General features: G+C 73.3%; 49 protein-coding genes and 1 pseudogene (1 of these 50 only partly in view). 25 read left to right on the top strand and 25 right to left on the bottom strand.

Features of this window, described 5'->3' with window-relative positions:
• The 3 genes from ACFY2K_RS09470 to ACFY2K_RS09460 all read left to right on the top strand — a co-directional run.
• Positions 1-87, top strand: partial view of a hypothetical protein gene (locus tag ACFY2K_RS09470; RefSeq protein ID WP_387710494.1) — the end only. Its footprint begins 219 nt before the window's first position; only the last 87 of its 306 coding nucleotides appear in the window; its start codon lies off the left edge, out of view; the stop codon is at positions 85-87.
• A complete protein-coding gene (locus ACFY2K_RS09465; protein ID WP_387710492.1) occupies positions 84-755 on the top strand; it encodes a response regulator in 672 nt (223 codons plus the stop codon). Before ACFY2K_RS09470 ends, ACFY2K_RS09465 begins: the two co-directional genes overlap by 4 nt.
• A 439-nt stretch (positions 756-1,194) precedes the next feature.
• Positions 1,195-3,114, top strand: a complete 1,920-nt coding sequence (locus ACFY2K_RS09460; RefSeq protein ID WP_387710490.1) for an NAD-dependent epimerase/dehydratase family protein — start codon at positions 1,195-1,197, stop codon at positions 3,112-3,114.
• A 104-nt stretch (positions 3,115-3,218) separates the two neighbouring features.
• Here ACFY2K_RS09460 and ACFY2K_RS09455 read toward each other — a convergent pair whose 3' ends face one another.
• Complete coding sequence (locus ACFY2K_RS09455; protein WP_387710488.1) at positions 3,219-5,189, bottom strand: family 20 glycosylhydrolase; 1,971 nt, start codon at positions 5,187-5,189, stop codon at positions 3,219-3,221.
• Positions 5,190-5,497: 308 nt separating this feature from the next.
• Positions 5,498-6,724, bottom strand: coding sequence for a hypothetical protein (locus ACFY2K_RS09450; RefSeq protein WP_387710487.1), 1,227 nt, complete (start codon positions 6,722-6,724; stop codon positions 5,498-5,500).
• A gap of 251 nt (positions 6,725-6,975) precedes the next feature.
• On the opposite strand from ACFY2K_RS09450, the gene ACFY2K_RS09445 reads away from it, so the two are divergent.
• Positions 6,976-8,085 (top strand): peptidoglycan recognition protein, encoded by a 1,110-nt coding sequence (locus ACFY2K_RS09445; RefSeq protein ID WP_387710485.1) that lies wholly within the window; start codon positions 6,976-6,978, stop codon positions 8,083-8,085.
• Between the two features lie 101 nt (positions 8,086-8,186).
• Here the strand turns inward: ACFY2K_RS09445 and ACFY2K_RS09440 are convergent, their stop codons facing one another.
• Positions 8,187-9,185 (bottom strand): SpoIIE family protein phosphatase, encoded by a 999-nt coding sequence (locus ACFY2K_RS09440; protein WP_387710483.1) that lies wholly within the window; start codon positions 9,183-9,185, stop codon positions 8,187-8,189.
• A 264-nt stretch (positions 9,186-9,449) separates the two neighbouring features.
• Between ACFY2K_RS09440 and ACFY2K_RS09435 the strand changes: the two genes are divergently transcribed.
• The gene (locus ACFY2K_RS09435; RefSeq protein WP_375894859.1) at positions 9,450-10,262 is read left to right on the top strand and encodes a hypothetical protein; all 813 of its coding nucleotides are present in this window, start codon (positions 9,450-9,452) and stop codon (positions 10,260-10,262) included.
• Between the two features lie 68 nt (positions 10,263-10,330).
• Here the strand turns inward: ACFY2K_RS09435 and ACFY2K_RS09430 are convergent, their stop codons facing one another.
• Together ACFY2K_RS09430 and ACFY2K_RS09425 are read right to left on the bottom strand one after the other, a co-directional pair.
• Positions 10,331-11,077, bottom strand: coding sequence for a polysaccharide deacetylase family protein (locus tag ACFY2K_RS09430; protein ID WP_387710481.1), 747 nt, complete (start codon positions 11,075-11,077; stop codon positions 10,331-10,333).
• Between the two features lie 251 nt (positions 11,078-11,328).
• Positions 11,329-12,141 (bottom strand): class I SAM-dependent methyltransferase, encoded by an 813-nt coding sequence (locus ACFY2K_RS09425; protein WP_387710480.1) that lies wholly within the window; start codon positions 12,139-12,141, stop codon positions 11,329-11,331.
• Between the two features lie 234 nt (positions 12,142-12,375).
• Between ACFY2K_RS09425 and ACFY2K_RS09420 the strand changes: the two genes are divergently transcribed.
• The gene (locus tag ACFY2K_RS09420) at positions 12,376-12,885 is read left to right on the top strand and encodes a DinB family protein (RefSeq protein ID WP_380525413.1); all 510 of its coding nucleotides are present in this window, start codon (positions 12,376-12,378) and stop codon (positions 12,883-12,885) included.
• A 38-nt stretch (positions 12,886-12,923) separates the two neighbouring features.
• On the opposite strand, the gene ACFY2K_RS09415 is transcribed toward ACFY2K_RS09420, so the two are convergent.
• Both ACFY2K_RS09415 and ACFY2K_RS09410 read right to left on the bottom strand, forming a co-directional pair.
• On the bottom strand, positions 12,924-13,445 hold the full coding sequence (locus tag ACFY2K_RS09415) for a hypothetical protein (protein WP_387710478.1): 522 nt from the start codon (positions 13,443-13,445) through the stop codon (positions 12,924-12,926).
• 209 nt (positions 13,446-13,654) lie between these two features.
• Positions 13,655-15,298, bottom strand: coding sequence for a CehA/McbA family metallohydrolase (locus tag ACFY2K_RS09410; protein WP_380640550.1), 1,644 nt, complete (start codon positions 15,296-15,298; stop codon positions 13,655-13,657).
• A gap of 486 nt (positions 15,299-15,784) precedes the next feature.
• Between ACFY2K_RS09410 and ACFY2K_RS09405 the strand changes: the two genes are divergently transcribed.
• Positions 15,785-16,450, top strand: coding sequence for a polysaccharide deacetylase family protein (locus tag ACFY2K_RS09405; protein WP_375894848.1), 666 nt, complete (start codon positions 15,785-15,787; stop codon positions 16,448-16,450).
• Positions 16,451-16,459: 9 nt separating this feature from the next.
• Here ACFY2K_RS09405 and ACFY2K_RS09400 read toward each other — a convergent pair whose 3' ends face one another.
• From ACFY2K_RS09400 to ACFY2K_RS09390, 3 genes are all read right to left on the bottom strand, one after another.
• A complete protein-coding gene (locus tag ACFY2K_RS09400; RefSeq protein ID WP_380589011.1) occupies positions 16,460-16,843 on the bottom strand; it encodes a barstar family protein in 384 nt (127 codons plus the stop codon).
• A 46-nt stretch (positions 16,844-16,889) separates the two neighbouring features.
• A complete protein-coding gene (locus tag ACFY2K_RS09395; protein WP_375894844.1) occupies positions 16,890-17,543 on the bottom strand; it encodes a 4'-phosphopantetheinyl transferase in 654 nt (217 codons plus the stop codon).
• Between the two features lie 366 nt (positions 17,544-17,909).
• Entirely contained in the window at positions 17,910-18,122 is a 213-nt protein-coding gene (locus tag ACFY2K_RS09390; RefSeq protein ID WP_380589014.1) for a hypothetical protein, read from the bottom strand.
• A gap of 286 nt (positions 18,123-18,408) precedes the next feature.
• Here ACFY2K_RS09390 and ACFY2K_RS09385 point away from each other — a divergent pair, with 286 nt between their 5' ends.
• A complete protein-coding gene (locus ACFY2K_RS09385) occupies positions 18,409-18,894 on the top strand; it encodes a cysteine/serine endopeptidase inhibitor (protein WP_375894841.1) in 486 nt (161 codons plus the stop codon).
• Between the two features lie 89 nt (positions 18,895-18,983).
• Here ACFY2K_RS09385 and ACFY2K_RS09380 read toward each other — a convergent pair whose 3' ends face one another.
• Positions 18,984-19,892 (bottom strand): LysR family transcriptional regulator, encoded by a 909-nt coding sequence (locus ACFY2K_RS09380; protein ID WP_387710474.1) that lies wholly within the window; start codon positions 19,890-19,892, stop codon positions 18,984-18,986.
• A 235-nt stretch (positions 19,893-20,127) separates the two neighbouring features.
• Here ACFY2K_RS09380 and ACFY2K_RS09375 point away from each other — a divergent pair, with 235 nt between their 5' ends.
• On the top strand, positions 20,128-21,153 hold the full coding sequence (locus ACFY2K_RS09375) for an FAD-dependent oxidoreductase (protein WP_380640544.1): 1,026 nt from the start codon (positions 20,128-20,130) through the stop codon (positions 21,151-21,153).
• An 89-nt stretch (positions 21,154-21,242) separates the two neighbouring features.
• Positions 21,243-22,757, top strand: a complete 1,515-nt coding sequence (locus ACFY2K_RS09370) for a hypothetical protein (protein WP_387710472.1) — start codon at positions 21,243-21,245, stop codon at positions 22,755-22,757.
• Between the two features lie 108 nt (positions 22,758-22,865).
• On the opposite strand, the gene ACFY2K_RS09365 is transcribed toward ACFY2K_RS09370, so the two are convergent.
• Together ACFY2K_RS09365 and ACFY2K_RS09360 are read right to left on the bottom strand one after the other, a co-directional pair.
• Positions 22,866-23,594, bottom strand: a complete 729-nt coding sequence (locus ACFY2K_RS09365; RefSeq protein WP_387710470.1) for a ribosome-inactivating family protein — start codon at positions 23,592-23,594, stop codon at positions 22,866-22,868.
• Complete coding sequence (locus ACFY2K_RS09360; protein ID WP_387710468.1) at positions 23,591-23,794, bottom strand: hypothetical protein; 204 nt, start codon at positions 23,792-23,794, stop codon at positions 23,591-23,593. The genes ACFY2K_RS09365 and ACFY2K_RS09360 overlap by 4 nt, the downstream gene beginning before the upstream one ends.
• Positions 23,795-24,089: 295 nt before the next feature.
• Between ACFY2K_RS09360 and ACFY2K_RS09355 the strand changes: the two genes are divergently transcribed.
• From ACFY2K_RS09355 to ACFY2K_RS09345, 3 genes are all read left to right on the top strand, one after another.
• On the top strand, positions 24,090-24,449 hold the full coding sequence (locus tag ACFY2K_RS09355) for a hypothetical protein (RefSeq protein ID WP_380525403.1): 360 nt from the start codon (positions 24,090-24,092) through the stop codon (positions 24,447-24,449).
• 111 nt (positions 24,450-24,560) lie between these two features.
• Positions 24,561-25,805: a sensor histidine kinase gene (locus ACFY2K_RS09350; protein ID WP_380525402.1), complete on the top strand. Its 1,245-nt coding sequence runs from the start codon at positions 24,561-24,563 to the stop codon at positions 25,803-25,805.
• Positions 25,793-26,440 (top strand): response regulator, encoded by a 648-nt coding sequence (locus tag ACFY2K_RS09345; RefSeq protein WP_380525401.1) that lies wholly within the window; start codon positions 25,793-25,795, stop codon positions 26,438-26,440. The genes ACFY2K_RS09350 and ACFY2K_RS09345 overlap by 13 nt, the downstream gene beginning before the upstream one ends.
• An 86-nt stretch (positions 26,441-26,526) precedes the next feature.
• Here the strand turns inward: ACFY2K_RS09345 and ACFY2K_RS09340 are convergent, their stop codons facing one another.
• From ACFY2K_RS09340 to ACFY2K_RS09320, 5 genes and pseudogenes are all read right to left on the bottom strand, one after another.
• Positions 26,527-27,138, bottom strand: coding sequence for a class I SAM-dependent methyltransferase (locus ACFY2K_RS09340; RefSeq protein ID WP_375894825.1), 612 nt, complete (start codon positions 27,136-27,138; stop codon positions 26,527-26,529).
• Between the two features lie 148 nt (positions 27,139-27,286).
• Positions 27,287-27,781: a hypothetical protein gene (locus ACFY2K_RS09335; protein ID WP_387710466.1), complete on the bottom strand. Its 495-nt coding sequence runs from the start codon at positions 27,779-27,781 to the stop codon at positions 27,287-27,289.
• Positions 27,782-28,029: 248 nt separating this feature from the next.
• Positions 28,030-28,386, bottom strand: a complete 357-nt coding sequence (locus ACFY2K_RS09330) for a hypothetical protein (protein ID WP_375894442.1) — start codon at positions 28,384-28,386, stop codon at positions 28,030-28,032.
• Positions 28,387-28,416: 30 nt separating this feature from the next.
• A pseudogene (locus tag ACFY2K_RS09325) lies at positions 28,417-28,914 on the bottom strand (NUDIX domain-containing protein); the annotation flags it as partial.
• Positions 28,911-30,170: a helix-turn-helix transcriptional regulator gene (locus ACFY2K_RS09320; protein WP_387710464.1), complete on the bottom strand. Its 1,260-nt coding sequence runs from the start codon at positions 30,168-30,170 to the stop codon at positions 28,911-28,913. The pseudogene ACFY2K_RS09325 and the gene ACFY2K_RS09320, both read right to left, overlap by 4 nt.
• A 215-nt stretch (positions 30,171-30,385) precedes the next feature.
• Here ACFY2K_RS09320 and ACFY2K_RS09315 point away from each other — a divergent pair, with 215 nt between their 5' ends.
• From ACFY2K_RS09315 to ACFY2K_RS09285, 7 genes are all read left to right on the top strand, one after another.
• Entirely contained in the window at positions 30,386-30,808 is a 423-nt protein-coding gene (locus ACFY2K_RS09315) for an ATP-binding protein (protein ID WP_387710688.1), read from the top strand.
• Between the two features lie 26 nt (positions 30,809-30,834).
• Positions 30,835-31,317 carry a flavoprotein gene (locus ACFY2K_RS09310; protein ID WP_387710462.1) on the top strand — a complete coding sequence of 161 codons (483 nt, stop codon included), beginning with the start codon at positions 30,835-30,837 and terminating at the stop codon, positions 31,315-31,317.
• Positions 31,318-31,422: 105 nt separating this feature from the next.
• A complete protein-coding gene (locus ACFY2K_RS09305; RefSeq protein WP_387710460.1) occupies positions 31,423-32,814 on the top strand; it encodes an NAD(P)/FAD-dependent oxidoreductase in 1,392 nt (463 codons plus the stop codon).
• A gap of 69 nt (positions 32,815-32,883) precedes the next feature.
• Positions 32,884-33,936 carry a DUF6528 family protein gene (locus ACFY2K_RS09300; protein ID WP_387710458.1) on the top strand — a complete coding sequence of 351 codons (1,053 nt, stop codon included), beginning with the start codon at positions 32,884-32,886 and terminating at the stop codon, positions 33,934-33,936.
• 265 nt (positions 33,937-34,201) lie between these two features.
• The gene (locus ACFY2K_RS09295) at positions 34,202-34,513 is read left to right on the top strand and encodes a hypothetical protein (protein WP_375894358.1); all 312 of its coding nucleotides are present in this window, start codon (positions 34,202-34,204) and stop codon (positions 34,511-34,513) included.
• Positions 34,510-35,157, top strand: coding sequence for an acyl-CoA thioesterase (locus ACFY2K_RS09290; RefSeq protein WP_380589047.1), 648 nt, complete (start codon positions 34,510-34,512; stop codon positions 35,155-35,157). The genes ACFY2K_RS09295 and ACFY2K_RS09290 overlap by 4 nt, the downstream gene beginning before the upstream one ends.
• A gap of 345 nt (positions 35,158-35,502) precedes the next feature.
• The gene (locus ACFY2K_RS09285) at positions 35,503-35,898 is read left to right on the top strand and encodes a DUF2267 domain-containing protein (RefSeq protein ID WP_380525393.1); all 396 of its coding nucleotides are present in this window, start codon (positions 35,503-35,505) and stop codon (positions 35,896-35,898) included.
• Positions 35,899-35,934: 36 nt separating this feature from the next.
• Here the strand turns inward: ACFY2K_RS09285 and manA are convergent, their stop codons facing one another.
• The 7 genes from manA to ACFY2K_RS09250 all read right to left on the bottom strand — a co-directional run bounded on the left by manA (position 35,935) and on the right by ACFY2K_RS09250 (position 45,912).
• Positions 35,935-37,125 carry a mannose-6-phosphate isomerase, class I gene (manA, locus tag ACFY2K_RS09280; protein ID WP_380525392.1) on the bottom strand — a complete coding sequence of 397 codons (1,191 nt, stop codon included), beginning with the start codon at positions 37,123-37,125 and terminating at the stop codon, positions 35,935-35,937.
• 21 nt (positions 37,126-37,146) lie between these two features.
• Positions 37,147-38,073 carry an ROK family protein gene (locus ACFY2K_RS09275; protein WP_380640524.1) on the bottom strand — a complete coding sequence of 309 codons (927 nt, stop codon included), beginning with the start codon at positions 38,071-38,073 and terminating at the stop codon, positions 37,147-37,149.
• Positions 38,074-38,140: 67 nt separating this feature from the next.
• Positions 38,141-41,194 (bottom strand): alpha-mannosidase, encoded by a 3,054-nt coding sequence (locus ACFY2K_RS09270; protein WP_387710454.1) that lies wholly within the window; start codon positions 41,192-41,194, stop codon positions 38,141-38,143.
• A 97-nt stretch (positions 41,195-41,291) separates the two neighbouring features.
• A complete protein-coding gene (locus ACFY2K_RS09265) occupies positions 41,292-42,593 on the bottom strand; it encodes a glycosyl hydrolase (RefSeq protein ID WP_387710452.1) in 1,302 nt (433 codons plus the stop codon).
• A gap of 57 nt (positions 42,594-42,650) precedes the next feature.
• Complete coding sequence (locus ACFY2K_RS09260) at positions 42,651-43,574, bottom strand: carbohydrate ABC transporter permease (RefSeq protein ID WP_387710450.1); 924 nt, start codon at positions 43,572-43,574, stop codon at positions 42,651-42,653.
• 4 nt (positions 43,575-43,578) lie between these two features.
• Positions 43,579-44,451, bottom strand: a complete 873-nt coding sequence (locus ACFY2K_RS09255; protein ID WP_387710448.1) for a carbohydrate ABC transporter permease — start codon at positions 44,449-44,451, stop codon at positions 43,579-43,581.
• A gap of 171 nt (positions 44,452-44,622) precedes the next feature.
• On the bottom strand, positions 44,623-45,912 hold the full coding sequence (locus ACFY2K_RS09250; protein WP_387710446.1) for an ABC transporter substrate-binding protein: 1,290 nt from the start codon (positions 45,910-45,912) through the stop codon (positions 44,623-44,625).
• A gap of 133 nt (positions 45,913-46,045) precedes the next feature.
• Here ACFY2K_RS09250 and ACFY2K_RS09245 point away from each other — a divergent pair, with 133 nt between their 5' ends.
• The 5 genes from ACFY2K_RS09245 (at position 46,046) to ACFY2K_RS09225 (ending at position 55,479) form a co-directional block, all read left to right on the top strand.
• Complete coding sequence (locus tag ACFY2K_RS09245) at positions 46,046-47,071, top strand: LacI family DNA-binding transcriptional regulator (protein ID WP_387710444.1); 1,026 nt, start codon at positions 46,046-46,048, stop codon at positions 47,069-47,071.
• Positions 47,072-47,341: 270 nt separating this feature from the next.
• Positions 47,342-49,816 carry a discoidin domain-containing protein gene (locus ACFY2K_RS09240; protein WP_380589065.1) on the top strand — a complete coding sequence of 825 codons (2,475 nt, stop codon included), beginning with the start codon at positions 47,342-47,344 and terminating at the stop codon, positions 49,814-49,816.
• A 75-nt stretch (positions 49,817-49,891) separates the two neighbouring features.
• The gene (locus ACFY2K_RS09235; RefSeq protein WP_387710442.1) at positions 49,892-54,199 is read left to right on the top strand and encodes an NEW3 domain-containing protein; all 4,308 of its coding nucleotides are present in this window, start codon (positions 49,892-49,894) and stop codon (positions 54,197-54,199) included.
• Positions 54,196-54,891: a hypothetical protein gene (locus ACFY2K_RS09230; protein WP_380525384.1), complete on the top strand. Its 696-nt coding sequence runs from the start codon at positions 54,196-54,198 to the stop codon at positions 54,889-54,891. The genes ACFY2K_RS09235 and ACFY2K_RS09230 overlap by 4 nt, the downstream gene beginning before the upstream one ends.
• Before the next feature lie 219 nt (positions 54,892-55,110).
• Positions 55,111-55,479, top strand: a complete 369-nt coding sequence (locus tag ACFY2K_RS09225) for a hypothetical protein (protein WP_380525383.1) — start codon at positions 55,111-55,113, stop codon at positions 55,477-55,479.
• Positions 55,480-55,689 lie beyond the last annotated feature (210 nt).

Below are 55,689 nucleotides of genomic sequence, written 5' to 3'. Positions count from 1 at the left end.
CACCGGTACTGCTTCCTCGGTGACCGGCTGGTCGAGGACACCGTGATCCCCACCGACATCCCCGTCCCGAGAGGCCCCGGATCGTGATACGCGTGCTGCTCGCCGACGACCAGGACCTGGTCCGGGCCGGCATCAGGCTCGTGCTCGGGTGCGCGGACGACCTGGACGTGGTGGCGCAGGCCCGCGACGGCGACGAGGCGGTCCGGCTGGCCACCCGGATCCCGGTCGACGTGGCGCTGCTCGACATCAGGATGCCGGGCGCGGACGGCCTGACGGCGGCCGAACGGATCGCCGAGCTGGCCCCCGCGGTGAAGGTCGTCATGCTGACGACCTTCGGCGAGGAGGAGGACATCGCCCGGGCGCTCCGGGCGGGCGCGGCGGGCTTCCTGCTCAAGGACAGCCCCCCGGAGGAGCTCATCCAGGCGGTCCGGACGGTGGTGCGCGGTGAGCCGGTGGTGTCCCCGCGGGTCACCCGGCACCTCATCGACCGGTACCTCGCGGCGAGCGCGTCCGGCGACGAACCGGCTCCCGCGCGCCAGGGGGTCGACCGGCTCTCCGGCCTCACCGCCCGGGAACGCGAGGTCCTCGCGCTGCTCGGGACCGGCGCCTCCAATGCCGACATCGGGGCGCGGCTGCACCTGGAGGCGGGCACGGTGAAGACCCACGTGAGCAGCCTGCTGGCCAAGCTGGAGTGCGCCAACCGGGTGCAGGCCGCCGTCGTCGCCCGCGACGCGGGTCTGCTGCGCGGCGCCTGAACCGTCGTCGGGACGACTCCCGGGCCCGTCCCCGGCCGGCCGTCCGGCCGCTCCGGCCTCTGCCGAACGGCACGGTCGTTCCGGCCGGTCGGCCCGCGAAATCCCGTCCCCGCCGAACCTAGGATCGGGTTGGTCCGGATCAAGGCCGCCGTCCGGGTCGCGGGCCGGTGCACATGGTGCAACGAGGGCCGGACTTTTTGAATTGGTGTAGACCTCTGTTCGAATCTCGTGCACCGTGTTCCCCGGAACAGCCGACGCTCCCCGGGGCCGGTCGGTCGCGGCGGGGTGCACACCCCCGTGGTGAGGTGGGCGCGCGCGGCTGACGGTCGGTCGTGCGCCGGGGCGGGACGGGGCCACTTCCACCACAGCCGGACTCCCGGCGCCACCTCTTGAGAACAGGAGTTCCCTGACCGTGCACATTCGGTTGAGCGGCGTTGTCATGGCCAGGCCGGAACGGGCGGCCTCCGCCCGGGAGCTGGCCGAACGGGCTTCGCCCGAACCGTACGCCGTGGTGACGGCGCGGGGGATCAACGGATCGAATGCCGCGATCCGCGCCTGGTCCACCCCTCCACCGGGATCCACCCACCACGTGCTGATCGAGGAGGGAGCCGTCCTCGGGAAGGACTTCCACGCGCGGGTCAGCGCAGCCGTGCGGGCCGCGCCGGAGGCCGCGCTCGTCCTGCACGCCCACCCCGACACGCCCGCCGCGGCCGCGGTGCGGATGGCCGCCCTGACGGGGCACCGCTGGGCGCCCGGTGTCGTGGGTGCCGTACCGACCACGGCGCTGGTCCTGCCGACCGGCCGGGCCGAAGGCTTCGTCCGCTACGCCACCCGCCGCACCCACCGGACCGGGCACGGTCCCGTCCTGGCCCGCTACCTGAGGACCTTCGGGGTGCCCACCTACCTGGCCACGGCGGAGCACGTCCGGTTCCCCCTGCCGTTCCACCCGGTCGACGACCCCGCGCCGTCGTCCCGGCCGCAGGACGCGGAGGTCGACACCGGCTGGAGCCGGGCACCAGGGCTCGCCGCACTGGACGCCGTCCCCTTCTTCGTCCGGGGCGGGGTCCACGTCGCGACCCGGATCAGGAGTGGCTGGGCGACCTCCCCGGCGCACCACTACCTCGCCCGGCTCGGCCTCGACCCGGCCCGCTACGACCGGCGGCTGCGACTGCTGTTCGGCCTCAACTCCGACGCCTCCACCGAACTGGTCGAGCGCATCGGCCCGGAACTGTCCACCAGGCACTGGCTGACCGCGTTCCTGATGGGCGTGGTCACCAGCGCCCGTCTCCCCCCGGACGGGTCGTCGCAGCGGAGCACCGACGGCGCCGCCACCGACCGGGGCCTGGCCACGGTGGGAGTCGGAGGCCTGTCCGCCGCCGTCGACTGGCTGACGCTCGCGGAGCTGCGGCCCAGCCTCCTGGAGGTCGCCCGCGAGGCCTACCGGGCCGGTCTCGCCCGCGGGGCCCGGCTGCCCCCGGACACCGGGGGCGGGGGACCGCGGCGCCGACGGCGGGCCCGACGACTGGTCCTCACCGGTGCCGACGAGCCGATCGGCACGGCGCTCGCCAGACGCCTCGCCGACGCCGGTTGGGAGGTCACCGCGGTCGCGCCCCGGCTGCTGGTCCACGACTACCCGGGCGTGCGCGAGTTGGCCGCAGACCCCGTGCGGCGGGAGGCCCTCGACCCGGTGCTCCCGGGCGCGAGCGCGGTCGTCCACCTGCTCTCCCCCGAGACCGCCGACTCCTGCGCCGCGGACATCGGCAGGCTCTGGGCCCGGGTGGAGAACGTCGTGGCGGGCGCGGCGAAGGCCGGGGTGCCGCAGGTGGTCTGCGTCGGCGATCCGACGAGCGTGGACCTGGCCCTGCGCTGGGGACCCGCCGCGGACCGCCCGCTGTGGCCGGCCGCCATGGCCCCGGACGGGGTGCGGACACCCGCCCCCACGGTCCACTGGCTCCGGCTGGGACTGGTCTTCGGCCCGGAGGTGCTCGACGGCTCCGTCGTGGAGCAGGCCCTGCGGCGCACCCTGCCGCCACGGGCCGACCGTACGGGGGACGAGACGACGGAGACCTGGCGGCCGGTCTACATCGACGACGTGGTCGACGCGGTCGACCGCACCCTCCAGGCGCCGCCCGTCCACCGGATCATGAACATCACCGGCGACGAGCGCCTCACCACCGAGGACATCGCCCTCGCCGCGGCGCGGCTCGACAGCGGCCGCCCGGTCATGGCCGCCACCACCGCGGCATCCCGCAACGGCGGACCGCGCCGCGGCGGTACGGCGCTCGGCTGGGCCCCGCGTACGGGCTTCGACCAGGGGCTCGCGGCCCTCGCCGAGTGGATGGAACTCCAGGTCGACTGATCGGCACACGCCGCCGGGTACGGGGTCGTCCGGCGGCCCGGAGGCCCGGACGGGTCGTCCACCGGCCGGTGCGGCGGCGGACGACCCGTCCGGGTGCGGGGCGGTCAGTTGCCGAGACGGAGGCTGTAGAGGGAGTAGCCGTAGGCGGTGCCGCGGTGGATGCCCTGCATCCTGACGTAGCGGGTGTCGGTGGGGGTGAAGGTGAGGGTGTCGGTGCCGGCGGTGGTGCGGCCGCGTTGCTGGGAGACGGTGGTCCAGGTGGTGCCGTCGGTGGAGACCTGGAGGTCGTAGTCCCGGGCGTAGGCGCTCTCCCAGGTGAGGGTGGCGGAGGAGACCCGGCGTACGGAGCCGAGGTCGACCTGGAGCCACTCCCCGTCGGTGCGCTTGCTCGACCAGCGGGTGTCGGCGAGCCCGTCGGTGGCGTTGGACGCCTGCCACTTGGGCCCTTCACTGGAGGAGGCGGTGGTGGTGCGGCCGAGGGCGAGGTCGGCGGTGACGTCGTCGGACCCGAGGGTGTCGGGCAGGTAGCCGGTGCCGGGGCCCTGGCCGACGGCGCGGACGGTGTCCAGGAACGCCTGGTAGTCGGTACCGGCCCTGGTGCCGGACCACATCTTCTGGGCGAGGGCGGGCAGGCTCTTCTCGATCAGGCCGTGCACCTGGAGTTCCGTGTAGTCCTCGTGCACCAGGTCGTTCCAGACGGCTGGCATCGCGCCGAGCAGGTGGGGGTCCTGCTCGGCCAGGCTCTGGCCGTCGGAGAAGACGTTGGGCTGCCAGCTGTCGAAGATCGCCTTCCCGTCCAGACCCTGGCCGTGGTAGTAGTTCGCGAACGGCACGACGTACAGCCAGTTGTCGTTGGAGTTGATGACCTTGGGGTAGCCGTCGGCGATGGCCTGCTGGGGGCCGTACCAGCCGTTGCTCCAGCTGTCGACGGTGATGTCCTTGTCGTAGCCGGCGCCGCCGCCGGAGACCCTCTTCTGACTGCCCCACATGGTGACCTGCTTGCCCAGGCTCCGGACGTAGGGGGCGATGGTGTTGACGTACCCCTTGAAGTCGGCGGCCGGGCCCTTGTACTCGTCGGCGCCGATGCCGACGGTCGGGCCCCGGAACCACGGGGTGAACTCGGCGTAGACGGACTTCATGAAGTCGGTGGCGGCGGGCTTCGAGAGGTCCAACTCGTCGGAGTCGCCCTTGTTCAGGCCGATCCCCGGTTTGAACCTGGTGAACGCCCGGGCGTGGGCCGGTGCGTCGATCTCCGGGATGATGGTGACGCCGACCGCGGCCGCGGTGTCCTCGAAGGAGTCCCAGTCCGCCTTGGTGTAGGAGCCGTCGGCGGCGGCCAGTCCGGCGAAGGCGGGGTTGTCGCTCCTGAGGCGGAACGCCGCCTGCGCGGTCGACCAGTTCGCCGGGGATATCTCGTTGTCGTTCAGGTGGAGTTGGAGCGTGTTGAGCTTCTGGTAGCCCATCCACTGGATGTACGAGCGGATGAACTCGGGGGTGAAGTAGCGCCGTCCGACGTCGAGCATCAGCCCGCGCAGGGCGTAGTTCGGGTAGTCCACGACGGATCCGACCGGGAGGCTGCGGTGGTCCGCGGAGCCGGCGAGCAGCTGGAGCAGGGTCCGGGTGCCCTCGACGGCGCCCTGCTGCGCTGCCCCGGTGACGGTGACCAGTCCGCGGTCTGTGTCGATCCGGTAGGCCTCGGCCCTGAGTCGGGGCAGGGCCGCCCCGAAGTCCGCGTCCGGGTCGACCTGGATGACGATGTCACCGTCACCGCCGGCATCCACCACGGGATCGATCTGATGGTTCGTCATCTCAGCCGCTTCACCGGTGAATTGCCCTACCAGGTGGCGAAGTTCGGGGGAGGAGTCGACGGGGGTGGCGACCCGGGGGTGGTCGGCCAGCACCACCCGCCCCTTGCCGCCCGTCCATTGCTGAACGGCGGGGACGACGGCGGGCGCCGTGTTCACCGGGACGGGATCAGCGGCGGCAGTGGACACCGTGGGGAGCAGCAGGGCGAGCGCGGAGACCAGTGGCAGGCAGACCGGTCTTCCAGCGAGGAGAAGGGCTTTGAGCCGCATGGGGGTGACCTCGGGTGGGGTGGGGGGGGCGTGCACGGCGCGCGGGTGTGAGCCTCCGGCCGCCGGGTGGCACGATGTGCCGCCATGATGAGGCGCCCCGGCCGGGCCGCCAAGAGAGGTCTGGACCATTCGCTGAGATTTCGCGGTGCAGAACCGCCGGAACCGCCCGGATCGGGTGAGAGCGGACGACGGGACGGCTCCGGACTCCGGACCGAACACGAAGAGGCCTCCGCCAGGTCAACTGCCTGGCGGAGGCCTGTTCATGGACGAAGTGCCGGGTGGTCGATCCTCCCCGCGTACGGGTCCGATCAGGAACGGCGTCGGCTGAGCCGCAGGGCCCCCACGCCGGCGGCGAGGAACGCGGCGGAGAGGCCGAGGAGGACCGGGGTCTTCGGGGCGCCGGTCTGGGCCAGCTCGCCGTGGTGGTGGTTGTAGTGGTGCTGCTCGCCGCCGCCGTGGTGGGCCGGCGTGTGCGGGTGCGACGGCACCTCCTTGGCGACGAGCTTGATCTTGTTCAGGTTGTACGCGGACTGCTGGTTGGCCTGGCTCTGGTGGTTGGAGAGGTTGTTGGCCTGCGAGGCCGACTGGTTGTTGAGCGCGGAGTTCTGGGCACTGTTGTGCGCGGAGTTGTTCGAATTGCTGGTGGCGCTGTTGTTGGCGCTGTTGTTCAGATTGTTGGCCACGGTGTTCTGCACGACGACGGTCACGGCGACGTGCTGGTCCTGGCCCTGGTTCTGCTGGGCGTTCTGGTCCTGCCCCTGGCCCTGGTTCTGGCCTTGGTTCTGGTCCTGGCCCTGACCCTGGTTCTGCTGGCCGTTCTGGCCCTGGTTCTGCTCCGAGCTGCCGTGTTCCCCGTGCCCGTGTTCCCCGTGCCCGTGTTCCCCGTGCTCGCCGTGTTCCCCGTGCTCGCCGTGCTCGCCGTGCTCGCCGTGCTCGCCGTGTTCCCCGTGCTCGCCGTGCTCGCCGTGTTCCCCGTGCTCGCCGTGCGGGGGAGCGCCGGGAGTCTCGGGCACGCAGATGCAGTCGGAGCCGCCGGGGCCGGGAACGTGGCCGTGGGTCTCGTGGCCGGGGGCCTGGTCGCAGGGCTTGCCGCCGTTGTCCCAGGCGCCTTCGGACAGGGCCGAATCCGGGGCCTTTTCCATCGGCTGGCCCTGCGCGCCGGGCCTGGTCGAGTCGTCCGGTTGCGCCGAACCCGGCGCCTGGCCGTCGAGCACGAGTCCCTCGGGCGTGATCCCCTCGGGGGCGATGCCCTCGGGCTCGGTGCCTTCGCCGGCGTCGGCGCGGTGGGCCGGGCGGACGACCTGCATCGACTGGAGGTCGCCGTTACTCCCGCTGCTCCAGGTGCCGTCCGATGGGACACCGCTCTCCTGGGCGAGCCGCAGCATGCTGTCGACCCATTCGCCCTGGGCCTGCGACGAGTCGACGGTCACGCTGTGGTCGATGGCGGGGGAGGCGTGGGCCACACCGCCGGCGCCCCAGAGGAGGGCGGACGACGTCAGGCCCGACAGGACCAGGGTGGTGATTCGAGTTCGCATGACGCTCCTGGATGATCCGCAAAACGGATCTTCTGAATACGCGCTTCTACCATCGGGAGGCGAAATGCGCCGCCGCGAGTTAACCGGCCTGGCCCAATGAATTGCTGAGAACGGGGGACTGCCGCCCGCGCTCCGCGCACCACCGCCCGCGCCGGCGCCCCGTCGCCGTCCCGGCCACGGATGCCCACCGTGACCGCACGGGCCCCGACGGTGACATGCGGGGATCGTGATTTGCCCTGAACATCCCTTACATGAGGATCTCAATCCCGGCAGCAGTCCTCGCCGGCTGCACCGCCACCCTGCTCTTCCAGCCCCCGGCCGCCGCTACGGACAGCTCGGTCGACCCGGCGCCGCGTACCTCCGCCGGAGGCGGCTCGGTCACCTCGGTGGCCCTCACCTCCGGCGGAGCCGTCGCGCCCCGGGCCACCCGCGCGTTCGACCTCCTCGGCGTGGTCTGGGACGGCCCCCCGACCGCCCTGGCCGGCGGCTCCGTACGAGTCCGCACCCGCGATGCCGCCACCGGCCGCTGGGGTGACTGGCACACCTTGGAGACCGGTGCCGACGGGCCCGACTCCGCCCAGCGCGGTTCCACCGCCCCGCTGTGGGTCGGACACAGCAACGGCGTCGCGGTCGACGTGCACCCCGGTCCGGCCGGTCTCCCGCGCGGACTGCGGGTCGACCTGGTCGACCCCGGCCAGGGAGCCGCGGCCGCCGATGACCAGCCCCTCACCGAACACGCGGCCGGGCCCGAGGCCCCCACGGCTCCGCGCCCCGGCATCGTCACCCGGAAGGGCTGGGGTGCGGACGAGTCCATCCGCGAAGCGGGCTTCGTGTACACCGGCTCGGCCCGGGTGGCCTTCGTCCACCACACCGACACCGCCACCGACTACGCCTGCTCCGACGCGCCCAAGGTGATCAGGGGCATCTACCTGTTCCACGTGCAGACCAACAAGTGGCGGGACATCGGCTACAACTTCCTGGTCGACCGCTGCGGCACCATCTACGAGGGCCGGGCCGGCGGCGTCAACCAGCCCGTGCTCGGTGCCCACACCCTCGGCTTCAACACCAACTCCTCCGGCATTGCTGCCATCGGGACGTTCAGCAAGGACGATCCGCCGCAGGAACTGCAGGACGGCATTGCCAAGATCGCCGCCTGGAAGCTCGACCTCGGCGGGTGGAAGGCCGACGGATCGGCCCAGCTCACCTCCGGCTCGGACGGCAGCCTCTACCCCAAGGGCACCGTCGTCGACTTCGCCTCCATCTCCGGCCACCGCGACGGCTTCGCCACCGAATGCCCCGGTGACGCCCTGTACCAGCGACTCCCCGACATCCGCGACACGGCGGCCCGCCTCCAGGGCTGACGAGCCGGCGGCCCGTCGACGCGGCTACCCGTCGGCGGACCGTACCCGTTCCACCAGGAGGACCACGGCGGCACCGTCCGACTCCCTCCCGGTGAAGGCCGTCAGATCCGCACACAGCAGGTCCGCGCGCTCCTCCGTCCCGCCCGCCCGCCACCCGCCTGTTCCGGTGAGTCGCGCCAGGCGTTCCGCGAGCGGGGGCCCGCGCCCCCGCATCCCCGGGCCTCGGCGACACCGTCGGAGCACACCACCAGGGTCTGCCCCGGGACGAAGGGCTCCTGACGCAAGAGCGGCTCGCCCAGGGCCAGTTCGGCCAGGCCCACGGGCGGGCCCGGCTCGCACGCCACGGTCCGCACGCCGTCGTCGTGGGCGACCAGCGGCAACGGCGCATGCCCGTACGACAGGAGCAGCACCTCCGCCGCGCCGGAGAACTCCGCGAACACGGCCGTCACGAGCACACCGGCCGCCACCGCCCCGGACACGCACGACTCCGCCCTGGCCGCCACCCCGGCCAGGGACGGCTCGTACTGTGCGGCCTCCCGGATCTCCCCGGCCACCCTGGCGATCACCCGCACCGCCGCCGGCCGGCCGCCACCCCGGACATCGCCCATCACCATCCGGACCCCGAACGGCGTCTCCAGCACCTCGCACAGCACGCCCCGGTCCTGGCCGGGCTCGGCCGTCGACACCCGCCGAACCGTCACGGCCAGGTCCCCCACCCGGCCGGGCGGTCGGAGCACCCCGCGCCGCACCGGACCCACCATCGGCCCCGGCGCCCGGCGGCGTGCCCTGCGCAGCCGGGCGACGCCCCCGAGGACCACGACGGCCGCCAGGCAGCTGACCGCCGTGCCCGTGAGCAGCCGTCCGCAACCGGCGGCGAGGTCCCGCCGCGGCTCCAGCACCGTTCGCACGGCGATCGATGCCAGATGGAGGACGAAGGCCGCCCACGGGACGGCCTGGAGCACCGATGACTCCAGGGCGGGCGCGAAAATCGCCAGGGCGGCGGAATGCGCCGACCTGCTGAGCAAATCCGTTCCCGCGAGTACCCCGAGCGCCGACACCGTCAGCACCAGGCCGCGTGTGGAGAAAGTCGGAGTCGACATGCCGCGACCTTAGAGGAACGGCGGATCCGATCGCTCCCCGCGCGCATTCGACACCCGGAGTACGGCCGACCTCACGATCGCCTCGGACGCCTCGGACGCCTTGGACAAAGGGTTCTGACGGTGAGGAAGACATTCTCGGGGATATCTTCGATATGACTAGTATCATTTGCTGGGAATGCCCTCGGGCAGGCTCGGTGAGTCCGTCCGGAAAGGCCGCGTCGCGCTACCCTGTGTCAATATTTCCGACCCGACGGGAAAGCGCAGATGACCGCAGAGACATCATGGTTCGACGGCACCGCGGGGATGCGCTGCGGAACGGCGGCGGAGCGGTGCCAGTACAAGAACCTCCCCCTGTGCGACCTCCCCCCGCTCGGTGTCGTCCGCCGCGCCCGGCTCGCCTTCGAGGACCTGCGCGAGAGCCGGAGCGGTCTTCCCGCACCCGGCCGGCCCTCCCGCTTCTCCGTGGGGGACTGGGTCCGGGTGAAGGACGAGGCGGCGGTGCGTGCCACCCTCGACGCCGAGGACCGGCATCGAGGGCTCTGGTTCACCCGTAGCCAATGGTCGTTCTGCGGTGGGGTCCACCGCGTCGAGCGCGTCGTGCGGCGCATGGTGGACGACCACTACCGCATGCGGCGCCTGGCGGACACCGTCACCCTGGCCGGCGCCACCTGTCACGGCGCCGACGGCACCCAGGGCTGCGGACTGGACTGCGCCCTGCTGTTCCGCGACGCATGGCTGGAGCCGGCCTCCGCGCCGCTCCCGCCCGCCCGGCCGGCCACGCGGTGGGCCACCGTGCGGAGTCTCGCGGAGATCAGCGCGACCCTCGGGGCCGACGGCCGTCTGGACGGCGTGCCCTTCCAGCCCGGCATGGAACGCCACGTCGGCACCCGCCACGGAGCCTTCGAGCTGCGCCACCGGTCGCTCGCGTGGTGGCAACGGCCCGCCGGAGGACGGTGGTTCATCCTCCGGGGCCTCCGCTGCGGCGGCGAGCCGGTGGCCAACGGCTGCGACCGCCAGTGCGCACTGCTCTGGCACGAGTCCTGGCTGCGGCTGGAGCCCGGCACCGCCGATTCCTGATCGCGTCGCGAGCTCCGGCTCCGCGGACACCCGTGGGCCGTCAACTGTGCGTTTTCAGAAGTGAGTTGTCAGCGCTGCCAGCGGTCGCGCGCCAGCTTGGCGATCATGCGCAGCGGCCCGTCCCGGTCGCCGATGTAGGCACGGGGAATCGCGTACCGCCCGCCGTGGGCTCCGGGGCTGACCGCGCACCCGTAGCTGTAGCCGGCTCCCGCCACCGCCGCCACGGCAGCGGCGTCGAGCGAGCCGTAGGGGTAGCAGAACCCCGCGACCTCCTGCCCCGTGAGGTCTTCCAGCGCACGGCGGCTGCCGGCGACCTGGGCCGCCAGATCCCGGGCACCGAGGCCCGCCAGGCGCTGGTGCGTCAATCCGTGCGAGCCGATCTCCAGTCCGGCGGCGACGACCTCACGGACCTGGAGTGCCGTCATCAGCGGTTTGCGCGGGCCCAGTTGGTCCCAGTCGTTGTACCCGCCCAGTCGGCCGGCCACCACGTAGACCGTCGCGGTGAAGCCGTACTCCACCAGTGCGGGCATGACCTCCTCGGTGAAGTCGCGGTACCCGTCGTCGAAACTGAGCCCGACCAACCCCCGAGCGGTGCCCTCCCGATGGCAGCGCAGCAGGGTTTCCACCGCCACCCCGCGCAGGCCCCACGAGGACAACCAGCGCAGCTGGCGACGAAAGCGCGCGGGGGAAACGGTGATCATATAGGGGTCGTCGCGTGCGATCGCCACGGAGTGGTACATCAGCGTCCACGGAAAATGCCCCGCCATTGTGCCGGTCGCCTGACCTGGAATGCTGCGTGGTCGGATGAATCGCACGTTCTGCTCCAGCTCCTGGGCGGCACCGCGTGTATCGGATGGAGTTCAAGGAAAATGAGATTCTGACAGCGATGGACCGGCTGTCCATCCGCGCCCGGCCAACCCGGAGCTTTTCACCCGAATGGCAGACCGGCCGGGGCGCTGTCGACCGCTGGGAGGCAGGGGCCCCCGGAGCTGTGAGGGGTGTCCTGCCCCGGGCCTGTCCGCGGGGGTGCGGGCAGGCCCGGGGGTTGGTGGGCGGTGGGGGCGGGTCAGGTGCGGGTGGCGGTGAGGAGGTGGTAGTCGAGGAGGCCGTGGCGCCAGGCGGGGAGGAAGTTGCGGGTCCAGTGGTCGGAGGGGACGGTGTCGGCGAGGTAGCGGTCGAGGCCGGGCCAGACGTCGGGGCCGATGGACTCGGTGCCGATGTCGGTGAAGCCGGCGTCGGTGAGGTCGCCGGTGAAGCCGTCGAGGGTGTGGGCGACGTCGAGTCCGTCGGCGAAGCTGGCGAGGAGGATCTTGAGGCGTTCGGCGATCTCGGGGCCGGGGGCGGCGAAGAAGGTGGTGACGACCAGGCGGCCGCCGGGGCGCAGGACCCGGGCGGCTTCGCGGGCGAAACCGCCGAGTTCGCGGAAGTGCTGGGCGGCCTCGACGGAGTAGACGCCGTCCAGGGTGGCGTCGGCGAAGGGGAGTTGGGCGGCGGAGCCGAGGGTGTAGGCGAGCCGGTCGGGGTAGGTGGCCAGGGCGCGGGCGTTGACGGCGCGGGCGCGTTCGATCTGGTCGGGGTGGATGTCGACACCGGTGACGGAGGCGAAGCGGAACTCCCGTAGCGCGAGCGCCGTACCGAGGCCGCGGCCGCAGCCGACCTCCGCCAGGCGCAGCTGTCCGCGTGGCTCCGGGAAGGCGTTCAGCACCCGGCGGTAGAGCTGCTCCTGGCTGTGCACCCGGTCCTCGGCGGACGGGGCGGTCAGGTCGATGCCGTGCCAGTCACCGAAGTTGATGAATCCGCCCGCGAAGGACGGCGCGGTGCTGAGGTCGTCGGCACCGTAGGTGCGGCGCACTGTCGGGGGGATGTGGTTGTGGTCCATGGGCCGTCGGGTCTCCTGCTCGTGGGCGCCCGGCGGTCGGGCGCGCCGAGGTACGTACCCAAACCTGTGGTGGTCCGAACACGGTACGTGACGGGGCGGGTTCGGGGTTGACGGGGAGTGGAAACCCGGTGTCCGACGGGGGTGCGGGTTCGCTACAGTCCGCCGGTGGCCGACCGGACCGGCCCGATCCACCGGACACGCCCCAGGGCCAGAGCACGAGGAGCACGACCCCGCATGAGCACCGACGACCGACCCGTACCCTCGTTGACCGGTGGCGAGCGCCAGATGCTGCGCGAGTTCCTGGACTTCCACCGGGCGACCCTCGCCATGAAGTGCGAGGGCCTGACCGACGAACAGCTGCGGCAGCGCTCCAGTCCGCCGTCCGAGCTGAGCCTGCTCGGGCTGGTGCGGCACATGGCCGAGGTGGAGCGTACCTGGTTCCGCCGGGTGATCGACGGCGAGGACGTCCCGCTGGTCTGGTCCCCCGACGGGGACTACCAGGTGGCCTACGACCCGACCGGGGCCACCCGTGCCGAGGCCTTCGCCGCCTGGCGGGCCGAGGTCGAGCACTCGCGCCGGATCGAGCTGGCGGCGCCCTCGCTGGACGTCACCGGCTACCAGGCGCGGTGGGGGGCCGAGGTGTCGCTGCGGCTGGTGATGCTGCACCTGATCCACGAGTACGCCCGGCACAACGGGCACGCGGACTTCCTGCGGGAGGCCATCGACGGCACGGTCGGGGCGTAGGGCCTGGGGGCGTAGGGGCCTGGGGCCGGGGTGGCGGGCTACCAGCCGAGCAGGTGGGTGCGGGCGGTGAGGGCCGCCAGCACCGACTTGGCGGTGGTCTCCGGCGTGAGGTCGGTGGTGTCCAGCTCGTGCGGGGTGGCGGGGGCCGCGCCGGTGAGGACGACGTAGTGCAGGGCCGCGCCGGTGGTGCGGCTCTCGCGGCGGAAGGTGTCCAGGGCCGCCGGGGCGTCGGCGCACTCGACGACGACCTGGTAGCCGCCGGTGGCGTAGGCGAAGGCGGCCTGGGCGGTGGCCGCGAGCGCGGTGGCCTGCTGCCGGTCGGCCCCGGGCAGCTGCGGCGGGACCTGGCCGTTGCGGATGACCCGGAGGAAGTCGTCCGTCCGCAGGTGGACGCTCGGGCGCAGCTCCTGGACGAGCAGCCCCGCGACCGGGCTGCCGCCCCCTGCTCCACCGGCGGCCCCGGTGGGATCGGCGGCCCCGGCGGGGTCGACGAGGACGAGGACGCCTCCGGCGCCCCGGCCGCCCCCGAGCTCCGGCCCACCTACGGTCGTACGGTTCACAGCTGCTGATCCCTTCGCGGGCCGGGGACGGGACGGGTACGGACGGGCAGCCGGGGCGAGACGGTGGGCGTGCGGAGGAGCCGGTCGCCCCGGATACGGACAGCCGACCGCCTCGTCCCTACGACTGATGCGTTTCGGGGATCAACCTAGTCCAAACGGGTGCCCCGAGTCGTCCCCCTCCCGGCCGGTGGGCGGGTCGCCGGACCCGTTCAGCGCTCCTCGGCGCGCAGCACGATCGGGTTGGTGAGGGCCGCCATCGGCCCCCACGGCAGGTCCGGACCCATCGCGTTGCCCTTGCCGGGCGTCCCGTCCGCCCTCGGGTGGCGGACCTCGGCGCGGACGTAGGCGGCCAGCGAGGCCGTGGTGCGCCAGACGACCGTGCCGGAGCCGTCGGCGGGCAGCGACTCCTGGTGCAGCTGCCCCTCGTCGGTGATCAGCCGGACGGTGCCGCCGGGCACGCCGGAGACGGCGAGCCGGACGTCCACCGGGGCGTCGGCCGGGACGGTCAGCTCCTCACCGATGCCTGCCCGGCGGCCGTGGCCGGTGGCGGTGAGGTCGAGCCGGACGGCGGCGGACTCGGCCAGCCAGCTGCGCCCGGCGCGCAGCCCGTCGAGGACGGCGTCGCGGGTGAGGTCCTCGGCGAGGACGACGTTGTGCGGCAGGCCGATGACCTGGGGCGCGCTGTGGGCGTCGCTGTTGCCCATCGCGGGCCGCCAGGAGCGGCCGCCCCGCAGGGCCACCGCGAGCTCGGAGTCCCAGGTGTCGACGGCCGACTCGTCGTCGTAGGTCCACGGCCCGTTCCACACCTCGACGGCGTCGGCCTGCTCGTAGCCGAACTTCCACTGGCAGGCGACGTACGGGCAGTACGGGTGCGCGGGCACCACCAGGCCGCCGGAGCGGTGGACCTGGCGGACGAAGCGCGGGAACTCCTCGTCGCGCGAGCGGTAGCGCCAGTCGACGAACTGGCCGGCCTCCAGGCCCAGGGCCAGCCAGTGGCCGTTGCGGGTGGTGACCTCCTCGCCGGGCACGATCAGCAGGTCCGGGCCGGCCAGCGGACCCCAGACGGCGTGCGAGGAGCTGGTGTTGTGGTCGGTGGAGACGATGAAGTCCAGGCCCGCGGCGCGGGCCCCGGCGGCCACCTCCTCGGGCAGGCGGCGGCCGTCGGAGTGCACGGTGTGCAGGTGGCAGTCGCCCCGGTACCAGGCCCGGCCGCGGCCGCGGGCCCGCTCCGGCGGGTAGTGCGGGGTGAACTCCGGCCCCGGCTCGCCGAACCGGAGGGTCACCTCGACGTGGTACTCCAGGCCCTGCGGGGCGACCTGGTACGGGCCCAGGACGAGGTGCCAGGTGCCCGGGTTGATCGGGCCGGGGAGGTAGCCCGGGGTGGCGGAGCCGCGGGCGAGCGCGAACTCGGTGCGGAAGCCGCCGGACCAGCCGCGGAAGCCGTCGCCGCCGAGGTCGGTGCCGCGCTCGTCGAAGATGCCGATGTCGCAGGAGTTGCCGGGGGTGCCGGCCGGGACCGGCGGCTTGTCGTAGCCGTAGGAGACGGCGATCTCGCGGACGCCCTCGGGGACTTCGAGCGGGAGGTAGACGAAGTCGGGGCAGCCGGTGGGGAGGTGGCCGGTGAGGGTGAGGGTGCGGTCGGTCCGGTCCGCGTCCTGGTTCGTGTCGCGGTTCGGGGCGGCCGAGGCGGTGCCCGCGGCACCGGTCGTGGCGGCCAGGCCGAGGGCGGTGGCGGCGCCGGTGGCGAGGCCGGTGCGGAGCAGGTCGCGGCGGGCGGGGTGCGGGGGAGCGGCGGGGTGCGCGGGCCGGGCGGGGGGTGTCGGGTCGGCGGGAGGTGTGGGGTCGGCGGGCATCGGGGCCTCCGGGCTGGGGTGGGCTGGTCCGTCCGTTCGCCTACCCCCGGGGGTGAACCCGGGGTGAGGCGGGACCCACCGGGGTGGGGCGGGCCGGTGAAAGAGGGGCCCGGCCAGGGCGGGGCGAGTTGCGGGGAGTGACGGATGACCGGTTCATAGTCATGTGGTGGTTCGTACGGAAGGTGACGACGGGGCGGTCGGGAGGCAGGCGTGGCACTGAGTCGGCGGACGCTGCTGGCGGCGGTGGTGGGCGGCGGTGCGCTGGCGGGGTGCGGGTCGGGGCGCGGCGCGGAGGGGGGCAGGGCGGCCGTCGGCTCGACGGGGACTCCGGCGGGGACCTCTTCGCCGAGTCCTTCGGCGACCTCTACGCCGAGCCCTTCGGCGGCGCCCTCGGGGAGTCCCGCGGGCACGGCGTCGGCCGCACCCTCCGCTGCCGCGACCCCCCGGGAGCCGGGCCGGGCCGAGCTGGTCCAGCGCTACGCGGCCGTGGCGCCGACCGCCTGGGGCCTGGACCTCCCCGGGGTGGTCACCGGGCTGCCGGAGGGTCAGCAGGCCACGGCGCTCACCTTCGACGCCTGCGGGGGGCCCGGCGGGAGCCGCTACGACGCCGAGCTGATCGACTTCCTGCGCGCCCACGAGGTCCCGGCCACGCTGTTCCTGAACGCCCGCTGGATCGACGCCAATCCGCGCACCTTCGAACAGCTCGCCGCCGACCCGCTGTTCGAGATCGGCAACCACGGCACCGTGCACCGCCCGCTGTCCGTGACCGGCCGTTCGGCCGAGGGGATCGCGGGTACGGGCGGGGTCGGCGAGGTGTACGACGAGGTGGCGGGCAACGCCCACAAGCTGACCGAGCTGCTCGGGCACCCGCCGCGGTTCTTCCGCTCCGGCACCGCGTACTACGACGACGTCGCCGTCCGGGTGGTCGCCGACCTGGGCGAACGGATCGCCGGGTTCACCGTGAACGCGGACGGCGGGGCGACCCTCCCGGCCGCTGAGGTGCGGCAGGAGGTGGCGTCGGCGCCGCCGGGGGCGATCGTCATCGGGCACATGAACCAGCCCGGCCACGGCACCGCCCGCGGGGTGGCGGCGGCGCTGCCGGGGCTGCTGGCGGCGGGGCGGAGGTTCGTCCGGTTGTCCGACGTGCTGTGAGCCCGAGGGTCAGGCCAGGCGGAGGCCGCCCGGGTGCTGCTCCTCGATGATGTCGACCAGCCAGTCGAAGACCGTCGGGCCCTTGCCCGCCCGGGCGGCGGCCAGCTCGGCCGCGACCTGCGCGCGGTTGGTGGGGTGGACCCGGGGGAGCTGCCGCTCCAGCTGGCGGGCTGTCTCCGGGTAGCCGAGGGCGCGGCGGGAGGCCTCGTGGTCGCGCCACTCGATGACGTAGTCGTCGTCGTCCGGCGTGCCGAAGCCGCCGCTGAGGCAGTCGGCGAAGGCGTCCAGGTTGCGGCCGAAGTAGCCGTCGGCGCCGATCTTCCGACCGACCTCCGCCCAGAAGTCCTCCAGGTTGCCGATCTTCCCGCCGTCGAGCACATAGGTCACCGTCACGGGGACGAGGATATGCCCGGGCGGCGAACCGCCGGGTGGCGGCCGGTTACGGGTGGACGGCGATCGCGGTGGCGAGCAGGCCGTCGCGCACCGCCCAGCGGCCCTCGAAGCCGTCCAGGCGGCGGCCGCCGACCACCGGGCCGGGGACCAGCAGCCGGGCGGTGAAGGTGCCGTCGGGGGAGAGGTCGAGCTCGGCCTCGTGGAAGTCCAGCCACAGCCGGGTGAGCGGGAACCAGGCCTTGTAGACCGACTCCTTGGCGCTGAACAGGATGCGGTCCCACGGCGTGTCCGGGTGTTCGGCGGCGAGCTTCGCCAGCCGTTCCTGCTCGACCGGCAGGGCGACGGAGTCCAGCACGCCCTCGGGGAGCGGCAGTGCCGGCTCGGCGTCGATGCCCACCGAGGCCAGGGTGCCGGCCCGGGTGACGGCGGCCGCGCGGAAGCCGTCGCAGTGGGTGAGGCTGCCGATCACGCCGTCCGGCCAGCTCGGCGCCCCGCGCAGGCCCGGGACGAGCGGGCGGTACGGGACGCCGAGGCGGGCCAGCGCGGTGCGGGCGCAGTGGCGGACGGTGGTGAACTCGCGGCGGCGCTTGTCCACGGCGCGGGCGACGGCGGCCTCCTCGGCGGGCTCCAGCCGGGCCTCGGGCGGGTCGTCGTAGGCCACCTCGGTCACCACGACGTCCGGCAGCAGGTCCCCGATCATGCGTTCCCCCCTGGGTCGGCGAGCGCGGGCGGCGGGCCGCGCGGAGCGAGCCTAACGCGGGCGGGCGGGCCCGGTCCGTGATCTTCGGCAAATCGGGGCCGCTCGCGCAGCGGCGGTCATTGGAAGGCCGTCACTGGGGGGGGCGGTCACTCGAAGGCGGCCGCCGCCTCGCGCAGGGCCCGGGCGACCGTCTCCGGTCGTACGGCGGTGAAGGAGCGGAGGGAGATCAGCCGGGAGGAGCGGTAGCGTTCCAGCTCGGGGGTGCCGGGCAGCAGGGTGACCGGGCGGCGGGGTGGCGGTCCGATGGCGGGAGTGCGGCTGTCGGGGTCGGGTGCTGCCCGGGTGCGGGGCGGTGGTGACTGCCCGTCACTGTCCGAGCAGGTGGGCGAAGTCCAGTCCGAGGCTGCCGAGGACGGGCAGTGCGCCGAGGTCGGTCACGCCGCCGACCGGGATGCTGTAGCCCTGGTTCACCTCGCGGGTCGCGGGTGCGGCGGCGGGCGAGGGGGCGGCGAGGGCCGGTGCGGCGAGGGCCGGGGTCAGGGCGGCGCCGAGGAGCAGGGCGGCGAGGGCGGTGCGCATGGGGGCGGGCCTCCGGGGCGGGCGGTCGTGACGGCCTGTCAACACCCTGTGTGGTGGAGCGGTCACGCATCTTCGCCCCTTCGGCCGCATTGGTAAAGATCCTTGCCTTGTGTTCATGGCAACACCGGGGAGGTCTGGACCATGCCGAGGACGGGCGCATACGTTCCTTTCACCGGGTGGGCATCGGATCGTCGGATCGGTCGCCGAACTGCACTGTGGCCTCGGTGACTTCTGGCTGTCATGCCCATGACCTTTCCCGGGATCGTCGAACCGGAGGGAATGAACCATGCGCGCCATCGGCAAGAACCTCAGGATCCTCGCGGGCGCCCCGCTCGCCGCCGCCGCCCTCATCGCCCTGACGGCCGGCTCCGCCAGCGCCGCGATACCGATCAACAAGCCGATGACCGGCAAGGCCACGTACTACACCGACGCGGGCTACGGCGCCTGCGGCACCCAGATCAACGCCTCCAACCAGATGCTGGTCGCCGTCTCGCACACCTGGTGGACCACCGCGAACCCCAACAACGACCCGGTGTGCAAGGGCATCTCGGTCAAGGTCACGTACCAGGGCAAGACCATCACCGTCCCGGTGAAGGACCAGTGTCCGTCCTGCGACTCCACCCACATCGACCTCAGCCAGCCCGCCTTCGCCAAGCTGGCCCCGCTCGACAAGGGCGTGATCAGCGGCCTCACCTGGCAGTTCGTCAAGGCCGGGCTGAACGGCAGGACCGTCGAGCTGTCCGAGCCCGTCACCGGCTCGACCATCGGCTGACGGCCGCCCACCCCGCCGGGCCCACCTCGGCCGCTCGCGCGCGTGCCCACGGGCTCGTGCGCGTGCGTACGGGGGTGGGCCCGGCGGTCTCAACTGCCAGGCGGGGAAGTCGCTGTGGCGCCGAGCCGTGGGGCCATGGCGAGCAGCAGCTGGACCGCCGGGGAGGCCGTCCGGGGGTTGTGGGCCAGGCCCAGTGAGACCGTCGGCGCCGGGCGGGCCAGGCGGCGCAGGCTGACACCGGGGATCCGGAAGACCCGGGCCCGGCCCTCCGGGATCGGCGCGATGCCGTGGCCCGCCGCCACCGCGAGCAGCAGCTGCTCGTCGTCCGGCTCCTCGCGGACGATCCGGGGCGGCCGGTCGGGCCAGAGCTGGCCGGTGATCGACGCGTGCATCCCGGGCCCGTTGTCGCGCGGCCACAGCACCACCGGCTCGTCCCGGATCGCGCCCCGGTCGAGCCGGCCGCGGCCCCGGGCGAGCGGGTGGCCGCTCGGCACCGCGAGCAGTAGTTCCTCCTCGGCGATGACCCGGCAGGCCAGCTCGGGGACGTCCAGCGGCGGACGGACGAAGGCCGCGTCCAGCCGCCCGGCGAGCAGCTCGTCGACGTTGAGGGCGGTCCAGCCGGTCTGCAGGGCGACGTCCACCCGGGGGTAGCGACTGCGGAACTCGCCCATCAGGGTGTCCGAGACGCCGCCGCGGGCCGAGCGGGTGTACGCCACCCGCAGGCTGCCCTGCTGCCCCCGGGCCACCGCCGCGATCCGCCGGTCGGCCTCGGCCACCCGGTGCAGCAGCTGCCGGGCCTCCTCGGCGACCGCGCCGCCGATCGGGGTCAACGTGCAGCCCCTGCTGGTGCGTTCGACCAGCTGCACGCCGAGCTGCCGCTCCAGCGCCTTGATCTGCTGGCTCAGCGCGGGCTGGGCCACCCGTAGTCGGCGGGCGGCCCGGGTGAAGTTCAACTCCTCGGCCAGGACCGCGAAGTAACGCATGCGACGGAGGTCCACCGGGCGATGATAGGCCCGCCGCGGTGGACCGGCGCCGGGCCCGCGCACCGCCCACCGGCGGCGATAAGGGCGCCTTATCGCCGGAGGACGCAACCGGTCTTGGACGCCTCGCCGCCCGCCCCGCTTTCCTGGAGTCCGGACGCCGCGGCCGGATCGGCCGGCGGGGAGTCGGTGGGAGGGGGGCACCGTGGGTGTGGGCGTTGCTACGGGTGTTGGTACGGGTGTTGGTACGGGCGTGGATGCGGATGCGGACCTGGGCGTGGGCCTGGACGTGGTCGTGATCGGCAGCGGGATCATCGGGCTCACCACGGCCCTGCGCCTCCAGGAGCGGGGCCTGCGGGTCGGGGTGGTGACGGCGGACGGGCTGCTGTCCACGGTCTCGGCCGTGGCCGCAGCCGTCTGGTACCCGGTGGGTGTGGAGGCGGGCGGGCAGGTGGCCGCCTGGTCGGCCGCCACCTACGCCGAACTCGCCCGGCAGGCCCGGGCCGGCGTGCCCGGCGTCGTCCTGCGCGACACCTGGATGCCCGCGCTCCGGCGTCAGGACGGCGGCACCCCCTGGTGGGGCGCCGGCGTCCCCGACCTGCGCCGACTGGAGCCGGCCGACCTCGCCCCGGCCTACGCGGACGGCTGGCGGTTCACCGCCCCCACGGTCGAGATGCCGCGCTACCTGCCCTGGCTGCTCGGCCGCTTCCGCGAGGGCGGCGGCAAGGTGCTCCACCGGCGGCTCGACACCCTCCGGCAGGCCGGCGCCTGGGCGCCCGTGGTGGTCAACGCGGCCGGCCTCGGCGCCCGGCTGCTGTGCGGCGACGACGCGGTGCGGCCGGTGCGGGGACAGCTCGCCCTGGTGCGCAACCCCGGTCTGCGGGCCTCGCTGCGGATCCAGGACGAACCGGCCGGGTACACCTACGTCCACCCGCGCAGCCGGGACGTCGTCCTCGGCGGCACCTTCGAGGAGGGCAGCTGGGACCTCCGCGGCGACCGGGCGGCGGCCGAGGCGATCCTGGCCCGGTGCGCGGTGCACGTCCCCGAGCTGCGCGGAGCCGAACTCATCGGCTGCCCGGTCGGCCTGCGGCCCGACCGCAGGGGCGGGGTGCGGCTGGCGGTCGAGGAGTCGGCCGATGGGGAAGCGGTGGGCGGGGAGGCGGCGGCCGGGCTCCGGATCGTGCACAACTACGGGCACGGCGGCGCGGGCGTGACGCTGAGCTGGGGGTGTGCGGACGCGGTGGTGGAGCTGGTCGGGGCGGGTGCCCGGATCCGATGATTCGTCCTGCGGGGTGCGGCCGTCGGTGACTAGAATCCCGGTCCGTCGTGCGGTCGTTCCGCCCCGAAGTCCATTCCTGCGGAGGAGTCTTGGCCTCGATCACCCTCGACGCCGAGCGCCGCGTCCGCGCCGACGCCGGACGCGTCCGGATCGCCGCCGTCGACGCGCTGCGCTCGCTCGGCTTCCAGGTCACCTCGGAGCAGGCCACCGTGGTGGAGGCCCGGCGCGGCTCGGTCGTGCGCTCCGCCATGCTGCTGCCCGACGAAGTCCCGCTCGCGGCGCGGCTCCAGTTCGCCGCCGCTGCCGCGGCCGACGGGAACGGCACCACGGTTGCGGTGCACCTCACCGACCGGGCCGTCTCGGTGGTCGCCCTCGGTGTGCAGTCCCCGTACGTGACGGCGTACCAGAACGCGCTGTTCGCCCTCGACCGGGCGCTGACCGCCCTCGACCCCGACGCGGCGACGGACTTCCCGCAGCCCCGCTGGTGGACCAGCGCACCCCAGGCCGAGACGCTGGCCCGGCACCACCAGACCGGGCAACGGGTGGTCGGCGGTGTCACCGCCATGATCAACGACCGGCTCTCCGGCACCCCCCGGCGCACCGGGCCCTCGCTCTGGAGCGGGGTGCAGGGCGCCGTCTTCCACTCCCGCGCGGGCGTACTCGGCCTGGACCACTCCGCCCTGGCCGCCCTGCTGGCGATACCGGTGATGATGAGCAGCCGGCCGGACGGCGTACCGGAACAACTCGGCGCCGGAGTGGCCCGGTTGGCCGCCGAGGTGGAGGGCTGCCTGGCGGCGGTCGGGTTCGGTGTGGTGGACGTGCGGATCGGCAGCGAACAGCGCCCCGTCTTCGAGTTCCTGTACCGCCAGTTCGGCATCCGCTCCCAGTTGCCGGTCCGCACCCTGTGCACCTGCCGGGACTGCCGGCAGACCAAGGTGGTGAACCTGGACCTCCAGCGGATGCGGGAACGGCGGAGGCGGCTCAAGCTCATCACCACCGTCGTCCGGGCCGGCCACGGCAAGAACGGTGAGATCAACCCCTTCGCGATGATCGGGGCGTTCCTCCAACAGGGCAAGGTCGAGCCCGACTTCATCTGCTCGCGCTGCGAGAGCACGGCGGCCGACGAACACCCGGTGACCTTCTGCCCGGGCTGCGGGGACATGCGTACGGAGGGGGCGCTGATCAGCTGCGGCGAGTGCGGGTACGACTTCGAGGCGCTGGTGGCGGGGCTGGCGGTGTGGGGCGCGGCGCCGCCTCCGGTGCCGCCGGTGGCGCCGGTCGCGCCCCCGCCACCGGTGGCGCCCCTGCCACCGGTGGCGCCGCCGCGCCCGGCCGTGCCGCCGATGCCGGCCGTGGCCCCGATACCGGCGCCGCCCACGGAGCCGCCCGTTGCCCCGCCCGCCGCGCCGCCCGGCTTCGGCCCGCCGCCCGAGGGCTTCACCCCGCCGCCGCCCCCGACCTGCGGCATCTGCGGCGGCAGCTACCCCGTGCTGTGGTCCGTCCAGGTCCTGGACGGTGCCAACCCCCGTCCGCTCACCGTCTGCCGCACCTCCCCGCACTGCTCCCCGCCCTCGGTGATCGCCCCGGTGCGGATGCCGTCCTGAGGCGGGTGGTGCGACCCGCGTTCCGCGCAGGGCTGATACCGGGCCACGGCCGCCACCGAGTGCTCTCGGTGGCGGCCTTGGCGGTTCTCCGGGCAGGTGGGGATGCCGTCAGTGGGCGGTTCCGTGGGTCAGGAAGGGAGCGATCCTCGGCGTTCCGGTGCCGATCCCGTTGACGATGTCGCTGATGCTGCTGTAGTTACGGCCGTCGATCCTGACGGTGGGGCGCTGGGAGTCACCGTTCTGCTCCCGGTAGACGAGGCGCGACAGCTCGTCCCAGCTGTTCTCCAGGCCGGCTCCGAAGGGGCCCAGGTTGTCGTAGCGCTGGGCGCCGTCCTGCTGTCCGCCGGTCTCGATCGAGGCGGCGATGCGGTTCTCGATCCAACCGAAACGGGCCGCCTCGGAGGTCGCTCCGATCATGGCGGCGAGTGGGGCGCGGGCTTGGTCCCGGGAGCCTTCGGAGACCCCGAAGAGCGTGCTGAGGAAGCCGTAGAAGGCCGCTCCGCTGTAGCGCTGGGCACCGCGGGCCTCGGGGCTGGCGAGGTCGGAGTAGTGGGAGGAGTACCGGAGGTTCTCGAGGAGGCCGTCCCGCGGGTAGGCGGCGGCGAACCGGGTGCTGAGGTACGTCGGAGCGTCGCTGAACCGCCAGTTCCGCCCCGAGGCGGTGAAGCCGTCGAGGTACAGGTTGTCGAGGCGCAGGTAGAGCGAGAGCCGGTGCGTGTTGATCGGGTCGCTGTAGTCGTTCACGCTGATCTCGATGTACCGCCCGGTGGCCGTGGTGGTCCGTGCCAGGGCGGGGGCGATGCTGGTTCCGGAGAGCTCCCTGAGCTGCCTGATCATGCTCTGGTAGTTCGCTGCGGGGCGGCTGCCCCAGCGGCGAGTCCGGTGATGTCCCAGGTGACGACCGACCAGTAGTTGCTGGTGTCGGCCTTGGCGGTCGGGGCGGCCTTGAACTGGGCCACGGAGAACAGGGCGACGAGTGAGAGCAGGAGCGCCGTCAGGCGCTTCGAGCCGCCGAGGGAGCGGTTTGCTGCGGGCATGGACCAGGGGGCCTTTCTGGGCGTGCATGACATGGTGTGCTGCGGTGGTGCGTCGGGCAGGGCCTGACCCGTACGGCGATGCATACTCCGTATGTACGAAACCACGGGCCGACGATGCCTGCGGGTTCAGCCGGTGGACAACGGCTTCGGAGGCCTCTCCCCGCCGGGGTGTCCTGGGCGGGACCGCCGAGCTGTCCGACCCGGACATCGCTGCGGTCAAGGCCATGGACAAGTAGCCTGACCAGTGGCGCAACGGTGCAACGGCGCAACGGGTTCGAGGCGGGGGACGGGCAGGGTGCAGGGGATCAGCTTCCGGGCATGGCGGGGTCGGCACTACGTCACGTTGGCCGAACTGCTCGGGCACCTGGGCGACTTCGGGAAGGCCCTGCGCTGGCGGGTCGAGTGCGAGGAGCACTGGGAGCTCACAGCGGAGCTGGAGCGCCGCTCGGCCGGCGAGGGCATGGACACCGCGACGCTGCTCGCCCTGGTCTCCCCGGCCGTGCAGTTCGTCGACGCCGAGGCGACCGGCTCGGCCGACGGTGCGCCGGTGGTGGTGCTCACGGAGTTCGACAGCTCGCTGTGGGAGGTCAGGTCCGTCGACGAGCGTGTGCTCGGTGAGTTCCGGCGACACTATCCGGACGCCGTCGGCCTCTGACCGGACTTGACGTCCAGTGGGCCCGGCCCCGGCGTGGTGGTACTGGGTTCACCAGGGATGCGGATACAAGATCCATAGCGGGCCCGTGTCGGGGTGCTCTAACGTCGAGCCATGACGATTCCACCCCGGTTGGGGCGCCTGGCGCGGCGGGCGCGGCGGGACACCGGCTTCCTGGCCACGGGTGTCCCGCTGCACCTGGCGCTGGTGCCCGTGTGGGCCTGGAGCGCGGCGACCATTGCCAGGACGGGGGACTGGGCGCTCGTGCTCCCGGTGTCCGTCGCCCTGGTCCTGAGCGGCGTCCCGGTGCTGACGATGGTTCAGCGGTACCGGCACCGGGCGCTGCTCGGGGTGGACATCCGTCGCCCGGCGCCCGTGCCGCAGCGGTGGTCGCCCGCCACGGCCCTGCGGTGGCTCGCCTCGCCGCGCGCCTGGCGCCAGGTCGGGTACCACCTGGTGCTGGGCCCGCCGGCGGCCCTGGCGGAGCTGTTGGTGCTGGTGGCGGCGGCGGTGGGTCTGGCGGGCGCCACCGGGTACGGCTGGGTGTGGGCGCTGCCGGTCGGGGCGCGGCGCGTATGGTTCGGCTGGGCGACGCTGATGCCGTGCTACACCGTGCTCGGCCTCCTGCTGCTGTCCCTCCTGCCCTGGCTCGCCGGGGTGGTGGCCCGGGCGGAGTCGCGCTCCGCCGCGGCGCTGCTCGGACCCAGCCGGGCCGATCGGCTCCAGGAGCGGGTCGCGTACCTGGCGACCAGCCGCACCGATCTGATCGAGGCGGTCGATGCCGAGCGCCGCCGGATCGAGCGCGACCTGCACGACGGCACCCAGCAGCGGCTGGTCTCGCTGGCGGTCAACCTGGGACTGGCCATGGCCACCAGCCCCGACCTGCCGGGCGAGACCCGTGCGATGCTGGCGGAAGCGCACCTGGAGGCGAAGGCGGCGATCGCCGAACTCGGCGATATGGTACGCGGGTTGCATCCGGCGGTGCTCGAGGACCGGGGCCTGGATGCGGCGTTGTCCGGACTGGCCGCCCGCGTTCCGCTGCCGGTGCGCCTGCGGGTCGAGCTGCCGGAACGGGCGGCGCCCGCCGTGGAGTCGGTTGCGTACTTCGTGATCTCCGAGGCGCTGGCGAACGTGACCAAGCACGCCGGCGCCTCGCGGGTCGAGGTGACGGTCCGACGGGTCGGGACGGTCCTGCGGTTGAACGTCACCGACGACGGGCTGGGCGGCGCCGACCCCTCCGGTGGTACGGGGTTGAGCGGGCTGGCCAAGCGGGTGGGCTCCGTCGACGGCGTCCTCCGGCTCAGCAGCCCCGTCGGGGGACCGACGACCGTGACGGTGGAGCTGCCGTGCGCGCGGTGATCGCCGAGGACTCGGTGCTGTTGCGGGTCGGCCTGGTCAAGGTACTGGAGATGGGCGGCTTCCAGGTCGTCGCCGAAGTCGGCGATGCGGAGGCGCTGTTGGCCGCCGTCGAGGAGCACCGGCCCGAACTCGCCCTGGTGGACGTCCGGATGCCGCCCACCTTCACCGACGAGGGCGTGCGGGCGGCCACGGCGATCCGCCGCAGCCGGCCGCGCACGGCGGTGGTCCTGCTCTCGCAGTACGTGGAGGAGCGGTACGCCGCTGACCTGTTGGCGAACAACACGAGCGGAGTGGGTTACCTGCTCAAGCAACGCGTGGCCGATGTCCAGGACTTCGCGGCAGCGGTACGGCGGGTGGCCGAAGGGGGGACGGCGCTGGACCCCCAGGTCGTCGCCCAACTCCTGCTCCGCCGCGGCGACCCGCTGGCCGCCCTGACCCCGCGCGAGCGGGAGGTGCTGGCCCTGATGGCGGAGGGCCGGTCCAATGCCGGCATCGCCGAGGCGCTGACGGTCGGTGAGAGCGCGGTGGCCAAGCACATCAACAACATCCTCGCCAAACTCGACCTGCCGGTGGCCGATGCGGACCACCGCCGGGTGCTCGCCGTGCTGCGCTTCCTGGGCGCGTCCAGGGACTGAGCCCCGGGGGCGGGGGCGGGCCCGCTTGTGCGCGTCCAGTCCCGTCGTGGTCCTCGGGCACCCGCGCGGCCGTGCGCACGGTGGCGTCAGGCGTGGATCGGGCGCAGCACCGCGTAGTACGCGAACGGCGGACCGTACAGCCGGGCGACCCGCAGCCCGGCTCCCTCCGCCAGGCTGATCAGCGAGGACGGCCGGATCTGGTGCCGGTCGAAGAACTCGCCGACCACCAGCCGCCCGAACGGCTTCAACGTCCGGCGCAGCTCGGCCAGCGTGCGCGCCGGATCCGGGATCTCGCCCAGCGCCGTCACCAGGTAGGCCGCATCGAACGAGCCGTCCGCAAAAGGAAGTTCATGTGCGTCGGCGCAGGTCGGCACGATGGTGCCGACACCCTGCTCCTTGGCCCGGCGGCCCACGTGGTCGAGCATCTCCTGCTGGATGTCCACGATGTCCAGCTGCCCGTCCGGGCCCAGCTGCGGTGCGACGTGCAGCGACTGCAGGCCGGTTCCGGGGCCGATCTCCAGGATCCTCTCGCCCTCCCGGGCCTGCAGCACGTGGTCCAGACGCTTCAAGGTCAGGAACGGCAGTGGCAGGTCGAGCAGCCAGTGCTGGGAGTACGGGTACGGCGCGGAGTCGGTGAACCACCAGGTGGCGACGGCGGCGGCAGCGCCCGCGCCGATCAATGCTCGTGAATTCCTCATCATTCCTCCATAAATGTCCGACTAGGGCCATCGAGAGCAGTTCTGATGGTTGGTCAGGTGTGTTTGTGTGCACTCGACTTGCGCCGGCGCCGGCGCTGCGGACCGGACCGGACCGCAGGCGCGCCGATCACGTCACGAGCTGTTCCGCTCAGCGGCCCGGCCGAGGGAAGGTCCGGGTCGCGAGAACCGCGCAGGCCAGCGCCAGCGGCACCTCGGCGAAGGCCGCCATGAGCGCCGCCTGCGTGAAGTCCGAACCCGGGGCGGCCGTCATGGTGTCGAACCAGGCGTCGACCAGCAGCAGGGCCGAGGTCGCGGCGGAGGCCAGGCAGGCCCGGCGGTCGCCGCGCCTGAGGAGCAGTCCGGTGGAGAGCAGGCCGAGCGCCTCAAGGCCGTCCAGACCCGTCCACGTCCAGGCCCAGTGCGAGGCCCGAGCGGTGGCCGGCAGCCCGGTGTGCAGGAAGACCAGCCAGGGAATCATCGCCAGCCCGAGCGCGGTGAGGACCGTGGCCCCCCGGCGAAGCAGCAGGGGGAGCGCCGAAGCGGCCGCGGCCTTCGGAAGGATCCGCCGGGCACCGGCGTCCGAACCGGCGTCCCCGCCGACCGGACGGAGCGAATGAACGCCGGTCGGCTGCATGCTCGCCATGACACCTGACTCCCTCCCGTGCCCGTTCCTCGGGCACGGCATCAGCATGTCGTTCGCGCGCGCCGGAGGCAGTAGCGCTCCTATCCGAGTTGATGGTGGTGCTAGGTACCGTCCGTCAGGGCGGCCATGACCGACTTCGCGGCGACCGCTTCTCGCGCGGCGGCCGCGCGACCACTCCGGCGACGCGGCGCGGGTCTGCGCCCGCGCCCGCGCCCGCGCCTGCGGACTCGCAGGCGCGGGCGGGAGGGTCAGAGGTGGCGTTCGACGGCCTCGAAGATGTCGGCGTCGGTCTCCTGCTGCCACTTGGGGAGGTCGTCCCAGTCGGCGGTGTAGGCGGGTTTGGGGGCGGCGATGTGGTGGTGGATCTGGGCGATCCAGCAGAGGGCGACGAAGCGGCCCTTCTGCTCGCGGGTGAGCTTCGAGGTGCTCCCGCCGCTGACGGTGATGAAATCGCGGACCTGGCCGAACACGGCGGCTGCGGCAGCCCGTTCCCAGTCGGGCGTCTCCTCCCAGGGGGAGACGTAGCCGGGCTTGGGATCGCCGGGGAAGTGCTTGCGCACCCCGGCGATCCAGGCCTCGCGGAAGATCCGGCCGTCCTCGGTCATGGGGGATTCCTTCTCGGTGGTGGGATCAATCCCGTTGTGCAGGTACCGGGTTCGGCCGTCGGCGAGCGAGTGCAGGGCGGCCTGGAACCGGCGGCGTTGACGGGGGCGGAGCCTGGCGGCGGCCTCGGCGGCGGGGAGGAAGATGGCCTCGGAGAGTTCGTCGTCGTGCGGGCGCACGGCGGCGGCGAGGGCGGGAGCGAGGACGCCGGCGTCGAAGACGAAGGCGAGTTGATCGTCCCAGGGGCCGTGCGGGGCGACCCAGTCGACGACGAGGAGGCGGTGGACGGTGATGTTCAGGCCGAGTTCCTCCCGCAGTTCCCGGACGGCTGCACGGTCGGGCGGCTCGTTGGCCTCCGCCATGCCACCGGGCAGGTCCCAGGCCGGCTTGTAGGTCGGGTTGACGGTGAGGATCCGGCCGACGTCGTCGCGCAGGATGACGTCCGCCGAGACGCGCTTGCGCGCCTGTCGCGCGTTGCCCTCGGCGAGGTGGGCGTGCCAGGCCTCGGTGTCGGTGGTGGTCGGCCTCATGATGGACCTCTCCGGGGCGACGGGATGATGTCGGCGAGCAGGAGGAGTCTGATTCTGCTCGCTTCGTCGAATCGTGCCAGGAATTCCCGCACCGGGCCGTAGCCGCGGTGGTTCCGGAGGAACGCGGCCAGGCCGTCGAGTTGGTCGACCACGCGCACGGAGCCGAGGGTCGGGCTGGTGGTGAGGAGTTCGCTGCCGACGGTGACCGAGGCGTCCAGATCGCCGTGCTGAGCGTAGGCGAGGGCCAGGGCGATCCGGCTGAACGCGAGCGAGCGCGCCCGGCCCTCGGTGCGGAGGGCAACTGCCCGTTCGCCGTGTCGAAGCGCCTCGGAGTGCCGTCCGAGGTCGGCGTGGATCAGCGCGGATTCACTCGCCAAGGTGGCCTGGTCGAACGGGCTCAGCCAGGGATGTGCGATCTCCGCCCGGTCGGCGAGTGCGGCGCCCGCGCGATCGAGTGAGCGGACGGCGGAGCCGAACTGGTCGGAGGCCGCGAGCGACCTGGCGAGCATGGTGTGCAACCGGGAGGTGAGGCCGGGTAGGTGGGGGCCTCGCCGAGCGAGGTCGATGCCGACCGACGCCCAGTGCGAGGCGCGGACCGGATCGCCGCTGTGGAGCGCCAGATGGCTCGTGCTGGCGGCGATGTTGGCGGCCAGCAGGGGGTCGTCGGCGGCCTGGGCGAGTGCGAAGGCACGGGTGAAGTGGCGTGCGGCGGTGCCGTCGCGGCCCGAGTCGTGGGCCATCCAACCGGCCATCTCGGTGAGGGCGGAGGCGGCGGCGAAGACGTGGGGGTTGCTGTCGATGTCGACCAGCCGTGGAGCCACGTTCACGGACAGGTGGCGGACGACCGCCGTGTAGAGCCGTCCGCCACCGCTCTGCCGGTCGGCGGCCCGGAAGGCCTCGACGGCGGTGAGATCGTCGTCGGCCCCCGGCTCCGGTGCGACCGGAGCCGGGGGCGAGGACACGGCGCCGGGCTCCCATGACCGTTGGGCGAGACCCAGGAGCTGCCCAGGGATCCGGAACGCGTCGGCGATCTGCTCGAACAGGGAGAGCTTCTCGACCCGGGTCTTGCCGTTCATGTAGTCGTAGAGGCGGCCTTGGGTGATGTCCGCGGCGGTGGCCAGGCGACGTGTGCTGATGCCACGGGAGTTCAGGAGGCGGAACACCGCACCCATGTCACGGGCCGTGCAGGCCGACCGGAAGCGCTCGTTGTCGATGAGCCCCGCGACGACTTCGCTCGGGTCTGGTTGACGCTCCACCGCTCGCTCCCCTGAAGGCTGAGCCAATACTACGGCTACGGAGAGTGCGGTGACTCCGACTCGGAGTCACAGGGTCGGAGTCCTCCCGGCAGCCTCTCGGCGGGTTGGGTCGGTGAGTGCTCCGGTTCCGGGTCGTGTCCCTGGAAGGAGCGGCGATCGGCCGGGCGGTGCTGCGAGAGCAGGGTGGCCCTGACCTCACTGAGGAGTGACCCGTGATGAACCAGCGCGCTGGAGTGGTCGACCGTGGTCGGGCCGTGCGTCCGGCCACGGCCCTGTTGCCGTACCGGGGGGAGTCAGTGGGGGAAGCGCGTCGCATGGTGCGGGGGAAGCTGGTGGAGTGGGGGTTGCCGGAGCTCATCGATGCTGCGGAGGTGGTCGTCAGTGAACTCGTGACCAATGCGGTGAAGACGGGGTGCCTGGCGCGGATGGCCGTCACTGTTCGCCGGGTCACCGATCGAACCGTGCGCGTGGCGGTGCGGGACGGGTCGCGCATCCTGCCCGTGTTGATGGTGGCAGGGGAGGACGAGGAGGGGCACCGGGGGCTGGCGTTGGTCCACCATCTGACGGGCGGGCGTTGGGGGGCCTCCGTGGAGGTGTGGGGGAAGATCGTGCATGCGGATCTGGTGGTTGGCTGTTAGGCAGAGAAGAGAGGGGCGTGCGGGCGATGCCGATGCTCTATGTGGTGGTGTGTGCGGCCGGAGTGGCCAATGGCGTGCCGGAGTTGGTCTCCGCCGCGCAGGGGCGGGGGTGGTCCGTCGGGGTGGTGGCGACTCCGTTGGCGATGGGGTTCATCGACGTGGAAGGGCTTGAGGAGCAGACGGGTTTCCCGATCCGGTCCGCCTGGCGGAAGCCCGGGGATCCCCGTCCGCTGCCCGACCCGGACGCGCTGGTGGTCTCGCCGGCCACCTTCAACACGATCAACAAGTGGAGCGCCGGGATCTCGGACACCCTCGCGCTGGGCATCCTCTGCGAGTCCTACGGCTGGGGCATCCCCGTCGCCGTCCAGCCCTGTCTGAGCGCGGCCCAGGCGGCGCACCCGGCGTACGGGGGGAGCCTGGAGCGGCTGCGGCGGATGGGCGTGCGGATCGCGGAGTTCACGCCCGGGTCGTACAGCTGGACCCGGGCGCTGGACCTGCTGGGTGACTGACAGGGTGGCTGGTCCGGCGGCCCGATCCTGGCAGTGTGCGGGTGTTGCCCCGTGAGCGGCCCGGAGTAGCGTCCGGGCAGGTCGGCGACGGTGTGGGAGGTTCCGGTGGCAGCGGTCAACGGCGAGGTGTCGTTCTGGTACGCGGCGGAGGGGGTTCCGCAGCCGGGCCCTGCCCTGCCGGGAGACCGGGACGTGGACGTCTGTGTCGTCGGCGGCGGGTACACCGGACTGTGGACGGCCTACTACGTGAAGAAGGCCGAACCCGGCCTGCGGGTAGCCCTGTTGGAGCGCCGATTCTGCGGCTACGGCGCCTCGGGGCGCAACGGCGGGTGGCTGTACAACGGCTTCGCCGGCCGCGGGGCCTTCGCCAGGACGTACGGCCGGGGCCGGGCGGCGGCGATGCAGCGGGTGATGGACGCAGCGGTCGGCGAGGTCGTGGAGACCGCGGCCGCGGAGGGGATCGAGGCGGACGTCGTCCGGGGCGGGGTGCTCGAAGTGGCCCGGAGCGGGCCGCAGTTGGAGCGGTTGAAGGCCTTCGTCGAAACCGAGCGGGGCTACGGAGAGGGCCGGGTGGAGGAGCTCTCCGCGAAGGAGGCCGGCGGGCGCGTCAATGCCGCGGGCATCCTCGGCGGGGCGTGGTCCCCGTACGGGGCCCGGATCCAGCCGGCGAAGCTTGTGCGCGGCCTGGCGCGGGTGGTACGGGAGTTGGGGGTCGAGGTGTACGAGGGCACGCCCGTCACCGGGATCGTCCCCGCCGGCGACGGCCGCCGTCCGCGCGCCGTGACGCCGTACGGCACCGTCACCGCCGATCGCGTGCTGCGCGCCACCGAGGGGTTCACCGCCGGGCTGCGCGGCGAGCGGCGGACCTGGCTGCCGATGAACTCGGCGATGGTGGCCACCGAGCCGCTGCCCGCGGAGTTCTGGGCGGAGGCCGGCTGGCAGGGCCGGGAGGTGCTCGGGGACTTCGCGCACGCCTACATGTACGCCCAGCGGACCGCCGACGACCGGATCGCCCTCGGCGGGCGGGGCGTGCCGTACCGCTTCGGCTCGCGGACGGACTCGGACGGCAGTACCCAGGTGGAGACGGTGCGCCAGCTGCGCCGGATCCTGAACGAGTTCTTCCCCGCCGCCGCGCACGCCCGGATCGACCACGCCTGGGCCGGGGTGCTGGGCGTCCCCCGGGACTGGTGCGCGACGGTGGAGCTGGACCGGGCGAGCGGGCTCGGCTGGGCGGGCGGGTACGTCGGCAGTGGGGTGACCACCACCAACCTGGCCGGCCGCACCCTGCGCGACCTGGTGCTGGGGCGGGACACCGAACTCACCGCGCTGCCCTGGGTGGGGCACACCGTGCGGCGCTGGGAGCCGGAGCCGCTGCGCTGGCTGGGGGTGCAGGCGATGTACGCCGCGTACCACGCCGCCGACCGGCAGGAGGCGGCCGGACGGGCCACCACCTCGCCGATCGCCCGGGTCGCGGACCTGGTCTCCGGGCGAATCTGACGGGCCGTTCGGCCGAGGCGCGCGGCTGGTCTGCCGGGTGCCGCGCCGTGCGCCGCGCACCGTTGGGGCGTGCTGAGGAGAACCCTGCCGGCCCTGTGCCTCGCCCTGCTGCTCTGCGTGCCCGCGGGCCGCGCGTATGCCGCCCGTGCCGCGTCCGTTGCCCATGGCGCGTCCGTCACCCGCGCCGCGTCCGCCGCACCGGACACCGCGCAGGACGGGGAGGTGGTCGCCGTGGACCAGGCGTCCCGCCGCGTCCTCGTGCTGCGGGGGGTCGAGGAGCTGACGGGGTACCAGGGCGTCGACCGTCCGCCCGTGGTGTGGTCCTGGGCGGCCGACCGGGCGTCCGACCTCGGCGACCTGGACCCCGAGCAGAGCTGGATCGACCCGGACGAGGCGAAGGGCCGGACCCTGGACGGCCGGCACTACCTGCTGACCACGGCCTCCGGCGGGCTCGCCGCCGTCGTCGACACCGCCACCGGCGCCAGCCGCTGGGCGGCGGACCTCGGCGGGGACGTCAATCCGCACAGCATCGAGCTGCTCCCGGACGGCAACGTCGCGGTCGCCGCGAGTGCCGGCGGGTGGGTACGGCTGTACGCCGCCTCGCAGGGCTCCCGGGCCACCGCCCATGCGACGTTCCGGCTCCCCGGCGCGCACGGGGTGCACTGGGACGAGCGGACCGGCCTGCTCTGGGTGCTCGGCGACGGTGAGCTGACCGGGCTGCGGGTCGGCGGAGACCCGGACGCGCCCGCCCTGACCGCCGTCCGCAGTGCCCCGCTGCCCGACCAGGGCGGTCATGACCTCGCGCCCGTCCTGGGCTCGCCGGGCCGGTTCTGGGTGAGCACCCTGAACGGCCTCTGGCAGTACGACCCCGCCGCCGACGGGTTCACCGCCGTCCATCTGGCCGATCCCGCCGATCCCGCCCGTTCCGCAGATCCGGCCGAGGAGCGGGACGTCAAGAGCATCGGTGACGAGCCCGGCACCGGGCGGCTGCTCACGGTGGTGCCGGACCACTCCCCGGCCTGCGACTGGTGCACCTCGGTGATCCGCCTGCACCGCCCGGAGGGGACGTGGAAGTTGACCGGCACGCAGCTGTACAAGGCGCGCTGGTGGGGCGGCTGGTAGCAGATCCGTGACGCACGGTAGTCGATCTTGGTCGGCGGGTCGGCGATACCACCCGTTCTGCTTACCGCGTTCGGCTGATGGGGCATATTGTGTACCCCGGCAAACTACTCCAATGGAAGTCAGTTTCCCCTCAGCGTCCGAAAACCATCTGCGGACCTGCGCCGACTGGGATAGCGTCGAAGCCGTCGGGGGGCCGACACCGATCGGGTGTATTCGAACGTCAGCTACCGGGCCGTAACGGCCCGAATTGGTCCTGGAGAAAAGCATGCGGAATTCCCCGGAGGAAAGCCGGTCGGACGTCATCGACGATCTGCAGCTCGCGGTCGACTCGCTGGCGGCATTTCCGGCCCGGAATGCGGCCGGAACGGCGGACGTGACCGAACGGCTCGCGGCGGTCGCCGCACTCTGCCGGTCGGTCGACACGGTGCTCGACAGCCTGGTCGTGCAGGCCGCCGCGGAGGCGGCCGAGGAGGGCTGGACCGCGGCCCGGATGGCGGCCGAACAGTCCGGCTACTACGCCAGGTTGCAGCGGGCGCTGCTCCCCACCGTCGCCGGCGCCGGGCTGACGGAGCAGTGAGCGCCCTGCGTCCGGGCGTGCACGTGCTGTCCTGCCCCACCCGGTGGAGCGACGTCGACGAGAACGGGCACATCAACAACGCCCGGCTGGTCGGCTACGTCCAGGAGGGGATTTACGACCTGTTCCGCCACCACGCGACCGCCGTCCGGCAATCGCTGTTCCCGTCCGGATTCATTATCGCCCGGCACGAGATCGATTACCTGGAACAGTTGCACCACCGCCCCGAGCCTTTGTCGGTGCGGCTGACGGTGGAACACCTCGGGCGGAGTTCCGCGCACGTCGAGGTGAATGTCTGCCGGGAACCGCTCACGTTTATGCGGGCGCGGACCGTGGTGGTCGCACGGGACCCGGAATCCGGGCGTTCGCGCAAACTCAGCCAGAACGAGCGGCGCTTTCTGGCGGCGTTTATGTCGGTCTCGGCGGCCGGCCCGGCGCCGGACACGGCGCGTGGCGACCGCCGGGCGGGCGGCCTTCCCGCTGCCGCTGCCGCTGGTGCCGCTGCGGCGGCCCGGGCGCAGGCGTCGGTGCAGGCGCCGGTCCCGGCCTCGGAGTCGGACCCGGTGCGCTGGGCGCCGGCCCGGCTGGGTGGCGGGGTGGGCTCGCCGCGCGGTCCGCGTCGGCGGTGTCGTACCTCGGCGGGCTGAACCGCCCGCCGAACCGCCTGCTGAGCCGCCCGGCGACCGTGGGCTCCCGTGCCGGTGACGGCGCGGGCCGGCGGCGTGATCGACAACGGCGTCGATCCGTCGGTCCGGCCCCTCCCGTCCGGCCCCTCCCGGACCGCTTCCGCCGCACCGCAAGGGCACGGCGTCAGGGTTCCGTTCAGGACCGCCGCCCCACCCGCAGCGGCGGGTCCGCCCGGTCCGGAGCGCAGTACGCTGAGCAGCACGGGAACCGGTACGTCCCCCGGCGGTGACGGGCTGCGACCAGCAGCCTCCCTGGACCATCGGCCGCCGACCCGGCCCGGTCCCGCCGACCGGAAGGAGGACGCGATGACCATCTCCTGGGAGGACTTCCTCGCCCGTGTCGTGGAGCGCGGCGAGTACCGGGGCGAGGCGGAGGCGGACCACGCCGTCCGGGTCGTGCTCTGCCTGCTGGGTGAGCACTTGGTGGGTTCGGAGCGCGGCGAACTCGCCGGGGCGCTGCCCGCCACGTACGCGACGCTGCTCCGGGACGCCCGGCCCGCCGCCGAGCCGCTGACGGCCGAGCGCTTCGTCGAGGCCGTGGTGGGCTGGATCGGCGGCGCCACGACCGCGACCGCGCAGTGGGACATCGGGGCGGTGCTGAGCACCCTGGCCGAGCTCGTCCCGGGGGAGCTGGTCGACCGGGTGGTCGAGCAGCTGCCGGACGGCTACGACCTGCTCTTCGGCCACCCGCTGCCCGCGTGAACAACCCCACGTGAACAACTCTGCGGGTCAGGGCGCCTAGGGCACGCCCCAGCGGCCGGTGGTGGCCCGGAACAGCTCCGCGCCCGGCCCGGTCAGCTCGACCGGGCCGGCGCCCGGGGGCAGGTACGCCGAGGCGCCCCGGGGCAGGTCGAGGCCGCGGTGTCCGGGGGCGTGCAGCCGGGCGCTGCCCGCGGTGCAGAGCAGGATCTGCGGGGTGGGCAACTCGATCCGGACGGGGGCGGCCGACGGGTGCAGTCGGGAGAGCCGGAACTCCGCGGCGGGGGAAGGGAATTCGGCCTCGACGGCGGTCAGTGGGCGGGCTTCGAGGACGGCGGGCGCGGCCGCCCGGAAGTCGGTGACGGCCAGCAGTCCGGCCACGTCGACGTGCTTGCCGGTGAGCCCGCCGCGCAGCACGTTGTCCGAGTTGGCCATCAACTCGACGCCCACGCCCCGGAGGTACGCGTGCGGCACCCCGGCGGCGAGGTAGAGCGCCTGGCCGGCGGCGAGCCGGACGTGGTTGAGCAGCAGCGCGGCGAGCAGGCCGGGGTCGCCGGGGTACTCCTCGGCGAGCCGGGCGTAGGCCGCGCAGGTGTCCGCGTGGGGGCCGCCGGAGGCGGCGGTGCGGCGCAGCGCCCCGGCCACGGTGGTGAGTTCGGGAGCGTCGGCGGCCAGTGTCCGGCGCAGCAGTGCGGGCAGTGCCTCGGCGGCGGGCCGCTCGCGCAGGGTGGCCGCCCAGGGGGCGAGCACGCCGAGGGCGTCCAGCAGCCGGGCTGTGGCGGCGGCCGGGCGGAAGCCGCAGAGGGCCTCGAAGTCACCGAGGGCGCCCAGCAGTTCGGGCTTGTGGGAGCGGTCCTTGTACACCCGCTCCGGGGCGGTGGGCGGGATGCCCCGGGCCTCTTCGGCGGCGTACCCGGCCTCGGCCTGGGCGCGGGTGGGGTGGACTTGCAGGGAGAGCGCCCGGTCGGCGGCCAGCACCTTGAACAGGAAGGGCAGTTCCGGGCCGAACCGCCGTACGGTGTCCGGCCCGAGCAGGCCGTCCGGGTCGGCGGCGATCAGTGCGTCGAGCGCCCGGCCGCCGGCCCGGGAGGGCGCGGAGGGGTGGGCGCCCATCCACAGTTCGGCCTGCGGGGTGCCGTCGGGGGCGGTGCCGGTGAGCGCGGGGATGGCGGTGGGGGAGCCCCAGGGGTAGTGGCGGACCGGGTTGTCGAGCAGGGTGTAGGGCGGCATGCCAAGGGTCTCCCGGGGCTGTCAGCGGCAGAGCGCGGCGGCGCCGATCAGCCCGGCGTCGGTGCCGAGCTCGGCGCGGCGCACGTCCAGGCCTCGGACGTAGGACAGGGCGGCGTAGCGGTCCAGGTGGCGGGCGAGCGGGGCGAACAGCACCTCCCCGGCGGTGGCGACGCCGCCGCCGACCACCACCCGGTGGAGGTCGACCAGGGCGGCGGTGGCGGCGATCCCGGCGGCCAGGGCCTGGGCGGCCCGGTCGAAGGAGGCCAGCGCGACCGGGTCGCCCGCGGCGGCGGAGGCGGCCACGGCGCGGGCGGTGGCGTCCTCGCCGGGCGGGCGCCAGCCCTCGGCGAGGGCCCGGCGGGCGATCGCGGTGCCGCTGGCGAGGCCCTCCAGGCAGCCGCGGGAGCCGCACGGGCAGGGCTCGCCGTCCAGGTCGACGGTGATGTGCCCGAGGTGTCCGGCGTTGCCGCTGGGGCCGGGGCGCACGGCGCCGTCCAGCACCAGTCCGGCGCCGACGCCGGTGGACACCACCAGGCAGAGCGCGTTGGCGGCGCCCCGGGCGGCGCCCTGCCAGTGCTCGGCGGCGGCCATCGCGACGCCGTCGCCCGCCAGGCGGACCGGGAGTCCGGCCACCGCCGGGTGCGCGGCGACCTCGGCGACCAGCGGGAAGCCCCGCCAGCCGGGGATGTTGACCGGGCTGACGGTGCCGTCGGCGAGGTCGACCGGGCCGGCGCTGCCGATGCCGACGGCCGTCACGGCGGCCCAGTCGGGGGTGCCGGCCAGCTGGTCCAGCACCTTGTGCACGACGGCGAGCACGGCCGGGCCCGGCTCCCGGGCGGGGGTGGGCAGTTGCAGCCGGTGCCGCAGCCGGCCGGTGCCGTCGACCAGGGCGCCGGCGATCTTGGTGCCGCCGACGTCGACGGCGGCGAACAGGGGGGTGAGCGGCATGGCGGGCTCCAGGAGGGGTCGGCGGCGCCCCGGCCGGGCGGGCCGGGGCGCCTTCACCGTACGTCGGTCAGCGGGCGGGGGTGAGGCGCAGCGTGACGAGTTCGAACGGGCGCAGCGCGAGGTGCACCGCGCCGTCCTCGACCGTCACCTCGCCGCGGGTGCCGTCCCAGGGCCGTTCCAGCAGGTCGCAGGGGACGGCGCCGGCCAGCGGGAAGGAGGTGCTGAGCCGGCCCCGGGCGCGGCCGCCGCCGGCCTCGTAGACCCGGACGACCAGGTCGCCGCTGCGGTCGTCGGCGAGCTTGACGGCGCTGACCACCAGGGCGTCGTGGTCCACCTCGACCAGCGGCGCGACCCGCTCGGCGGTGCCGGTGACCCGCCGCTCGGGCAGGCCGATCCGGTAGCCCTCGCGGACGGCGTCGCCGATCGCGGCGCCGGGGACCAGCGCGTGCCGGAAGCGGTGCAGCCCCTGGTCGGTCTTCGGGTCGGGGAAGCGCGGGGCGCGCAGCAGCGAGAAGCGGACCGTGGTGGTGGTGCCGCCGTCGTCGGCGCGCACGGTGCGGGTGACGTCGTGGCCGTAGGTGGAGGCGGTCACCAGCGCGACGCCCCAGCCGGGCTCGTCCAGGTGGACGAAGCGGTGGTTGCAGGCCTCGAACTTGGCGGCGTCCCAGCTGGTGTTGGTGTGGGTGGGCCGGTAGAGGTGGCCGAACTGGGTCTCGGCGGCGTACCGCTCGGTGTGGACGTCCAGCGGGAAGGCGGCCTTGAGGAACTTCTCGGTCTCGTGCCAGTCGACCTCGGTGTCGATGTCGAGCCGCTGCTCGCCCGGGTGCAGGGTGAGGGTCTGGACGACGGTGGAGGAGCCGAAGGAGCGGGCGATCCTGACCTCGGCCCGGCCGTCGGCGGCCGTGGCGGTGAGGGAGTCGACGCCGGTCAGGTCGGTGACGGTGTTGCGGTAGAACTGGTCCACGTCCCAGGCGTCCCACATGTTGGGGAAGTCGGGGTGCAGCTGGAGCAGGTTGGCCCGGCTGCCGGGGGCGACGGTCTCCCGGCCGGTGGCGAGCTCGACGGCCGAGCCGATCAGGCCGTCGGCGTCGACCACCACCTCCAGCAGGCCGTTGCGCAGCGTGAACCCGCCGCCGTCGAGCGCAGTGACGGTGGCGGCCGGGGCGTCCGTGGTGGCGACGGCCGCGCCGCCCGCCGGGACGGCCGAACGGGCGTGCGGAGCGGAGTTGAACACCAACTCCCGCCCGCCGTCGGCGGATCCGGCCAGTGCCTGCTGGGCCGCGTCGATCAGCTCCGCCAGCTCCCGGGCCAGCGCCGCGTAGGTGGCCTCGGCCTCGCGGTGCACCCAGGCGATCGAGGAGCCGGGCAGGATGTCGTGGAACTGGTGCAGCAGCACCGTCTTCCAGATCCGGTCCAGCTGCTCGTACGGGTACGCGTACGGCTGCTCGGCGCCCGCGCGCAACGCGGCGGTGGAGCACCAGAGTTCGGCCTCGCGCAGCAGGTTCTCGCTGCGCCGGTTGCCCTGCTTGGTCTTCGCCTGGCTGGTCAGGGTGGCCCGGTGCAGCTCCAGGTAGAGCTCGCCGACCCAGACCGGCGGGTCGGGGTACTCGGCCTCGGCCTTGACGAAGAACTCGGCGGGGTTCTCCCAGCGGACGGTGGCCGAGCCCTCCAGGTCCCGCAGCCGGGCGGCCTTGCCGACCATTTCGCGGGTCGTCCCGCCGCCGCCGTCGCCCCAGCCGGTCGGGGCGATCGAGTGCCGGGCCACCCCCTTGTCCTTGAAGTTCCGTGCCGCGTGGGCGATCTCGCTGCCCTTCATGGAGCAGTTGTAGGTGTCCACGGGCGGGAAGTGGGTGAAGATGCGGGTCCCGTCGATGCCCTCCCAGAGGAAGGTGTGGTGCGGGAACCTGTTCACCTGGCTCCAGGAGATCTTCTGGGTCAGCAGCCACTTGGAGCCGGCGTTGCGGATGATCTGCGGCAGGCCGCCGGTGAAGCCGAAGGTGTCGGGCAGCCAGGCCTCGTGGTTCTCGACCCCGAACTCCTCCAGGAAGAACCGCTTGCCGTGCACGAACTGCCGGGCCATCGCCTCCGAGCTCGGCATGTTGGTGTCGGACTCCACCCACATGCCGCCCGCCGGGACGAACCGGCCCTCGGCGACGGCCTTGCGCACCCGGGCGTACACTTCCGGGCGGTGCTCCTTGATCCAGGCGTACTGCTGCGCCTGGGACATGGTGTAGCGGAACTCCGGCTCGTCCTCCAGCAGGGCGGTCATGTTGGCGGTGGTCCGGGCCACCTTGCGCACCGTCTCGCGCAGCGGCCACAGCCAGGCGGAGTCGATGTGGGCGTGGCCGATCGCGCTGATCCGGTGCGCGGACGGCACGGCGGGCGCGGCCAGGACGGCGGTCAGCTCCGAACGGGCCGCGGCGGCCGTGCCGTTGACGTCCTGGAGGTCGATCGCGTCCAGTGCGCGCTCGACCGCGCGCAGCACCTCCCAGCGGCGGGCGCCGTCCACCGGGAGCTCGGCCATCAGCTCGCCGAGCACCTCCAGGTCCAGCGACAGCTGCCAGACGGTGTCGTCGAAGACGGCGAGGTCCATCCGGGCGAGCTTGTACTGCGGACGGTCCCCGGCCGTCTCCTTGTCGCCCAACTCGGTCGGCAGGAAGGGGTGGTAGTCCAGGATCACCGGGTTGGCGGCGGCCTCGACGTGCAGCAGCACCTGCTCGCCGCCGGCCGCCGGGGCGGCGATCCGCACCCACTGGTTGCGCGGGTTGAGGCCCTTCACCGGGCTGCCGTCCGGGCGGTAGACCAGGCCCTCGCACTGGAAGCCGGGCATGTTGGCGTCGAAGCCGAGGTCGATCAGCGCCTCGACCGTCCGTCCGGCCCAGGCCTGCGGCACCGTGCCGGACACCGTCAGCCAACTGGTGCCCCAGGGCGCGCCCCAGGCGTCGCCGACGGCGATCGGGGTGCGCGGCGCGGCCAGGCCCTCGGCGACCGGGACGGGCTCGCCGGGGGCGGTCCAGATGCCGACCTCCAGCGGGACGGACTCCGGGTACACGGCCGGGAGGATGCGCTCCTCCAGGACGCGCTTGAGGCGGGACTCGACGAGGGTGCGGTCATCGTGCATGGCGGCAGGCTCCGTTGCGTGCGGGAGGGCAGTTGCTGGGGGAGGGTGGCTTCAAGCGGGGACGGCTTCAAGGGGGGACGGCTACAGCGGGGTACGGCTACAGAGAACCTACGTCGGCGGGGTGGACCACCTCGGTGATACCGCGCGCCGCCAGGTGCGCCGCGTCCCCGGCGCGTTCGGCGAGCACGGTGGTCGGGCGGGCGCCGGCCTCGGCGAGGCGCATGAAGGCCTCGTACACCGGGCCGCCGGGGCCGCAGTCCGCGCGGCGCGGGGAGGTGACCTCGTCACCGGTGGCGACCACCACGGCGGTGCCGCGCGGCTTGGGCGGCTGCCAGCTGCGGCGGGCGTCGGCTGCGGCCTCGGCGAGCCGGGCGCCGGCCGGTTTGACCGTCCGGTCGGTGGTCAACAGGCCGAGGCTGTACTCCAGTTCGGGGAAGTCGGCGAGCGAGCGGTCCACATCGTGGGAGCACCACCAGGTGACGCCCCAGAGGTCCGGGCAGTCCAGCACGGCCTCGACGGTGGCGCCGGTGAACCGGGCCGCGTCCGCGGCGGTGATGTGCGGGGCGGGCGCGCCGACCTCCTGCAGCCAGACCGGGCGGGCCGGGTCGTCCGCCCAGGCCTTGGACAGCTCGACCAGGTACGCGGCGTGCTGGGCGGTGGCGGTGGAGTGGGCGCCGTAGCGCTGGGCGGTGCCGTTGAAGACCCAGGAGTGCACGGCGGTGGCGCCGCCGAGGCGGGCCGAGTGCCAGGGTGTGAAGGGGTGTTCGTCCAGGTACCAGGCCGCGTCGTAGGAGGCGTGCAGGTGCAGCCGCCCGGGCGCGCCGTCCTCGCAGGCGGTGAGCATCCGGCGCAGCCAGGCCTCCGCCTCGGCGGGGGTGCAGCGGTCGGGGTCGGGGTGCGGGGCGCCGGAGAACTGGTTGATCTCGTTGCCGAGCGTCATCCCGAGGAAGTTCGGGCGTTCGCGCAGGGCCCCGGCGAGGGTGCGCAGGTAGGCGGCCTGGCCGTCCAGGACCCCGGGGTCGGTGAACAGGTTGCGGCGGTGCCAGGTCTGCGTCCAGGCGGGCAGGAAGTCGAAGCTGGACAGGTGGCCCTGGAGGCCGTCCACCGCGACGTCCAGGCCGCGTTCGCCGGCCGCGTCCACGAGTGCGGTCAGCTGTTCGACGGCGCGCGGGCGGATCAGGGTGCGGTTGGGCTGGAACAGCGGCCAGAGCGGGAAGACCCGGACGTGGTCCAGGCCGAGGGCGGCGACGGAGTCGAAGTCGGCGCGTACGGCGTCCAGGTCGAAGTCGAGCCAGTGGTGGAACCAGCCCTTGCTGGGGGTGTAGTTGACGCCGAAGCGCGGGGCCTTCGGAGTGGTGGAAGCGGTGGAAGCGGCGGAATCGGTGGTAACGGTGGTCACGGGTGGGCTACCTCAACTGGGTCGGGGCGTACGGACGGTGTTCTCGTCCTCGGGGGCTCAGCCCTTGACGGCTCCCTCCTCGACGCCCTGGAAGAAGAAGCGCTGGCAGACGGCGAACACCACGACGATCGGCAGGAACGCGATCATGGTGCCGGCCGCGATCAGCCGGGGATTGGCGGAGAAGGTGCCGTTGAGGTACTGGAGCCCGACGGTCAGGGTGTACTTCTGCGGGTCGTTGAGCACGATCAGCGGCCAGAGGAAGTCGTCCCAGGCACCGATGAAGGTGAAGATGACGATCACGCTGAGCATGCCGCGCACGTTCGGCAGGCCGATGTACCACAGCCGCTGCCAGACGTTGGCGCCGTCCACCAGCGCCGCCTGGTCGAGCTCGGCCGGTACGGCGGCGAAGGCGGTGCGCATCAGCAGCACGTTGAGCATCGCGATCGCCCCGGGCAGGGCCACCCCGGCCAGGCTGTCGGCCAGGCCGAGGCCGCGCACCAGCACGTACTGGGAGACGATGGTGACCTCGCCGGGCAGCACCAGGGTGGCCAGGAAGAGGCCGAGGAGCAGCCGGGCGCCGCGGAAGCGCAGTCGGGCCAGGGCGTAGCCGGCCAGGGTGCAGCCGACCACGTTGCCGGCGATGCAGACGGCCGCGACGGTCAGCGAGTTGAGGGCGTACGTCCACACCGGGATGGTGTCGGCGACCTTGCCGAAGTTGCCCAGGGTGGGCTGGTCGGGCAGGAAGCTCGGGGTGCGGGTGTAGACGTCCTCGGTGGGGCCCTTGAGGGCGGTGGACAGCTGCCAGAGGAAGGGGCCGATCACCAGCAGCAGGACGAGCAGCAGGAGCAGGTAACGGGAGGCGGTCCGGGCGCGGGAGGGGGTGTTGAAGCCGCGGGCGCCGCCCTTGGCCCCCTTGGTCCTCCTGCCCCCCTCGGCGCTCGGGTCGGGCTTGCGGCGGGGGTCGGTGGTCGCGGTGGTCACGGGTTCAGGCCGCCTTCCGGTTCAGCCGCAGCAGGAACAGCATCGGGCCGAGGGTGACGACGAACAGCAGCAGGCTGAGCGCGGAGGCGTAGCCCAGGTGGCCGTTGAAGCCGCGGCTGTACATCTGGATCAGCATCACCACCGACATGTCACGGCCGCCGGGGCCGCCCAGTCCGTTGGAGAGCACGTACAACTCGGAGAAGACGCGCAGCGAACTCACCGAGATGAGCGCGGAGATGAGCACCATGGTCGGGCGCACCCCCGGCAGGGTGATGTGCCAGAAGCGGCGCAGCGGGCTCGCGCCGTCCACGGCCGCCGCCTCGTGCAGCTCGTGCGGGACGTTGGCGAGGGCGGAGAGGTAGATCACCATGTAGTAGCCGAGCCCCTTCCAGACGGTCAGGGCGATCGCGCTGAACAGCAGCAGCCAGCGGTCGGTGAGGAAGGGGACCGGGGAGTCGGCCAGGCCGCCCTCCTGGAGCAGGCCGTTGACCAGGCCCCGGTCGTCCAGCACCCAGCCCCAGATCAGTGCCACCACGACGGCGGAGGCGATCACCGGGGTGTAGAAGGCGGTGCGGAAGAAGGTGATCCCGGGGATCCGGCGCTGCACCAGCAGGGCGAGCAGCAGTGGCAGGACGGTCAGCAGGGGGAGGCAGACCACCATGAACACGATGCTGTTGAGCAGGGCGTCGGCGAGCTGGGCGTCGTCCAGCAGTCGGCCGTAGTTCTCCAGGCCGGTGAACCGGCCGCCGCCGATGGGCTTGGCGTTGGTGAAGGAGAGGATCACCGTGTTGACGGCCGGCCAGAGGTTGAAGACGGCCAGCCAGAGTATCGCGGGGCCGGCGAGCAGCCAGGGAGTGAACCAGCGCCGGTGGGTCATGCGGATGCCTTCCTGGGGCTGGGCCTTCCGGGGCCCGGGGTGGTACAGGCCCCGGGGGTGTGCGAGGCCCGGGGCGGCGGGTGTGGGGGAGGACCCGCCGCTTCGCCGGTAGGGGGTACGGGACTGCGGTTCGTCGGGACGTCGGGACGGTGAGGCCGCGGCTGCGGGGGATCAGCCCTTGAGCAGCTTGTTGCACTGCTCCACGGCGGTGTCCAGGGCCTGCTGGGAGCTGCTCTGGCCGCTGATGGCGAGGGCGAACTGCTGCTTGACGACGGTGCCCATCGCGTCGTCCACCTCGACCGGCTGGATCAGCTCGGCCTTGGCGAGCGAGGTGAAGGCGATCACCTTGGCGTCGCCCGCGTTGGTGCCGTCGCTCTTGCTGAAGAACGGGTCGCTCGCGGAGGCCTTGGTGGACGGGAAGACGCTGGTCAGGTGGGCGAAGGCGGCCTGGTTCTCCGGGCTGGTGACCCAGCGGGCCAGGGCGACCGCGGCGGCCGGGTTCTTGGTGTTCTTCGGGATGGACAGGCCCTGGACGTACAGCGGCGGGGTGCCCATCGCGGGGGACGGGACGACCTTCGGCGCCAGGGTGGGGTTGTCGGTAGCGAGGCTGGTGATGAAGTTGCCGCCGCCGGTGGTCCAGGCCGCGGTCCCGGCGCTGAACAGCTTGGAGTTGCCGGCGTAGGTGTCGGTGAGCACCCCGTTCGGCATCAGGCCCTCCTTGAAGGCGTCGCGGTACTTGTCGAGCAGTGCGGCGGCCTCCGGGGTGTTGAAGGTGAAGGACTTGCCGTCGTCGGCCATGATCTTGACGCCGATGTTGTAGAGGTCGCCGAGGCCGGGCTTGCGGCTCATCAGGTAGGCCTGGCCGCCGGACTTCTCCTTCATCACCCGGGCCTGGGCGATCAGCTCGTCCAGGGTGGTCGGGGGCTTCTTCGGGTCCAGCCCGTCCTTCGTCAGGAGGTCGGAACTCCAGTAGTTCACATCGGTGTTGAGGTACCAGGGGTAGCCGAAGGTGCCCTGGTAGCCGCGGTAGCGGTAGGCGCCCACGCCGCCGGCCACGTACTCGTCCGCGAGCTTCGGGTCGGCCTTGGCGACGTCCAGCAGGACGTCCTTCTTGGCCAGCGGGAAGGCGAAGTCCGGCGGGAGGTTGACCACGTCGGGCAGGGTGCCGGAGGCGGCCTGGCTGAGCACCTTGTCGGAGTAGCCCTCGCCGGGCTGGTCCAGCCAGTCGACCTCGACGCCGGGGTACTTCTTCTTGAAGCCGTCGATCACGCCCTGCATGTAGTCGGTGAACTTCGGCTTGAGCGCCCAGGTCTGGATCGAGACCTTGCCCTTGACCTCACCGGTGGCGGCCGCACTCGCCACGTTGTCGCTGCTCTTGGTGTCTCCGGAGCCGAGTCCGCAGCCGGTGAGGGCCGCCGCGGTGAGGGCCGTGGTGGTCAGTGCCGCCCAGATTCTTCGCATGAGGGTCTCCCGGTGGTCCTGGGGTTCTGGGATGGGTGGTGGTGTGTCAGAACCTGCTTAACTAAACCGGTCTAGCTCTGGCAGGGACTATGCTCCCGCCTAAACTTGACTGTCAAGAGAGGAGTCGGATCCTGTGGGCAGACCGACGATCGCCGACATCGCGCGCCAGGCCGGCGTCTCCAAGGGCGCGGTCTCCTTCGCGCTCAACGGCCGCCCCGGTGTCAGCGAGGCGACCAGGAACCGGATCCTGCGGGTCGCCGAGGAGATGAACTGGCGCCCGCACAGCGCCGCCCGCGCCCTCGGCGGCGCCCGCTCCGACGCCGTCGGCCTGGTGATCGCCCGCCCGGCCCGCACCATCGGCGTCGAGCCGTTCTTCAGCCAACTGCTCTCCGGCCTCCAGGCCGTGCTCTCGGCCAGCTCGGTCGCCCTGCACCTGATGGTGGTCGAGGACACCGCCGCCGAGATCGGGGTCTACCGGCGCTGGGCCTCCGAGCACCGGGTGGACGGGTTCATCGTGGTGGACCTCCAGGTCAAGGACCCGCGGCTGCCCGTCCTGGACGAACTCGGGCTGCCCGCCGTCGTCCTGGGCGGGCCCGGCAAGGGCGGCAACCAGCTGCGGATCTGGGCCGACGACCGGGAGGCGATGCTCTCCATCGTCGACTACCTGGCCGCCATCGGGCACCGCCGGATCGCCCACCTCGCCGGGCTGCCGCACTTCCAGCACACCCAGCGCCGGATCCGCGCGCTGCGCGACGCCTCGCGCCGGCTCGGACTGGAGGAGGCGCTGTCGGTGCCCACCGACTTCAGCGACGCCGAGGGCGCGGCGGCCACCCGCACCCTGCTCTCCCGGCCCGGGCGGCCCACCGCGATCGTCTACGACAGCGACGTGATGGCCGTCGCCGGGCTGGGCGTGGCGGGGGAGATGGGCGTCTCGGTGCCCGGGGAGCTGTCCATCGTCTCCTTCGACGACTCGGTGCTCGCCCGGATCGTCCACCCGCCGCTGACCGCGCTCAGCCGGGACACCTTCGCGCTCGGCGAGCAGGTCGCGCGCAGCCTGCTGGAGGCCCTGGACGGCGCCGGGCCCGACCGCGACCTCCAGATGCCGACGCCCCGGCTGACGGTGCGGGAGTCCACCTCCCCGCCGGGCAGCGGTTCCTGACTCCCTCGGTGCCGGGCCCTGACTCCTCCGGGCGCCGGGCCCTGACTCCTCCGGGTGCCGGTTCCTGACTCCGTCGGGTGGTTGTTGTCCGGGTCGTTGACACCCGTTCTGAACCGGTTTAGCCTCGCTGCGCCGAGAGGGTCCGCTCCTGCTGCCCGTTCCTGTGGCCTCCGGCTCCCCTCGGTTCAGCACCGGCACGCCCGCATGCGGCCGGCCCCCGTCCGCGACGGCGGGCCCGCCCCCACCCCTCCGCCCGATCGGAGCCCCCGCATGTCACGACGCCTACCCCTGCTGCTCAGCGCAGTCCTCGCGACGGCCGCACTCACCGCCACGCCCTCCGCCTGGGCCGCACCCGTGACGGCCGCCGCGCCGCCGCCCACGGCTGCCGCGCCGCTGCCCACGGCACCCGCCGGCCCGGGCAGCCAGCCGTACGCCTCCTACTGGTACCCCAGCACGATCCTCAGCTGGGATCCGGCCACCGACCCGGACGCCCGGTTCAACCGCTCCCGCGTCCCGCTCCAGCCCCGCACCAGCGACCCTGCCCTGGCCGCCAACCCCAACGCCCGCGCCGGCGAAGGGAAGATCGCCTCACTGGTCTCCTTCGGCCCCACCTCCAACAACCCCTCCCAGGGCTCCGCCGACCCCAACTACTACGCCTTCGGCTACTGGCAGTACGTCGACAAGCTGGTGTTCTGGGGCGGCTCGGCCGGGGAAGGCCTGATCCTCGCGCCCAACCCGACGGTGATCGACGCCGCCCACCGCAACGGCGTCAAGGTCTACGGCACCGTCTTCTTCCCGCCCGCCGCGTACGGCGGCCAGCTCCAGTGGGTGCGCGACTTCGTCCAGAAGTCCGGCAACCGCTACCCCGTCGCCGACAAGCTCGCCCAGGCCGCCCAGTACTACGGCTTCGACGGCTGGTTCATCAACCAGGAGACCGGCGGCGGGGATTCGGGCCTGGCCGGCGAGGTGCGCAACCTGATGCAGTACACCAAGGCGCAGAGCGGTACCGACTTCATGTGGTACGACGCGATGACCACCTCCGGTGCGGTCGACTGGCAGAACGCCCTCACCTCCGCCAACTCACCGTTCCTGCAAGACGGTTCGAAGAGAACCTCGGACTCGATGTTCCTCAACTTCGGCTGGAGCCAGGACGGACTGGACTCCTCCCGCACCCTGGCCCGGCAACTCGGCCGCAGCGAGTACGAGTTGTACTCCGGCATCGACACCGAGGCGAACGGCTACAACACCTCCGTCGACTGGAACACCCTCTTCCCGTCCGGGCAGCCGCACACCACCTCGCTCGGCCTCTACCGCCCCGAGTGGACCTGGAAGTCCGCCACCGACCGGGCCGACTTCTACGCCAAGGACGCCCGCTACTGGGTCGGCGCCAACAACGACCCGTCCAAGGTCGACCTCTCGTCCGGGTGGCCCGGCCTGGCGGGCTACGTCGCCGAGTCCTCGCCGATCACCGCCAAGCCCTTCGTCACCAACTTCGACACCGGCCAGGGCGACTTCTACAACGCGGCCGGCACCCGGGTCGCCACCGGCGGGTGGAACAACCTCTCGCTGCAGGACGTCCCGCCGACCTACCGCTGGGTGGTCGACTCCACCGGCAGCAGGCTCAGCCCGTCCGTCGACTTCACCGACGCCTACCAGGGCGGCTCCTCGCTGCGGCTGACCGGCACCCTGGACGCCACCAACACCGTCCGGCTCTACCAGACCCGGCTGCCGGTCGCCGCGAACACCAAGCTCGACCTGGTGGTCAAGACCCCGGCCGCCGGCCCGACCAGGCTCAAGGCCGCCGTCTCCTTCACCGACGCCCCGGGCAGCTTCACCACCGTGGACGTCGGGAGCAACACCGGGACGGGCTGGGAGCGGCACACCCTCGACCTCTCCCGGTACGCCGGCCGCACCATCGCCCAGCTCGCCCTCCAGGTCACCGGCAACGACCCGGCCTACGACCTGCGGGTCGGCCAAGTCGCCCTCTACGACGGCACGGTGGAGAGCCCGGCCGCGCCGAGCGGGCTGACCGTGCTCGGCGCGAGCGACGTGACGGCCGGCGCGAGCCAGTCGCTGCGACTGTCCTGGACGGCGGCCCCCGGCGGCAATGTCCACCACTACGAGGTGTACCGGCGCAACCCGGACGGCAGCCGGACCTTCCTGGGGGCCACCCCCAACGATGCCTACTACGTCGGGCGGTTGGACCGGGCCGGCACCGAGGCCGCCACCACGCTGGACGTGGAGGCGGTGTCCACCACCTACGGGCACTCGGCCGTCGCCTCGACCACCGTGGGCTGGAACGCCACCCCGCCGACCGGCTCGACCGACCTCGCGCTCAACCGCCCCGCCACCGCCTCCGGCCAGTGCAACGCCAACGAGGGCCCGGCCAAGGCCGTCAACGGCAGCGTCAACGGCGGCACGAGCGACAAGTGGTGCACGCTGACGGCCGCCAAGTGGCTGGAGGTGGACCTCGGTTCGGCGAAGAAGCTGAACAGGTTCGTGGTCCGGCACGCCCAGGCGGGCGGGGAGAGCGCCGCGTACAACACCCGGGACTTCTCCCTCCAGACCCGCGTGAAGAGCACCGACCCGTGGACGACCGTCGCCACCGTGACCGGCAACACCGCGGGCACCACCACCCATCCGGTGGACACCACCGCCCGCTACGTCCGGCTGGTCGTCACCAAGCCCACCCAGAGCGGCGATCCGGCCGCCCGGATCTACGAGTTCGAGGCCTGGGGCCAGTAGGCGTCCGCACCGCATCTCCGTACCGGGTAGGCCTCCGTCACCGCGTAGGCCTCCGTACCGAAAGGACCACCCCCCGTGCCGGTCACCACCATCACCGCCGTCGAGAGCACCGACCTGTTCGTCGGCCCCGAGGACGCCCCGCGCCAGATCCTGCGGGTGACGGTCGAGGGGCCGGCCGCCCCGATCACCGTCAGCGGGACGGGCGTCCGCGGCGAGGCGACCGGCACGGGGCTGGTCGACGTCCCCCTGGAGATCACCGGAGCGTCCGTCGGCGCGCAACTTCCCGTCACGGTGAGGGTGGTGGGGAGCGAGGCGGCCGGTGTCGTGGAGGTCGCCGAGCCCGGCTGGACGATGTTCCTGGTCTCCCACTTCCACTACGACCCGGTCTGGTGGAACACCCAGGCCGCCTACACCTCGCCGTGGGAACTGCTCGGCGCCGACGCCACCACCCGGCCGCTCTGGGAGCGCAACGGCTTCGCCCTCGTCGACGCCCACCTCGACCTGGCCCTGCGGGACCCGGTGTACAAGTTCGTGCTGGCCGAGGTCGACTACCTGAAACCGTACTTCGACCAGCACCCGGAGCGGCGCGCGGTGCTCCGCACGCTGCTGGAGCGCGGGCAGGTCGAGCTCGTCGGCGGCACCTACAACGAGCCCAACACCAACCTCACCGGCGCCGAGACGACCATCCGCAACATCGTCCACGGCATCGGCTACCAGCGCGACATCCTCGGCGGCGACCCGCAGACCGCCTGGCAGCTCGACGTGTTCGGCCACGACCCGCAGTTCCCCGGCCACCTCGCCGCGGCCGGCCTCACCGGCAGCGCGTGGGCCCGCGGGCCGTTCCACCAGTGGGGCCCGATCCAGAAGAACTTCCGCCAGGGCAAGGACGACGCCCGGGTGATGCAGTTCCCCAGCGAGTTCGAGTGGATCGCGCCCGGCGGGGAGGGCGTGCTCACCCACTACATGCCGCACCACTACTCGGCCGGCTGGTGGATGGACTCCTCGCCCGACCTCCCCGCCGCCGAACAAGCGGTGTACGAGCTGTACCGCAAGCTCAAGCCGGTCGGCGCGACCAGGAACCTGCTGCTGCCGGTCGGCACGGACTACACCCCGCCGAACAAGTGGGTCACCGCGATCCACCGCTCCTGGCCCGAGAAGTACCTGTGGCCGCGCTTCGTCTGCGCCACCCCGCGCGACTTCCTGGACGCCGTCCGGGCCGAACTCGCCGCCACCGGGCGCCGGCCCAGCCCGCAGACCCGCGACATGAACCCGGTGTACACCGGCAAGGACGTCTCCTACATCGACACCAAGCAGGCCCAACGGGCGGGCGAGGTCGCGGCGGTGGACGCGGAGAAGCTCGCCGCGCTGGCCGTCGTCAACGGGCTCGGCGCCTACCCGGCCGCCGCGCTCGACAAGGTGTGGCGCCAACTCGCCTACGGGGCCCACCACGACGCGATCACCGGCTCGGAGTCGGACCAGGTGTACCTGGACCTGCTGGGCGGCTGGCGGGAGGCGTACGACCTGGCCTCGGCGGTCCGGGACGCGGCGCTGGACGCGCTGACGGCGCGGATCTCCACGGTGGGCATCTCCACGACGGGCGTCGGCTCGGCGGGCACCTCCACGGCGGGCGTCGGCTCGGCTCTGGTGGTGACCAACACGCTGTCCTTCGACCGGACGGATCTGGTCTCGGTCGAACTCCCGTCCGGTGAAAGGTCGGTGCGGGTCGTGGACGACACCGGCGCGGCCGTGCCGAGCGCCGTGGACCGGGGCGTGCTGCGGTTCCTGGCCGCCGACGTGCCCGCGCTCGGCTGGCGCACCTGGCGGTTGCTGCCCGGGGAGCCCTCGGCCCCGGCGTGGGCCGAGGCCGAGGGCGTGGTGATCGCCAACGAGCGGTACCGGGTGACGGCCGACCCGGCGCGCGGCGGCGGGCTCGGATCGGTGTACGACCTGCTGCACGAACGGGAGTTGATCCAGGAGGGTCGGATCGGCAACGAACTGCGGGTGTACGAGGAGTACCCGCAGCACCCCGACTTCGGCGAGGGCCCGTGGCACCTGGTGCCGAGCGGGCCGGTGGTCGGCTCCGGGGACGGCGCCGGTTCCGTGCGCCGCGAGACCGGGCCGCTCGGCGAGCGGCTGGTGATCGCGGGGACGGTCGACGGCCTGCGCTACGAGCAGACGGTCACGCTGTGGCGCGGGCTGGACCGGGTCGACTGCCGCACCAGGGCGGTCGACTACTCCGGCGCCGACCGGCTGCTGCGACTGCGCTTCCCGGTGGACGTCCCCGGCGGGCTGCCGGTCAGCGAGGTCGCCGGCGCGGTCGTCGGGCGCGGCTTCGCGATGCCGGACGTGGACTCGGCGGAGGCGCCGTGGACGCTGGACAACCCGGCCAACACCTGGTTCGGGCTGGGCGCCACCGCGCGGGCGGAGCTCACCTCGGCCTCCGGCGAGGTCATCGGCTCGCGCGCGCTCGGCGTCGCCGAGGTGGTCGTCCCGACCCTGGACGACGCCGCCGACGCCCGTCCGCTGCTGGTCGCGCTGGCCCGGGTCGGCGTCACCGCCACCACCTCGGGGGCGGACTGGGCGCGGTACGGCTGGCTGGACGTCGACTCCAACCTGCCGGACTTCCGGATCGTCGTCGGCGGCCCGGAAGTCAACGACGCGGCAAAGGAGTTGATCGACCGGACGGGCGAGGAGTACGCGGCCGCGCTCAAGGCGCACGGCGCGGTGTGGGTGCCCGCGCTGACACCGCTGGCCGAGGTGTGGCGGCCCGACGCGGACCTGCGGGACCTGCGCTCCCTGCCCGCCCTGGTGGTCGCCGATGTGCCGGCCCTGGTGGACGACCTCGCCGACGCCCGGATCACCGCCGTCTGCCCGATGACGGTGTCGGAGCCGGTGTCGGAGTCGGTGTCGGTGTCGGTGTCGGTGCCGGTGTCGGTGCCTGTGCCGGAGTCGGAGGAACTCGCCGACCACACCGTGGCCTTGCTCAGCTTCGGCCTGCCAGGCTTCGCGGTGGACGCCACCGGCGCGCTGCACCTGTCGCTGATGCGCTCCTGCACCGGCTGGCCGTCCGGGGTGTGGATCGACCCGCCCCGGCGCACCCTGCCCGACGGCGCCGCCTTCCAACTCCAGCACTGGACCCACGAGTTCGGCTATGCCCTGGTCGGCGGTGACGGTGACTGGCGGGCGCAGGCACTGCCCGCGCGGGGGCAGGAGTTCAACCACCCGCTGTACGCGCGGATCCTGGCCGCGCCGCAGGACGGCCCGCTGCCCGCCACGCTGTCCTGGCTGCGGGTCGAACCGCAGCGCGAGGTGCTGCTCGGCGCACTCAAGCCGGCCGGGAACCCGATCGCCCACGGCTCGGCGGCGCCCGTCGGACCCGAGCTGACCGTGCGGCTGGTCGAATCCACCGGCCTCGGCCGGACGGCGGCACTCGGCGGTGCGCTCGGGCTGACCGACCTGCGGGCGGCCGACCTGCTGGAGCGCCCCCTCGGCCCGGCCGAGCTGGACCTGCCCGGCTCGTCGATCACCACCCTGCTCGCCGCGCCCGGCGTCTCGGCCCGGCCCGGGGGCACGGCCGGGGGTACGGTACTCGGCCCGGTCGCCGAACCCGCCCAGCCCGTCCATGCCCGCTACTGGCTGCACAACCGGGGCCCGGCGCCGCTCGGCTACCTGCCGGTGTCGGTCGGCGCCTCGCCCGGGCTGCTGCGGACGGCGGGGGAGCCGGTGACGCTCTCGGTCGCCCTCTCCTCCCAGCTGCGGGACGCCGCCGTCGAGGGCACGGCCGTCGTGCTGCCGCCGGAGGGCTGGGCGACCAGCCTCGCCAGCCGCCCGTACCGGCTCGCCCCCGACGGCCACCTGCGCTTCCCGGTCACCCTCACCCCGCCGGCCGACGCCCGGCCCGGGCTGCACTTCGCCGCCGTCCGGATCGAGCACGACGGACAGGCGGTCGAGGACGTGGTCACCATCGCCGTCGGCGACCTCCCCGCGCTGCTGCCGGTCCCCGGCGAGGCCCCGGAGGACTGGACGGCCGCCCAGGGCACCAAGGCGACGACCGGCCGCGACACCGGGCTGTCCGTGGACGTCGGTGCCGAGACCCTGCGGGTGGCGCCCGGCGGCCGGGCCACCCTCGGGCTCACCCTCACCAATCGCACCAGCGGCGAGATCCGCGGCGAGCTGCAACTGGTCTCCCCGTGGGGGACGTGGGAGGCCGTCGCCGACCCGGTGCGCGGCTTCGCCGTCCCCGCCGACTCGGCCCTCACCGTCGACTTCGCCGTCACCGCCCCCGAGTCCCTCGACCCCGGCGCGTACTGGGCCCTCGCCAAGGTCATGTGGTTCGGCCGCTGCCAGTACGCCCCCACCGTCGCCCTGGTGGTGGAGGCATGACCCTCGGCCTGCTCGACGGACGCCCCCTCCCGCGCACCGCCCTCGACGCCCGCCTCGCCGCCCTGCGCGGCGGCCCGCGATCCACCGCCCTCCCCCTGCCCGGCAGTTCGGAGGACCGCCAGCTCACCCGGTGGGTCGCCCAGGTGCTGCTGACCGAGGCCCTCTGCGAGACGGTCGCCGCCGAACGCGGCCTCCCGGTCGTCGCCCCCGGCCCGTCCCGCCTCGACCAACAGGCCGCCGTCGAACTCGGCTCCATCACGGCGGCCGCCTACGAGGGCAGCGCGGCCGTCCGTGCCGTCTACGCATCCGTGACCGCCGGCATCGAGCCGTCCGCCGCCGACGTCGCCCACTACCGCGCCGTGACCGCCCGCCCACCGACCACCCGCTGGCACCTCGCCCTCCCCGACGGCGGCTTCGAAGCCGACCCCGACACCCTCCCGGAGGCCCTCGCCGAGGCGCTTCGGGAGGCCCCACCGGGTGAGTGGGTCACCGTCGGCCCCTGGACGGCGATGCTCCTCGCCACCCTGGCCGTCCCCCGGAACCCCGACCCCACCCCGGCCCTCCGGGAGGCCGCGCGAAGGGCGGAGTTCGTCCGCTGGCTGGACCACGAGCGGGCCCAACGCCTCACCCTGGTCGAAGGATTGGAACACCCCGGCGACCCGGCCCAACCCGACAACCACCACCGCCACTGAGCGGCCCCGGCGTGCCCGCCACGCTCGCCCCGAGCACGGCGGGCACGACGGCGTCGAGGAGTTGTCGGAGAGGCTCAAAGGCGGGTGAGTCAGGCTTTCGGCGGAGGTCTGCGCGGTGGATCTTTAGGCCGGAAAGTCGCTATCCGAAACCGATGATCAAACCATAGGAATAGCTCCACGGCCTGACCGGCCACCCCCGATCAGAAGGAGCCACCGCCCATGATTCGCCTCCGTACCACCTGTATGGCCATCGCCGGCACCGCGGCGATGTTGGCCCTGGCCGCGGCGCCCGCCCAGGCCGCCCCCGGTGACGTCACGACCATGTGCGGAAGCACTCTCACCCCGGCCGGCTCCGTCGATGTGAGTTGGGGTTACAGCAGCAGTTGCGGTACGCAGAGCTTCAGCCCGAACATCAAGCAGGTGAAGCAGCTCACCGGACTGCCCGTCGGCACCGTGGTCCAGGCCTGCAGCACCACCTACCCGCCGGCGGGCTGGGTCCAGACCGGCTCGTACTACACCAGCAGCTGTGTCGCCTGGTCGAACCCGAGCTTCAACAACAACGCCTGGCAGCTGAAGCGCGTCTCCTGACCCGGCGACTCCGGCTGCGCGATGCGGAGGGCCCCGGCCGATCGCCGGGGCCCTCCGTCGTTCACGATCCACCTCGACGGGGGCCGGGCGGGCCCGGGGGTTGTTGATCTAGGGTGTGTCTGACCATTCGCGTCGGATCAGCGCGCGGCGTTGGGGTGCGTGCATCGCAAGGCGGAGGAGGGAGCCCAATGCAGCGCATTGGCGACCGAC

The organism is Kitasatospora sp. NPDC001309 (assembly GCF_042896295.1).
Taxonomy (GTDB): Bacteria; Actinomycetota; Actinomycetes; order Streptomycetales; family Streptomycetaceae; genus Kitasatospora.
Note: the sequence above shows the minus strand (reverse complement) of the source record. Positions and strands in the feature narration are given on the sequence as shown.

Bases quoted from the DNA above. Each gene is read 5' to 3' on its own strand.
- ACFY2K_RS09395 (WP_375894844.1), bottom strand. From the start codon at position 17,543: ATGATCGGGGACCTGCTGCCGGACGTCGTGGTGACCGAGGTGGCCTAC.
- ACFY2K_RS09230 (WP_380525384.1), top strand. From the start codon at position 54,196: ATGACCCTCGGCCTGCTCGACGGACGCCCCCTCCCGCGCACCGCCCTC.
- ACFY2K_RS09350 (WP_380525402.1), top strand. From the start codon at position 24,561: ATGACGATTCCACCCCGGTTGGGGCGCCTGGCGCGGCGGGCGCGGCGG.
- ACFY2K_RS09335 (WP_387710466.1), bottom strand. From the start codon at position 27,781: ATGGCGAGCATGCAGCCGACCGGCGTTCATTCGCTCCGTCCGGTCGGC.
- ACFY2K_RS09270 (WP_387710454.1), bottom strand. From the start codon at position 41,194: ATGCACGATGACCGCACCCTCGTCGAGTCCCGCCTCAAGCGCGTCCTG.
- ACFY2K_RS09440 (WP_387710483.1), bottom strand. From the start codon at position 9,185: ATGTCGACTCCGACTTTCTCCACACGCGGCCTGGTGCTGACGGTGTCG.
- ACFY2K_RS09250 (WP_387710446.1), bottom strand. From the start codon at position 45,912: ATGCGAAGAATCTGGGCGGCACTGACCACCACGGCCCTCACCGCGGCG.
- ACFY2K_RS09445 (WP_387710485.1), top strand. From the start codon at position 6,976: ATGAGGATCTCAATCCCGGCAGCAGTCCTCGCCGGCTGCACCGCCACC.
- ACFY2K_RS09385 (WP_375894841.1), top strand. From the start codon at position 18,409: ATGCGCGCCATCGGCAAGAACCTCAGGATCCTCGCGGGCGCCCCGCTC.
- ACFY2K_RS09435 (WP_375894859.1), top strand. From the start codon at position 9,450: ATGACCGCAGAGACATCATGGTTCGACGGCACCGCGGGGATGCGCTGC.
- ACFY2K_RS09460 (WP_387710490.1), top strand. From the start codon at position 1,195: ATGGCCAGGCCGGAACGGGCGGCCTCCGCCCGGGAGCTGGCCGAACGG.
- ACFY2K_RS09275 (WP_380640524.1), bottom strand. From the start codon at position 38,073: ATGCCGCTCACCCCCCTGTTCGCCGCCGTCGACGTCGGCGGCACCAAG.
- ACFY2K_RS09240 (WP_380589065.1), top strand. From the start codon at position 47,342: ATGTCACGACGCCTACCCCTGCTGCTCAGCGCAGTCCTCGCGACGGCC.
- ACFY2K_RS09420 (WP_380525413.1), top strand. From the start codon at position 12,376: ATGAGCACCGACGACCGACCCGTACCCTCGTTGACCGGTGGCGAGCGC.
- ACFY2K_RS09295 (WP_375894358.1), top strand. From the start codon at position 34,202: ATGCGGAATTCCCCGGAGGAAAGCCGGTCGGACGTCATCGACGATCTG.
- ACFY2K_RS09455 (WP_387710488.1), bottom strand. From the start codon at position 5,189: ATGCGGCTCAAAGCCCTTCTCCTCGCTGGAAGACCGGTCTGCCTGCCA.
- ACFY2K_RS09360 (WP_387710468.1), bottom strand. From the start codon at position 23,794: ATGCCCGCAGCAAACCGCTCCCTCGGCGGCTCGAAGCGCCTGACGGCG.
- ACFY2K_RS09330 (WP_375894442.1), bottom strand. From the start codon at position 28,386: ATGACCGAGGACGGCCGGATCTTCCGCGAGGCCTGGATCGCCGGGGTG.
- ACFY2K_RS09450 (WP_387710487.1), bottom strand. From the start codon at position 6,724: ATGCGAACTCGAATCACCACCCTGGTCCTGTCGGGCCTGACGTCGTCC.
- ACFY2K_RS09425 (WP_387710480.1), bottom strand. From the start codon at position 12,141: ATGGACCACAACCACATCCCCCCGACAGTGCGCCGCACCTACGGTGCC.
- ACFY2K_RS09390 (WP_380589014.1), bottom strand. From the start codon at position 18,122: ATGCGCACCGCCCTCGCCGCCCTGCTCCTCGGCGCCGCCCTGACCCCG.
- ACFY2K_RS09410 (WP_380640550.1), bottom strand. From the start codon at position 15,298: ATGCCCGCCGACCCCACACCTCCCGCCGACCCGACACCCCCCGCCCGG.
- manA (WP_380525392.1), bottom strand. From the start codon at position 37,125: ATGCCGCCCTACACCCTGCTCGACAACCCGGTCCGCCACTACCCCTGG.
- ACFY2K_RS09365 (WP_387710470.1), bottom strand. From the start codon at position 23,594: ATGATCAGGCAGCTCAGGGAGCTCTCCGGAACCAGCATCGCCCCCGCC.
- ACFY2K_RS09340 (WP_375894825.1), bottom strand. From the start codon at position 27,138: ATGAGGAATTCACGAGCATTGATCGGCGCGGGCGCTGCCGCCGCCGTC.
- ACFY2K_RS09310 (WP_387710462.1), top strand. From the start codon at position 30,835: ATGCCGATGCTCTATGTGGTGGTGTGTGCGGCCGGAGTGGCCAATGGC.
- ACFY2K_RS09285 (WP_380525393.1), top strand. From the start codon at position 35,503: ATGACCATCTCCTGGGAGGACTTCCTCGCCCGTGTCGTGGAGCGCGGC.
- ACFY2K_RS09225 (WP_380525383.1), top strand. From the start codon at position 55,111: ATGATTCGCCTCCGTACCACCTGTATGGCCATCGCCGGCACCGCGGCG.
- ACFY2K_RS09255 (WP_387710448.1), bottom strand. From the start codon at position 44,451: ATGACCCACCGGCGCTGGTTCACTCCCTGGCTGCTCGCCGGCCCCGCG.
- ACFY2K_RS09315 (WP_387710688.1), top strand. From the start codon at position 30,386: ATGAACCAGCGCGCTGGAGTGGTCGACCGTGGTCGGGCCGTGCGTCCG.